37 protein-coding genes and 2 tRNA genes (2 of these 39 cut by a window edge) are annotated in these 57,671 nt (G+C 65.8%); 21 read left to right on the top strand and 18 right to left on the bottom strand.

Annotation, left to right across the window (positions count from 1 at the left end):
- The 10 genes from Spa11_RS06550 to Spa11_RS06505 form a co-directional block, all read left to right on the top strand.
- Positions 1–528: the 3' portion of an A24 family peptidase gene (locus tag Spa11_RS06550; protein ID WP_145109647.1), read on the top strand. 45 nt of this gene lie to the left of the window's left edge; only the last 528 of its 573 coding nucleotides appear in the window; the start codon falls outside the window, past its left edge; the stop codon is at positions 526–528.
- Positions 529–779: 251 nt separating this feature from the next.
- Positions 780–1,853 carry a Flp pilus assembly protein CpaB gene (gene cpaB, locus Spa11_RS06545; protein WP_145109644.1) on the top strand — a complete coding sequence of 358 codons (1,074 nt, stop codon included), beginning with the start codon at positions 780–782 and terminating at the stop codon, positions 1,851–1,853.
- A 163-nt stretch (positions 1,854–2,016) separates the two neighbouring features.
- A complete protein-coding gene (locus Spa11_RS06540; protein WP_145109641.1) occupies positions 2,017–3,849 on the top strand; it encodes a type II and III secretion system protein family protein in 1,833 nt (610 codons plus the stop codon).
- Between the two features lie 110 nt (positions 3,850–3,959).
- Positions 3,960–5,186, top strand: coding sequence for an AAA family ATPase (locus Spa11_RS06535; protein ID WP_145109638.1), 1,227 nt, complete (start codon positions 3,960–3,962; stop codon positions 5,184–5,186).
- A gap of 334 nt (positions 5,187–5,520) precedes the next feature.
- Complete coding sequence (locus Spa11_RS06530) at positions 5,521–6,849, top strand: CpaF family protein (RefSeq protein ID WP_145109635.1); 1,329 nt, start codon at positions 5,521–5,523, stop codon at positions 6,847–6,849.
- Between the two features lie 100 nt (positions 6,850–6,949).
- Entirely contained in the window at positions 6,950–7,927 is a 978-nt protein-coding gene (locus Spa11_RS06525; RefSeq protein WP_145109632.1) for a type II secretion system F family protein, read from the top strand.
- 116 nt (positions 7,928–8,043) lie between these two features.
- Positions 8,044–8,997: a type II secretion system F family protein gene (locus tag Spa11_RS06520; RefSeq protein WP_231933172.1), complete on the top strand. Its 954-nt coding sequence runs from the start codon at positions 8,044–8,046 to the stop codon at positions 8,995–8,997.
- Between the two features lie 264 nt (positions 8,998–9,261).
- Positions 9,262–9,801 (top strand): hypothetical protein, encoded by a 540-nt coding sequence (locus Spa11_RS06515; protein ID WP_145109626.1) that lies wholly within the window; start codon positions 9,262–9,264, stop codon positions 9,799–9,801.
- Positions 9,802–9,877: 76 nt separating this feature from the next.
- A complete protein-coding gene (locus Spa11_RS06510; protein WP_145109623.1) occupies positions 9,878–10,987 on the top strand; it encodes a tetratricopeptide repeat protein in 1,110 nt (369 codons plus the stop codon).
- Positions 10,988–11,038: 51 nt separating this feature from the next.
- Positions 11,039–11,887, top strand: a complete 849-nt coding sequence (locus tag Spa11_RS06505; RefSeq protein WP_145109620.1) for a phytanoyl-CoA dioxygenase family protein — start codon at positions 11,039–11,041, stop codon at positions 11,885–11,887.
- On the opposite strand, the gene Spa11_RS06500 is transcribed toward Spa11_RS06505, so the two are convergent.
- The 7 genes from Spa11_RS06500 to Spa11_RS06470 all read right to left on the bottom strand — a co-directional run bounded on the left by Spa11_RS06500 (position 11,884) and on the right by Spa11_RS06470 (position 21,866).
- Positions 11,884–12,564, bottom strand: coding sequence for a hypothetical protein (locus tag Spa11_RS06500; protein WP_145109618.1), 681 nt, complete (start codon positions 12,562–12,564; stop codon positions 11,884–11,886). The two genes, Spa11_RS06505 and Spa11_RS06500, sit on opposite strands and share 4 nt — an antisense overlap.
- Before the next feature lie 174 nt (positions 12,565–12,738).
- Entirely contained in the window at positions 12,739–15,471 is a 2,733-nt protein-coding gene (ppc, locus tag Spa11_RS06495) for a phosphoenolpyruvate carboxylase (RefSeq protein ID WP_145109615.1), read from the bottom strand.
- A gap of 255 nt (positions 15,472–15,726) precedes the next feature.
- Positions 15,727–15,814: transfer RNA gene (locus Spa11_RS06490), tRNA-Ser, on the bottom strand.
- A gap of 92 nt (positions 15,815–15,906) precedes the next feature.
- A complete protein-coding gene (locus Spa11_RS06485; RefSeq protein WP_231933170.1) occupies positions 15,907–18,624 on the bottom strand; it encodes a sodium-translocating pyrophosphatase in 2,718 nt (905 codons plus the stop codon).
- A gap of 218 nt (positions 18,625–18,842) precedes the next feature.
- Entirely contained in the window at positions 18,843–19,829 is a 987-nt protein-coding gene (locus Spa11_RS06480) for a DNA polymerase III subunit (protein WP_197529791.1), read from the bottom strand.
- A gap of 123 nt (positions 19,830–19,952) precedes the next feature.
- Positions 19,953–21,422, bottom strand: coding sequence for a serine/threonine protein kinase (locus Spa11_RS06475; RefSeq protein ID WP_145109609.1), 1,470 nt, complete (start codon positions 21,420–21,422; stop codon positions 19,953–19,955).
- A 144-nt stretch (positions 21,423–21,566) separates the two neighbouring features.
- Positions 21,567–21,866, bottom strand: a complete 300-nt coding sequence (locus Spa11_RS06470; protein WP_145109606.1) for a transcriptional regulator — start codon at positions 21,864–21,866, stop codon at positions 21,567–21,569.
- A 372-nt stretch (positions 21,867–22,238) separates the two neighbouring features.
- On the opposite strand from Spa11_RS06470, the gene Spa11_RS06465 reads away from it, so the two are divergent.
- On the top strand, positions 22,239–24,716 hold the full coding sequence (locus Spa11_RS06465) for a hypothetical protein (protein ID WP_145109603.1): 2,478 nt from the start codon (positions 22,239–22,241) through the stop codon (positions 24,714–24,716).
- A 258-nt stretch (positions 24,717–24,974) separates the two neighbouring features.
- Here the strand turns inward: Spa11_RS06465 and purQ are convergent, their stop codons facing one another.
- From purQ to Spa11_RS06450, 3 genes are all read right to left on the bottom strand, one after another.
- Positions 24,975–25,766 (bottom strand): phosphoribosylformylglycinamidine synthase I, encoded by a 792-nt coding sequence (purQ, locus tag Spa11_RS06460; protein ID WP_145109600.1) that lies wholly within the window; start codon positions 25,764–25,766, stop codon positions 24,975–24,977.
- Between the two features lie 97 nt (positions 25,767–25,863).
- Entirely contained in the window at positions 25,864–28,800 is a 2,937-nt protein-coding gene (gene purL / locus Spa11_RS06455) for a phosphoribosylformylglycinamidine synthase subunit PurL (RefSeq protein WP_145109597.1), read from the bottom strand.
- Positions 28,784–29,653 (bottom strand): prephenate dehydrogenase, encoded by an 870-nt coding sequence (locus Spa11_RS06450; protein WP_145109594.1) that lies wholly within the window; start codon positions 29,651–29,653, stop codon positions 28,784–28,786. The genes purL and Spa11_RS06450 overlap by 17 nt, the downstream gene beginning before the upstream one ends.
- Positions 29,654–29,970: 317 nt before the next feature.
- Between Spa11_RS06450 and Spa11_RS06445 the strand changes: the two genes are divergently transcribed.
- The 3 genes from Spa11_RS06445 (at position 29,971) to hemG (ending at position 33,810) form a co-directional block, all read left to right on the top strand.
- Positions 29,971–31,029: a DUF1573 domain-containing protein gene (locus Spa11_RS06445; protein ID WP_197529790.1), complete on the top strand. Its 1,059-nt coding sequence runs from the start codon at positions 29,971–29,973 to the stop codon at positions 31,027–31,029.
- Between the two features lie 246 nt (positions 31,030–31,275).
- A complete protein-coding gene (locus tag Spa11_RS06440) occupies positions 31,276–32,172 on the top strand; it encodes an outer membrane beta-barrel protein (RefSeq protein ID WP_197529789.1) in 897 nt (298 codons plus the stop codon).
- Between the two features lie 207 nt (positions 32,173–32,379).
- Entirely contained in the window at positions 32,380–33,810 is a 1,431-nt protein-coding gene (gene hemG / locus Spa11_RS06435; protein WP_197529788.1) for a protoporphyrinogen oxidase, read from the top strand.
- Between the two features lie 98 nt (positions 33,811–33,908).
- On the opposite strand, the gene Spa11_RS06430 is transcribed toward hemG, so the two are convergent.
- From Spa11_RS06430 to typA, 3 genes are all read right to left on the bottom strand, one after another.
- Positions 33,909–35,552: a nucleoporin gene (locus Spa11_RS06430; RefSeq protein ID WP_197529787.1), complete on the bottom strand. Its 1,644-nt coding sequence runs from the start codon at positions 35,550–35,552 to the stop codon at positions 33,909–33,911.
- Positions 35,553–35,731: 179 nt separating this feature from the next.
- The gene (locus Spa11_RS06425) at positions 35,732–36,550 is read right to left on the bottom strand and encodes a hypothetical protein (RefSeq protein WP_145109581.1); all 819 of its coding nucleotides are present in this window, start codon (positions 36,548–36,550) and stop codon (positions 35,732–35,734) included.
- 495 nt (positions 36,551–37,045) lie between these two features.
- Complete coding sequence (gene typA / locus Spa11_RS06420; protein WP_145109578.1) at positions 37,046–38,932, bottom strand: translational GTPase TypA; 1,887 nt, start codon at positions 38,930–38,932, stop codon at positions 37,046–37,048.
- A gap of 501 nt (positions 38,933–39,433) precedes the next feature.
- On the opposite strand from typA, the gene Spa11_RS06415 reads away from it, so the two are divergent.
- Positions 39,434–41,338: a response regulator gene (locus Spa11_RS06415; protein ID WP_231933169.1), complete on the top strand. Its 1,905-nt coding sequence runs from the start codon at positions 39,434–39,436 to the stop codon at positions 41,336–41,338.
- 93 nt (positions 41,339–41,431) lie between these two features.
- Positions 41,432–42,556 carry a metallophosphoesterase gene (locus Spa11_RS06410; RefSeq protein ID WP_145109572.1) on the top strand — a complete coding sequence of 375 codons (1,125 nt, stop codon included), beginning with the start codon at positions 41,432–41,434 and terminating at the stop codon, positions 42,554–42,556.
- Positions 42,557–42,626: 70 nt separating this feature from the next.
- Here Spa11_RS06410 and Spa11_RS06405 read toward each other — a convergent pair whose 3' ends face one another.
- The 4 genes from Spa11_RS06405 to Spa11_RS06390 all read right to left on the bottom strand — a co-directional run bounded on the left by Spa11_RS06405 (position 42,627) and on the right by Spa11_RS06390 (position 46,303).
- Positions 42,627–43,472, bottom strand: coding sequence for a fumarylacetoacetate hydrolase family protein (locus tag Spa11_RS06405; RefSeq protein WP_145109569.1), 846 nt, complete (start codon positions 43,470–43,472; stop codon positions 42,627–42,629).
- A gap of 592 nt (positions 43,473–44,064) precedes the next feature.
- Positions 44,065–44,148: transfer RNA gene (locus tag Spa11_RS06400), tRNA-Leu, on the bottom strand.
- A 251-nt stretch (positions 44,149–44,399) separates the two neighbouring features.
- Positions 44,400–44,732: a rhodanese-like domain-containing protein gene (locus Spa11_RS06395; RefSeq protein ID WP_145109565.1), complete on the bottom strand. Its 333-nt coding sequence runs from the start codon at positions 44,730–44,732 to the stop codon at positions 44,400–44,402.
- Positions 44,733–45,031: 299 nt separating this feature from the next.
- Positions 45,032–46,303 (bottom strand): DUF1559 family PulG-like putative transporter, encoded by a 1,272-nt coding sequence (locus Spa11_RS06390; RefSeq protein ID WP_145109560.1) that lies wholly within the window; start codon positions 46,301–46,303, stop codon positions 45,032–45,034.
- Positions 46,304–46,777: 474 nt separating this feature from the next.
- On the opposite strand from Spa11_RS06390, the gene Spa11_RS06385 reads away from it, so the two are divergent.
- From Spa11_RS06385 to Spa11_RS22820, 5 genes are all read left to right on the top strand, one after another.
- The gene (locus Spa11_RS06385) at positions 46,778–49,897 is read left to right on the top strand and encodes a PD-(D/E)XK nuclease family protein (RefSeq protein ID WP_145109557.1); all 3,120 of its coding nucleotides are present in this window, start codon (positions 46,778–46,780) and stop codon (positions 49,895–49,897) included.
- On the top strand, positions 49,894–53,397 hold the full coding sequence (locus Spa11_RS06380; RefSeq protein ID WP_197529786.1) for a UvrD-helicase domain-containing protein: 3,504 nt from the start codon (positions 49,894–49,896) through the stop codon (positions 53,395–53,397). The genes Spa11_RS06385 and Spa11_RS06380 overlap by 4 nt, the downstream gene beginning before the upstream one ends.
- Before the next feature lie 126 nt (positions 53,398–53,523).
- Positions 53,524–54,741, top strand: a complete 1,218-nt coding sequence (locus Spa11_RS06375) for a CCA tRNA nucleotidyltransferase (protein WP_145109552.1) — start codon at positions 53,524–53,526, stop codon at positions 54,739–54,741.
- A 181-nt stretch (positions 54,742–54,922) separates the two neighbouring features.
- Positions 54,923–55,486, top strand: a complete 564-nt coding sequence (locus Spa11_RS06370; RefSeq protein ID WP_145109549.1) for a hypothetical protein — start codon at positions 54,923–54,925, stop codon at positions 55,484–55,486.
- A 195-nt stretch (positions 55,487–55,681) separates the two neighbouring features.
- Positions 55,682–55,852 (top strand): hypothetical protein, encoded by a 171-nt coding sequence (locus tag Spa11_RS22820; protein ID WP_197529785.1) that lies wholly within the window; start codon positions 55,682–55,684, stop codon positions 55,850–55,852.
- A gap of 127 nt (positions 55,853–55,979) precedes the next feature.
- Here the strand turns inward: Spa11_RS22820 and Spa11_RS06365 are convergent, their stop codons facing one another.
- Positions 55,980–57,671: the end of an SdrD B-like domain-containing protein gene (locus Spa11_RS06365; protein ID WP_145109546.1), read on the bottom strand. It continues 2,778 nt past the right edge of the window; the window shows 1,692 of its 4,470 coding nt (coding positions 2,779–4,470); its start codon lies beyond the right edge, outside the window — the gene reads right to left on this strand; it ends in the stop codon at positions 55,980–55,982.

Raw genomic sequence — 57,671 nt, 5'->3', positions numbered from 1 at the left:
GTTTGGGTCGTTACTGTGACGCTGGTCGTCGCCGCCGTGATCGACGGCCTGCAACTGAAGGTTCCGAATTGGATTACCTTCCCGATGATCCTCAGCGGCTGGGTGTATAGCTACACGCTGAGCGAGTACCCCGGCTGGGAAGGCTTGGTCTACAGCCTGATCGGCACCGTGGTTGGCCTTGCTCTTCTGCTCCCCGCCTACGCCATCGGCGGAATGGGCGCGGGCGACGTCAAGTTGATGGCGGGCATCGGCGCCTGGGTGTGGGGCACCCACACCGCTTACTCGTTTGCCGTAACAGCCATCGTCGGAGCGGTCATCGCTGTCGGCATGGTTGTTTACAAGAACCGTTGGGATAAGCACCACGGGCAATTCTGGTCGATCCTCAATGAGATCCTCACTATCAAGGACCCCGACCAACTCGCCGCGATCGCCAAGGAACGCAAGCCGCGGATGATGTTGCTCCCGTATGGCATCCCGATCGCGATCGGGACCATCGCCTACTTCGCTTGGGCCGGGATGCTTGTTTGAGAGACGAGTGGCTAGGGACCAGAGAATCGACGTTGGTCCGAACCAATCGTGAGCTACTTGTTGAATAGCCGCGGCTCCTGCTAGCTGAAAGCTGATCGCTGACGACTGACCGCTAGCTGCTGACCGTTCGTTGTAATTCCTGGACCGGATGCGCCGGTCGTGCCGAAGTAACCGACGAAGCCCGCCTTACAGCGGGTTGCCGGGCGCTTGCTCTGTAGAGCGGGCGCCGGTGCTACGTGGGGGGAGACCACATGCGACCCAAATCGCTCATACTGCTTGCACTCGCGCTCGGCTGCGGCCTGGCGGCGTCGATCGGCATTAGCCGTGTCATGGACGCCAACGCCAACCGCCCCGCGGTGCAGCTCGAGACGACGCCCATCTATGTGGCGCTCCACAATATCAACCTGGGCGACCCGATTGGCGCCGGGATGGTTGCCCTCGAAGAGTGGCCAGCCAGCAAGGCGCCGAAAGGTTCGATCTCGAAGTTAGAAGACCTGGAAGGTCGCCGCCCGCGGACAACGATCGTCGCCGGCACGCCGATCCTCGAAGCGCAGCTGCTAGCGCAGGGTGAGACGGCCGACCCCGTGGCGAACATCCCGGATGGCTACCGCCTCTCGACCATTTCAGTGAACGCCGAGAAGGTCGCCGCGGGCCTCTTGAGCCCCGGCGACCGCGTCGACGTGCAGTTGTTCATGGCCGCCAGCCAACGTGACGGCGTCCCCGTCGCGACGACGCGGGTCATCCTCCAAAACATCCGCGTCTTCGCCATCGAGCAAGCCGTTCAGCGGACCGCCGAAGGTGAAGACGCCCGGGCGATCCCCAAGACGGTGTCGTTGTTGGTGACCCCCGAACAAGCGAGCAAGCTCGACCTCGCCCAGAACCTGGGTGAACTGAGCCTGATCCCGCGGAACCCGAACGACGAATCGGCCTCGGCGATGGTCGAGGTGACGATCGAGGACATCCTCGGCACCCGCAGCGATCGGAATACCCGCGTCGATGAGCAAAATCGCGACGCCGAAAAAGTCCAGAAACCAAGCCTGTTCGACACGGTCGTCGGCATGATGTCTCAAGCGTCGAAGGAAGTTCCGCCGTTTGAGATGACCATCGTCCAGGCCGAAGAGGTCTCGACGATGCACTTCGACCGGCGGACCGGGGCGCCGCTGCGTGGCGCCACCGAGGCCTTTGCGGGCAGTCGTCCAAAAACGGCCGGCGCACCGGTGAGCTTCACCAATGACGGAAAGATCGACTTCGGCGGGGAGAAGAAGGACGCGGGCGGCGCGGGCGCCCCCCCGGACTTCCCAATCCAGCTCGAAGAACTGAAGTAATCGCGACGGGCCGTGTGCCCGCCGAAGCGAGAGTTTAAGCAGACGCGAAGGGGTCGGGCGGACCAGGGATCGGTTCGGCCGAGCGTAAACAATCGGGGGAAGGCTGTCGCCTAGGCGACGGCCCAGGCGTCGCAACGCGGCGCCGCAACAGGAAAGTACAAGGATGTACGACCTCACCGCCAGCCAGATGCTCCGCTCGTTGCGGCGCGTGCTCGCGCTCTCGCTAAGCGCAGTGTGTTTCACGACGGCGCCCCAGGTTGCGGTCGGCCAAATGACCGATAACGGTTCGGTCGTGCGCCGGATCGAGAACACAACCGACCGCATGGAGATCACGACCAATACGAGTCGGATCCTCACGCTCGACAAGAAGATCCCCAAGGTTCAGGTCAACAACCCCGAGCTCCTGGCCGTCACGCCGCTGTCGGCGACAGAGATCCAGGTCTCGGCGAAGAAAGCCGGCGTCACTCAGGTCAACCTGTGGGACGAAGACGGCGAGATCCACACGGTGGATGTCTTCATCTACGGCGATGTCCGCGAACTGGAGCATGCCCTGGCGACACAGTTCCCACACTCGTCGGTTCGCGTCTACCGCTACAGCAACAGCCTCGTGCTGACAGGCTTCATCGATCGTCCCGACTACGTCGATCCGATCCGTCAGCTTGCCGAAGACTACGCCCCTAAAGTAATCAACAACATCTCCGTGGGCGGCGTCCAACAGGTGCTGTTGAAGGTCAAGATCTACGAGGTGAGCCGCACCAAGCTCCGCCAGCTAGGCGTCGATATCGCGACTGCCGGTAATCACGGATACTTCGGGACGAGCGTGTCCGGCCTGCTTAACAACATCGGCACTGCGGGCAACCCCGCGGGCTTGGTCCAGGGCGTCGCTGGCGCCAAGGTGATTTCCGACACCGCTGGCCAGACCGTCGAATTCGCGGTTACCGATGGGTCGGACGCGCTGTTCGGGTTCATTCGCGCCTTACAAGAGAAGAACGTAGCGAAGATCCTCGCCGAGCCGAACATCGCGGCTGTCAGCGGGCGCCCCGCAACGTTCCGGTCCGGTGGACAGATTCCGATTCCCGTGCCGCAAGGCTTGGGCACCATTGCCATCGAGTACAAAGAGTTTGGGACCCAGGTCGACTTCCTGCCTATCGTTCTCGGGAACGGAAAGATCCGGCTTGAAGTACGGCCGAGTGTGAGCGACCTGGACTACTCCAACTCGATTGCGATTAGCGGTACGACGATTCCCGGCATCAAGGATCGGATGGCGGACACGGCGGTGGAAATGAACGCAGGCCAGACCTTTGCTGTGGCCGGTCTCATCCAGCAGCGCAGCGCGACGTCGAACCGTGGCATTCCCCTGCTTGCCGACATCCCCATTCTGGGCGTCCCCTTCCGGAGTACGCTTGACGACTCCGAAGAGGTAGAGCTGCTTATCTTGGTGACGCCTGAATTGGTCGATGCGATGGACCCGTACGAGGTGCCGCCGTGTGGTCCGGGCATGGGCACCGTCTCGCCCAGTGACTGCGACCTGTACATCGACGGCAAGGTTGAAGTCCCGAACACCTGTGGGCCCTGTGTCAACGGAGGCTGTGGTTCGTGCCCGCCCTGCGTCGCGGGTGGATTCCCCGGCCCGCCGCGGCAGTTGGTGAACGGCCAAGCAGGCGGCCGCATGACCCCGTCACAGCAATTCGACTCGCCGACGAGCTACGGGCCGACGCCCGAGATGGCGCCCTACCCGGCCGAAGCGGTTCCTGCCGAAGGCGCCTCCATGCAACAAGGCCCGAGCTTCTATCACAGCGGGTCAAACTCGCCGGCGCCCACAACAGAAGGCGCCGACGAGCCGACCCGGACCGGCCCACCGGTCCACTACCGCGCCTCGACGCCGCAGGGCTTGGTGCGTCAGGCGGCTCGGCCTTACCAACCCTCGGCCATCAAACCGATGACGACGGTCAGCGATTCCGGTTTGATCGGTCCAGTGGGTTATGACGAAGAGTGACATCCTCGGCCTTTTCGCCGACGCGTCACCGGGAATGAGCTAACTTCTATTAGCCCCCAAGCCTAGCGCCAGGCCCGTTCGAGCTGTCGTCACCTTTCCGTCGTTGCCCCATGTCCAACGTGCTTCGAATAGCGATCGTCGATCCCAATGACGGGGACCGCGAGGCGCTCAAAGCTACGCTGATGGGCCTGGACACCGTGTGGCTCGAAGCGGAGTGCTCGCGCTACGCGTTTTTCAAGGATGTGATCGAGCAAACGGGCCCGGATGTCGCGTTCATCTCGATGGACGCCGACCCCGAAAAGGCTGTCGAGCTGGTGGAGGAGCTAGCTCGCTCCAAGCCCGAAGTCGCGTTGCTGGTCGCCAGCAGCTCGACCGATGGCGCGCTGATCCTCCGCTCGATGCGGGCGGGAGCCAAGGAGTTCCTCACCAAGCCGCTGCGCCCCGACGACCTCGCCACGGCGCTCCAGCGAATCGGCAAGACCAAGTTCGGCAGCGAAGCAGGCGGCGCCGGCGCTTGCCGCGTCATCGCCGTCGCCGGATGCACTGGTGGCGTCGGCTCGACAAGCCTCGCGATCAATCTCGGCTGCGAACTTGCCAGCAACCCGAGCAACTCGGTCGTGGTCGTTGACCTAGATCTGGCGCTCGGCGACGCCGATGTCTATCTCGACACCATCCCCGAGTACACGCTCACCGACGTCGCCCAGAACATCTCGCGGCTCGATTTCACGCTGCTGAAGCGCTCGTTGACCAAGCACAGTTCTGGCGTGTATTTGCTGCCACGCCCGGTGCAACTCGAAGACGCCAAGCTCGTGTCGGTCGATGACTTGCAGCGTGTGATCTCGCTGCTGCGGGCCACCTTCACGCACCTCATCATAGACACATCCAAGGCGTACAACGAGCTCGACCTCTACGCGATGGACCTCGCCAACGACGTGCTGATGGTCACCCAGCTCGACCTGCCCTGCCTGAGGAATGTCGTGCGGCTGATGATGTCCTTCGAGCAACGCGGCACGCTGCGTGAGAAGGTGAAGATCATCGTCAACCGCGTCGGCCAGGGCGGCGCGTCGATCAGCGTCAAGAAGGCCGAATCGACGCTTGGTCAAGAGATCTTCTGGCAATTGCCGAACGACTTCCGCACGATGATCGAAGTGCGGAACAACGGCGTGCCCCTCCTGGAGCAAGCGCCCAAAGCTGCGTTGACGCAGTCAATCACCCAACTCGCCCGCGAACTAACGGGGACTTGCCGCGTCCCTGGTGGCTCCGACGCAGGCTCGAAGTCCCGCAGCTGGCTAGGACTCTGGGGCAAGAAGGGCGAAGAAGCGACCGCAGAAGGCTGACAAGCAGCGTTTGGCGGTTCGCCGTGGACGAGCGTCGGAAACGCGTAAACGCGCGGAGTTGCGTCAGGTACCTGCGGGCCATCCGTGTACCTAATGCTATTCCGGACGCTTAAGCATTCCGGCACACTTTCTAACGGATGCTTCCGCCCCTCTCTTGGCGGTCGATCGCGTACCGCTTGTAGCGGCTTTGCCGCGCTCTCCGTTGGGCGCCCGATTCCCCTCGGTTCTCGCGCCGCGGCGTCGTGGGTGAGCTACGCTTTTGCGGACAAATCCGCGCCGCCCTCTGGGAGCGGCGTTTAGATGAGTTTGCGAAACACTGCTTGCCGCCACCGCAATGACAAAACTCAACACCCCCGCCTCGGTTGCCCTCTCCGCACAGGAGAAGGACCTCGAGTTTGAAACGCTCAAGCGCCGCATCCATTCGAAACTCGTTGATAAGCTCGACTTGTCACGTGTCGGCGAGCTTGAAGGGGACGTGCTGCGTCGTGAGATCCGGCTGGTCGTCGAGCACCTGTGCGACTCGGAGGACACGCTCCTCAACCGTAAAGAGCGCGACCGTCTCGTTGAAGAAGTGCTCGACGAGACCTTCGGCCTCGGGCCGATGGAGATGCTGCTGAAGGACCCGTCGATCAGCGAAATCATGGTCAACGGTCCGAAGGCTGTCTTTGTTGAAAAGAGCGGCAAGCTCGTTAAGACACAGGTGACGTTCCGCGACAATAAACACCTGATGCAGATCATCGACCGCATCGTGTCACGCGTTGGACGACGCGTGGACGAAGTGTGCCCGATGGTGGACGCGCGATTGCCGGATGGCTCGCGTGTGAACGCGATCATCCCGCCGCTGGCGCTCGACGGCCCGAGCGTGACCATTCGACGGTTCGGCTCGAACCCGCTGAAGCTTGAGGACCTCCTAAACTACCGCAGCCTCACGCCCGAGATGGTGATGCTGCTGGAAGCCTCGATGAAGGCCAAGCTAAACATCGTTATCTCCGGCGGTACCGGTTCGGGTAAGACGACGCTGCTCAACACGCTGTCGAGCTTCATCAGCAACGACGACCGCATCGTCACGATCGAGGACGCCGCGGAGCTCCAGCTCCAGCAGGACCACGTCGTGCGGCTCGAGACCCGCCCGCCGAACATCGAAGGCAAGGGCCGCATCAGCGCCACGGAGCTCGTGAAGAACTCGCTGCGTATGCGACCCGACCGGATCATCATCGGCGAGTGTCGTGGCGGCGAGACGCTCGACATGCTCCAGGCGATGAACACCGGCCATGACGGCTCTTTAACAACTTGCCACGCCAATACGCCGCGCGACGCCATCGCCCGTATCGAGACGATGATCATGATGGCAGGCTTCGAGATGCCCATCAAGGCGATGCGGACCCAGATCGCGAGCGCCGTGAACTTGATCGTGCAGGCCAACCGCTTGCAGGGTGGGCCTCGTAAGGTGACGCACATTACCGAAGTGCTCGGCATGGAGCAGGACACCATCGTCATGCAAGACATCTTCCGCTTCGAGAAGACCGGCGTCGACCAGAACGGCAAGGCGATCGGCCGCTTCGTCTCGACCGGCATCCGCCCGAGCTTCATGGACCGCCTCGAACAAGCCGGCATCCGCCTCCCCGCCAGCACGTTCCGCGAACGAGTGATGATGCAGGACTAGCGGGCAGTGGGCGGCGGCCAGTCGGCAGTAAGTCGATGGTCACCGCCAGCCTGCTGCAAGCACAACACTGCCCACCGCCTACTGCCCACCGCGCACTCCCATGTCTCCCCTCATTATCTCCCTTCTGGTCTTCGGCGGCGTCACTGGACTGGTGATTGCTGTGGCGATGCTTTGGGGGGGCGACAAAGAAGCCGATGTCGAGGACCGACTCAGCGCGCTTACCACCGGTAAGGGCGGCCTTGGCCGCGGCGGCAAGGAGAAGGGAAAGAGTGACACCGAACTGCTGGCCCAGACTTGGGACCGCGGCGCCGGCGCCTTCGAGCAAGCGATCGCCAACCACCTGAATCTCGAGCGACTGTTCCTGCAGGCGGACGTGTCGTTCAGCGTCAGCCAGTTCCTGATGGCGTGCGTCGGAGCGGCCTTGATAGGCTTCTTTGCGCCGACAACGCTCGGTTTACCGATCAAGTTCGCCCCGATCTGTTCAGCCGTCTTCGTTTTCATCCCGTTCGCGTGGCTGATCATGAAGCGGAAGCGCCGCATGAAGCGGTTTGCCGCCCAGCTCCCCGAGGCGCTCGAGCTCATCTCGCGCGCCCTGCGTGCCGGCCATAGCCTCGGCGCGGGCATGAACCTCGTTGGCGCCGAAATGTCGCCGCCGATCTGCCAGGAGTTCAGCCGCTGCTTCGAGGAGCAGAATCTCGGCATGCCGCTCGAAGAAGCTCTCGAGAACCTCACCGAACGCGTCCCAAACCTCGACCTCAAGTTCTTCGCCACGGCGGTCGTCTTGCAGCGTCAGACCGGTGGCGACTTGGCGGAGATCCTCGACAAGATCGGCCGCCTCATCCGCGAACGCTTCAAGATCTGGGGCCAGGTCCAAGCGTTGACCGGCGAAGGCCGCCTGTCGGGCATCGTGCTGTTAGCGCTGCCGCCCGCACTGTTCGCCGCCGTCTACCGTATGAACCCCGACTACCTAATGCTGCTCTTCACCGACGACCTGGGCAAGAAAATGCTCATCGGCGGAATCGTGATGCAGCTGTTAGGAGCGGTTGTCATTCAGAAAATCGTGAATATCAGGATATGACGGAGTCAGCAGTGGACGGTGGGCGGTCGGCAGTCTTGCCAAGGACCCCTCCACTCTCTGCTGAACTTTCCTGCCCACTGCCCACTGCCCACTGCTGACTCATGGTCCTCGCCCTCATGTCCACCGCTCTGATGGTCAAACTCGCCGTGTTCGGCGCGGTGGCCGCAGCGATGTGGTTTGCATTGGAGTTCTTTGGTGGATCGGGGAACGAACGCACCAGCGAGCGGCTCGAAGAGCTACGCGACCCGGGCGGTCGCAATGCGGGTCGTGAACGCAAGCAATCGGACAAAATGGCGAAGCTCATCGAGCGTGCCACGCCGACCATCGCTGCGCCGCTGCAACCGAAGACCAAGGAAGAGGCGGGCAAGCTCAAGCAGCGGCTCGCGCATGCCGGCTTCCGCACCGAGTCTTCGATCAGCGTCTTCCTCGGAACTAAGCTGTTGTGCCTCGGCTTTGGCTTCCTCGCCGGGGGCGGCGCCGCTTACTTCACCAAGGGTTTGACCGTCGACGCGGCGATTATCACGGTCGCCGCCGCGGGCGTGATGTTCTTCCTGCCGGACGTCGCCGTCTGGTTCATGAAGCGGTCGCGCCAGGACAACATCTTCTACGGCCTTCCCGACGCGCTGGACCTGATGGTCGTCTGCGTCGAGGCGGGCCTTGGTCTCGACCAGGCGATGCGGAAGGTAAGTGAAGAGATGCGCAAATCCTACGGCGTCCTCGCCGAGGAGTTCGCCCTGTGCAACTTGCAGTTGCAGATGGGTTCGCCACGCAACGAGGTGCTATCGGAGCTCGGCTCGCGTACCGGCGTGGATGACTTGAAGGCATTGGCGGCGATTCTGATCCAGGCCGACAAGTTCGGTTCGAGCGTCGCCCAGGCACTACGCGTGCAAAGTGACTCGATGCGGACACGCCGCAGTCAGATGGCCGAAGAGAAGGCCGCCAAGACCGCGGTGAAGCTGATCTTCCCGCTGGTGATCTTCATCTTCCCGGCAATCTTCGTCGTGCTGGTGGGACCGGCCGCGATCACGATGATCAACGAGATGTTCCCCGCCATGAATGGCAGCGGTTGAGCACCAAACGCTGGGCTGAGGGCCAAGACATTTTAGGCTAACAGGGCGTTCAAATGGCCATGCATGCTCAAGTGACTAGTTTCGACGAAGTCCGTCGCTAGCAGTAAGAAAGCTGGGCAATCTGAGTCGCCCTCTCCGGTCATTCTCGAAGCTCCGTAGCCGGCGCTTGTGGGGACCGATACCCCAAGGACAGGGGCATTCACGCGCTGGGAGCGCGAGGCCCGGGGCCCGGTTCTGGTCGGGCGTGTTCCACGGACGGAGCGAATGATGAAGCGGACCCTGCTAGCTGCCGCCGCCCTCGCCGCGGCCGTCCCCGCAGACGCCTTCTGGCTTGGTGAGTTCTATTGCTATCTCGAAGAGCGTCGCGAAGAGCAGAACGCTTGGCCTGCCCAGTTCGTCGAGCAAGATCGTAACGCGACGGCGACGCCGTTTGACATCATGATCCGCAACGGCTGGCGCCGGCAGAACCTGCTCGGTAGCCACCATTTCAATGCGGACTGCACCGAGCTCACGCAGGCCGGCAAGCTCCGCGTCCAGTGGATCCTCACGCAGGCGCCGCCCGAGCATCGGCAGGTCTTCGTTGAACGTTCGCTCGACGCGGACATCACACAGAACCGCATCGCCACGATCAACGACTTCTCAACGCAAGTCGTCAACGACGGCATGACGCCGCAGGTGACCGAAACGAATCTCGTGTCAGACGGCCGGCCGGCAGTGACGGTGGACTTCGTCAACACCCAGTTCCGCGAGAACATGCCGACACCAACGCTGCCCGCCCCAACGACGGGCGGCGTTTCGGAGTAGCTCGGCGACATCAAGTTACTACCGCTAAACACGCACACGTCGCCACGACTGGCGGCAGACCCGGGGGGGAGCCACTGTGCGAAATCACCTGACCGCGGCGATCGCCGCCACGATGTCGCTCGCGGCGATTGACGCCGCCGCGGCGCCGGCTTCGATGTTGCACACGCTGCCGTCGGGCGCGCAGCCGTCCCAGTCGGCGCCGGCTGAGAAGGGGCCATTCTCGTGGGCAACCAAGTGGTTCCGCGATAAGCCGACCGAACAGGCGCCGCCACCCGAGGCTTCGCCATCGCCGATCCTGGCTTACCAGCCGCCGATGAGCTCGGCGCAGCTGGCCAAACCTGCCGGCACGGCGACTCGCCCCTCGGCCACCAACGCGGCCTTTGCCGCAAAGCAGCCACCGGCGATGAACAGCGCTTGGCATGGCTTCGGCGGCGTTGCAATACCGGCAGTATCGACGCCTTCGGACACGACACCTATCCGACAAGCGCCGCGGACACCTATGAATCAGATCTCGCCGAGTATCGGCGCTACGTCGACGCCCGCTGACGAGGCTCGTTCCCTGCGTGAGCAGGGCCACGCCAAAGACCGCGCTGGCGAGCTTATCGCTGCTGAGCAGCTGTACCGCCAGGCGCTCGCCGCCGACCCCACCAGCGCCGCGTCGGTCAACGACCTCGGCCTCTGTTTGGCAAGACAAGGAAAGCTCGAACCGTCGGCGGCCATTCTGCGGCAGGCGATCACGATGCGGCCTGACAAGCAGCTCTACCGTAATAACATCGCAACGGTGCTCGTCGAGTTGGGCAAGACTGACGAAGCGCTTTCGCACCTCCAAGCCGTCGGCAGCCCCGCGGCTGCTCATTACAACGTCGGCCAACTCCTCGCCCGGGGCGGCAAAGTGGCCGACGCCAAGACGCACCTCGAGAAGGCAATCCAGATCGAGCCCTCATTGGGCGCCGCCCGCGAAGCCCTAGCGAAACTCGACGCGCCTTCTGTTGAGGCGCTTGCCGATCAAGAACCGACTAAGTCAGAACCAATCGCCGTCGCGCAGGCGGCGCCGGCTACGCCACAACTGCCGCAGCCGTCTCCGGAAACGGATATCACGCCGCTTGAGCCCGCTGTCACCCGGCAAGAAGCCCTGTCGGGCCCGCCGAGCTTCCCACGACTGTTGCCACCAGTGATCAACCGCTGATTGTGTTGTGGTAAGATCGTCTTGTTGGAATCATCAACCAGCGAGGGATCCATGGCGGACGACTTGTCGCATCGTCACGGCCCAATCACGGGCCTCTTCGGCGCCGAGCCGCTTACACGACTCTCGGCGGACCATGTAGCCGCGTTTGAATCGGACGGCTTTATTGGCGGCGTTCGGCTTCTCACCGACCAACAGATCGAGTCTCTACGGGCCGAACTCGCCGACTTGATGCGGCCTGAGCACTCTGGTCGAGAGCTTTGGTACGAACACCATGCCAACGAATCGAGCGACGCCGGAACGACTCTGTTCCACGCACTTGGCGGTTGGCGGCTACGGCCGGCGCTACACGATATCTTGTGGAGTCCTACATTCGTCGCCGCCGCCGAGCGGCTGCTGAATGGGCCCATACGGTTTTGGCACGATCAACTCTTCTGCAAGCCCGCCCACGACGGCGGCGTCGTGGCGTGGCACCAAGACTACAGCTATTGGACCCGCACCGTGCCCATGCAGCACCTCACGTGTTGGATCGGCCTCGATGACTCGACGCTCGACAACGGCTGCGTGCACTACGTGCCGGGCTCGCACCGCTGGCCACTGTTGCCGCGTCCACAGCTCGCCGGCGACATGGAGGCGATCCGCTCGGTGCTCACTTCCGATCAGCTCGCTGAGTTCCAACCGGCGCCATGCGAGATGCGCGCCGGCGAGGCGAGTTTCCACCATCCGCTGATGCTGCACGGCAGTTACGAGAACCGCAGCGACCGCCCCCGACGGGCGATCGTGCTCAACGTCGTCCGCGACGGTACGGTCAGTGATCAAGATTCGCCACTCTTGGAGGGCGTTGATGCGGTCCCCCGAGGCGAGCCGCTCAGCGGTCGGTTCTTTCCGCTGCTGAGCAGCTAGGCGACATGTTGTGCCTTCTGCGCCTCTTCGTGGCCGAACTGAGCCCTCCAGAACAACCGACGTTCGAGCAGTTCGCCCGGCACAAGGCAAACCAAAGCGAGCACGGCCATCACCGCCGATGGACCTGCGGCAACGGTGGGTGGGATGTTCTTGGCGCCGCCGGCGAGCAGCTGCGCCGCGAGTGGCAAGATGATGCCGCCGAAGATTCCCAGCGTGTATCGCAGCTTGGAACTGCCCGCGAGCGGGCCAACCAAGCGTTTGGCGTGGTCCTGTCGCGGCGATGGTTCGCCGCCGATCTTGGCGTAGAGGGTGGTCTCGGTAACGAGCTTCACGCCGACGGAAGTGACGAGCAGCAGCACCAGCACGGCGCCGTAGCCACCGAGCTTCTGCCCAAGCTCCGCGCGGTTGATCGTCCACACCGCGAGCGCTAATCCAAATGCGATCGCCAGCGGCGTTAGCAGCTCGAGCAGGTAGGCGTCGAAGCCCCACCACCCGCCCCGCGTCAGCGTCTCCGCACGGCGGCGGCTGATGCGCGTCGCTAATGAGTAGACCGCGAATCCAAGACAGCCCAGCAGCAGCAGCTCAACGATCGCCGGCGGCGGCGAGCTAGCGCCGCTCGTTTGGATGCCGATGCGGGCGAGAATCACGGCGGCGATGGTGATGACTTCGGAGAGCATGCTGATGGAGTTGAGGCAGGATGGGTAGCGGTTTGGTGGATCACACCGGGCGCTGACGCGTTCCGGCTCACTGCGCCAGCGAAGGCTTGTCTAACGTTGCGCAGCGAGCCGGGATGCGTTAGCGCACGGAGTAGCGCCACGAATTTTGCCTAACTATTTTGCGAGCGAGCCCCCCTACCCCGTCGTACGCATCCCCGCCGCGACACACTTGATCGATAGTTGCGACAAATGCCGTAGCTCCTCGGGAGGATCGGCCGTCTCACGGATACGGCGCATCACTTCGAGTTGAATCAGGTTGAGCGGATCGACGTAGCGGTTGCGGACCTTAATCGACTCCTTCAACCAGGGAACCGTATCGAGCAGCTCCTGTTCACCGGTCACCGCCAAGAGCGTCCGACGGGCCCGTTCGTACTCGGCGTCGAGCAACTCGGCGATCTCGGCCATGCCGGCGTCGGCGGCGGAGTTCTTGGCGTAACGGTCGAAAACCGGGCGGTTCGACTTCGCCAAAGCGAGTTCGGCGTTGCTAATCGTCGCCCGGAAGAACGGCCACTGCTCGTACATCTGGCGGAGCGTCTCCTGCCCCCCCTTCTCCGCCAGCAGCACCTCGAGCCCGGCGCCGAGGCCGTACCAGGCCGGCAGCAAACAGCGGCACTGCGTCCAGGCGAAGACCCAGGGGATCGCGCGGAGGTCTTCGATGGCGTCCCCCTTCTTCCGTTTGGCGGGGCGCGAACCGATCGGCAGGTTCTCGATCTCGCCGATCGGCGTCGCTTCCCGGAAGAACCGCACGAACGCCGGGTGCGTCACCAGCTCGCGGTACGCGGCGAGCGACGCCTCCGCCATCCGCTGCATCTGTTCGCGGTAGCCGCTGGTGGGCTTGGGCGGCGGCGTGGTCGTCGCCATCAGCACGGCCCAGATCACCTGCTCCAAGTGCCGGTGGGCGATTGCCGGGTCGTCGTAACGCTCGGCGAGGACTTCGCCCTGCTCGGTGAGTCGCAGCGAGCCGTCGAACGTCTCGGGCGGCAGCGACAGGATGCTCCGCGCCGCCGGGCCACCGCCGCGACCGAGCGAGCCCCCGCGGCCGTGGAAGAACGTCACATCGACGCCGTGCTTCTCCGCCAAGTCGTGGACGGCGATCTGCCCGCTCTGCAGCGCCCACGCCGCGGCGAGGTAACCGCCGTCCTTGGTGCTGTCGGAGTAGCCGATCATCACAGTCTGGCGGTCGCCGCAATCGCGAACGTGCTGGCGATAGGCGGGCGTCGCCAACGCCTTGCCGAGGATCTCGGTCGCCGACTCCAGGTCGCTGATCGTCTCGAAGAGCGGGATCGCCGGCAGGCAGAGGCATGGGTCCTCGGGGGCGCCGCCATCGACGCGCTCGCTCCACTTCCAGAGCCAGAGGATTGTCAGCAGGTCGCTGGCGTGCTTCGTCATCGACACGACATGCCCGCCGAGGCACGCCATGCCGTGCCGCCGCGCCGCCCGGCGCAGCACGCGGAACAATTCGAGCGTCTCTTGGGCCGTATCGGAGAGGCCCACCGGGTCGAGGTTCGCCGCGATCGGCAGCGTCTCGACCAGCAGCTCGCAACGGCGGTCCTCATCGATCGCTTCGTCCGGCTTGACGAGGCCTATCGCGCGCCACACCTCGACCATCACGCCGGCGTACAGCTCCGAGTGCTGCCGCACGTCGAGCCGCGCCATGTGGAGGCCGAACGTGGCGATCTGGTCGAGCCAGGGGTCGATCTCGGTCTCGGCGACCTCGAGGTCGCCCGACTCCACCAACGCGTCACGCACCCGTCGCACATCGGCAGCGAGTTCCTCGGCGGAGCGATAAACGGGGGACGGCCCCAGTCCCTCCGGCGCGTCCGCAAGCGTCTGCTCGATCCGCCAACCGACGATCCGCAGCCAACGCCGTGGCGCCTCCAGCGGCGGGATTGGTTCGAGCAAGTCCGGCAGTTCCGGCCATTTGGCGCACGCCGCGGCGATCGGCTCGAACAGCGCATCGAGCGGCGGCGCCTGGCGAACCGAGATGCTCACCGACGTGATCAGCGCATCGCATGTCTTCCAGTGCCGCTCGAGGGCCGCCTTCCGCAGATAGCCGAGCGTCTGCTCGGTGATCTCGGGCGTCACATACGGATGGCCGTCGCGGTCGCCGCCCATCCACGAGCCGAACCGCAGCACGCCGCTCGTCGCGACCGCCACGTCGGGATAAACCTCGGCGACCGCCTCGCGCAATTCGCCGACGATCTGCGGCGCCGTGTCCCAGATCACGGGCATGAACGACAGGCCGCGATCGACCTCTTCGATCACCGTCGGCCGCGTCGGCCGGATGATGTCGGTCTGCCAGAGCTTCTCGATCTCACGCCGCACGAGGTCGCGCTGCGACTCTTCCTCACGCTGCGTGAGCGTATGTGTATCGAGGCGTAGCAAGATCTGCCGCAGCACCCGGAGCTTGCCGCGGATGCTCTTGCGCTTCGCTTCGGTCGGGTGGGCGGTGAAGACGAGCTCGACGTGGACGCGTTCGACCAGTTCGGCGACTTGTTCGGCGGGGACGCCCAGCTCCTTGAGCTTGCGCACCGCGTCCAGGATCGATTCTTTGCGGGGGTTGGGGTGCTCGTCGCGCTCGCGGTCGCGGAGCGAGCGGACGCGCTGGCGATCCTCGGCGAGGTTTGCAAGTTCGAGGAACGTGCCAAACGAACGGGTCAGCACCCGTAACTGGTCAGCTGTCAGCCCGCGGAGCAGCGCGTCCAGCTCGTCTGCGGCGGCTAGGTCGCCGTCACAGAACCGCCGGGCGAGCCGGCGGACCGACTCCACCAGTTCGAAGGCCCCGTCGCCGGCAAACCGCCGGACGGTGTCGCCAAAAATACGGCCGAGGTCATCGATCTCACGCCGGAGTCGCTGGTCGGTCGCCATCGGCAAATCGCTGTTGGGGGTTCGGGTCTCGCGCAGAGCCGCGGAGACGCAGAGCGGGCGGGGACAGGGGACTCCAGAGTATCACGCATAGGCGCGGGGGCGCAAAGCAGCCGCGGGTGGGAGATTATCGGAACGGGCATAAAAAAGCCGGCAAAGAATGCCGGACTTGGATCACCAGAGGGGCGCCCGCCGCATCAGCCCCCAGGTCAAAAAATTAGCCCCCGGTCAATGACCGGGGGCTAATTGGGCGCTAAGCGGAGGCGACAGGATTCGAACCTGCGGTAGGGGGGACCCCTACGCCGATTTAGCAAACCGGTGCTTTCGACCACTCAGCCACACCTCCGTAGCTGCGAGAGATCCACAGTGTAGTTGCTCCCCAGCGACACACGCAAGACGGTATCGCGGTCCTCCAGGTTCACGTCGCTTCGCTGGCGGCTAGAACCAGCCCAATGAGGCCAAACTGTAGCGGACGATAAGGCCTGCCATGACCACGCTCACCATGCTCATAAGCTTGATGAGGATGTTCAAGCTCGGGCCGCTAGTGTCCTTGAACGGATCGCCCACCATATCGCCGACGACCGCTGCCTTATGAGTTGCGGTCCCTTTGCCTCCGTGAGCGCCGGCTTCGATGTATTTCTTAGCGTTGTCCCACGAGCCGCCGGAGTTGGCCATAAAGACCGCCACGCAGAAACCGCAAACGAGGGTTCCGATCAGCAAGCCCAGCACGCCGGCAACGCCAAGAACCATGCCCACGCCAACGGGTAGAAGAATTCCCAACAGTGAGGGGCCGATCATTTCAGCTTGGGCCGCCATAGTGCTGATGGCTACGGGACGCTCGTAGTCGGGCATATCGTCGCCCGTCATGATGCCGGGCTTCTCAAGGAATTGCCGGCGGACCTCCTCCACCATGCCCTGAGCCGCTCGACCGACCGCCTTCAAGGTCATCGCACAGAACACGAAAGTCGCCATCGCCCCGGCGAAGAGGCCGATCAGCACCTTGGGGTTCATCAGCGTCGCGTCGAAATAGATGTTGAAATCGGGGAGCGTCATCGCTGAGAGCGGCGTGAGCTCGGTGTTGCTCGGCTTCCAGACAACGCCACCCTCCCCGTCACCCGTCGGAATATCAATGAGATCGCCGTATCCCACTTCTATCTCTGAAGAACTGGCTGGCAGTCGAGACTCGACAGGCATCGCGATCCATCGATCAACGAGATCGGACCCACGCAACTGCGATGGCATGATCAAGAAGGGAGAAACCTTCGGCTTGCCGGCCGACGCTCCATCGGCACTGTCCTGCTGAATGTTGACGACAAAGCGATCGGACAGTTTGTACCATCCCGACTGGAAGGCATCGGCGCCCTGCGCTGCGAATGTCGTCTCCGCGAAGTCCTTTCCCCAGCGGTCGAACCCCACCCGCACGCCTTCGATGTAGGCGGCTAGCAAGGCGAGCGCCGTTAAGGCGGCCGATCCGATGGCGAATCCCTTACCGGTCGCGGCAGTGGTGTTGCCGAGGCTGTCTAACGCGTCGGTCCGCTCACGGACGTAGGCGGGCATCCCGGCCATCTCGGCGTTACCTCCGGCATTGTCGGCGATCGGGCCGTAAGCGTCGGTAGCCAACGTAATGCCGAGGGTGCTGAGCATGCCGACGGCGGCGACGCCAACCCCGTAGAGGCCTAGCGAGAAAATGTTGACGTCGGTGAACTGCCCACCGGTCGCGCAACCAAACGAGAGGATCGTGGCGACGCATACCGTGATGACCGGCAGCCAGACGCTCATCATGCCATTGGCGATGCCGCTAATTATGATCGTGGCCGGTCCTGTGACGGCTTGGTCAGCCAGCTTCTTGGTCGGCGAGTACTCATCGCTGGTGCAGTACTCCGTCCACTTGCCGATCACGATTCCAGCGGCTGCCCCAAAGACGACGCTGAACGCCACCCCAGGGATGCCAAAGAACGTCGTCTGCGCTGTGCTAGGCATCAGAAAATACGCCGCGGCGATCGCGGCGGCGATTACGAGATAGGTCGCTCGACTGATGCCTTTGTCCAGTGCCTGAAGCAGGCTTTTTTGACTAACGTCGTCATCCGTCTTCACAAGGTAGATGCCGAAGATCGACACAAAGATGCCGAGCCCGGCAATCACCATCGGCAGCATCATCGCCGCAATCTGCGCGTTGTCCGTGGTCCAATCCGCGGGAGAGAGGGACGGGTCAACGAACGCGGCGGCGCCTAACGCCGAGGCAGCGAGGATCGAGCCGGCGTAGGACTCGTACAGGTCGGCTCCCATGCCGGCGACGTCGCCCACATTGTCGCCAACATTGTCAGCGATAGTGGCCGGGTTACGCGGGTCGTCCTCGGGGATGCCCTGCTCGACCTTGCCCACCAGGTCGGCGCCAACGTCCGCCGCCTTGGTGAAGATGCCGCCGCCGACGCGGGCAAATAGTGCCTGGGCGCTTGCGCCCATTCCGAAGCAAACCATCGTTACGGAAATCTCCGAGATCGATAGCGGGGCCATGCCCAAGGCGGGCCAGACCCAATAGAGAAAGGCAAACCACAGGCAAATGTCGGTCAGGCCGAGGCCAACCACCGTGAGACCCATCACGGCGCCACTACGGAAGGCGACCTGCAAGCCTTGGTTAAGCGACTTCTCTGCTGCGGCGGCGGTGCGATTGCTGGCGGCCGTGGCGGTCTTCATACCAAACCAACCGGCCAAGCCGCTAAAAAATCCGCCTGTGAGGAAGGCGAATGGCACGAACTCGCTCTGCACTTTAAGCCCAAATGCGGCCCAAGCGAGCAGCAATGCGACGACTACGAAAAACACCGCCACGACTCGGTATTGCTGCTGCAGATAAGCGTTGGCGCCTTGCTGCACAAAGCCAGCAATCTCTTGATTGCGTTCGGAGCCGGGGTCGGCTGCGATCATCGTGACGTAGAACTTTCTCGCTTGCACCAACGCCGTCATGGCGCCGATGAAGGCGATCGACCAACAGACAATCGCTACGGTCTGCGTTGAAGAACCAGCAACCGTTGCAACTCCCGGGGAGTCAGCCGGCGCTTGGGCCAAGGCTCGACCGCTCAGCGACAAGACCCCTGCCAAGGCGGCGAACATCAGCACGGCGACCCGTGCGAGACCACTCCATCGATTCCGCTGACGCATTGATCGTCTCTCCTGATATTGCCCACCATTGAGGCAGACAACGAATCCGACAAGGCTTCTCGACACGAGCCACAGGCTGTCGCAAGTCGCTATTCTACCGCGATTTGCGTCGCCACCGTTGGGCTTCAGGCCGGGGAGTCTAAGCCGCCCCGCGCCAAGGGTCAACTCGGCGACGCGATCATGGTTCGCGCGTTTGCGCCGGCAAATCGACGTGAACTTTACCTTGCGAGTCGCGCCAGGTGATTCGCCAACGACGCTACGACCGCCGACTGGTTGCCGTTCCGATCGATCGCCACCTCCGCGTCGAAGCAGGCGTCGAGTTGGCGAAGGATCGCGTCGGTCCGCGTCACGTCGCCGACCGATTCGGCGAGCCGTCCCCGCAGCTCACCGATTGTGGCGGCGAGCAACTCGCGCATCGCCCGCCGGCGGATGCGGGGCTCGGTGGCGACCGCTTTGGTCTCTTCCTCGAAGACCCGGGCCAAGTCGTTCGCGTCGATCCGCGGCGACTGCAGTCGGTTCAGCAGCGTCTGACGGGCCTGATCGAGCTGCCCCTCGGCGAGTTCCAGCGCACGGCTCACGCTGCCAGCGGAGATCGCCGCCAGCCGAGCGGCTTCACTCGCCTCGAGCGAGTGAGGTTCCCGCCGGAGAATCTCCGCGACTTGCGTCTCTTCGAGCCGCTCGAACCGCACGACCTGCGAGCGGGAACGGATCGTCGAGAGCTGCCGCGCCATGCTCGTGCCGATGAGGATCAGCAGCGACCCCGGCGGCGGCTCTTCGAGCGTCTTCAGCAAGCAGTTGGCGGTCTCGACACTGAAGTCGTCTGCGTCGTCGATGATCGCGACGCGGCGTGTCGCCACCAGCGGCCGCAGCGCGATATCGTGGCAGAGCCCTTCGCGGTTCCGTTTGTCCGCCGGGCCGATGAAGAGATCGACCGGCAGCGTCGTCTTGTCCTCGGGTCGCGACACCCGCAAGAGGTCGGGATGCGTCCCCGCCATGCTGAGCCGACAACTGTCGCAATGCCCGCAGGCGTCGAGCGAGTCATGTCGCCGGTTCGCACAGAGCAGCGCCGCCGCCAGCCACTCGGCAAAGGTGCGTTTGCCGACGCCCTCGGGACCGACAAAGAGATACGTGCTCGCCAACCGCCCATGCGCGAGCGTCCGCCGGAAGCGGTCCTTCGCAGGGTCGTGGCCGAGAACGGTATGCACAACGATCGCAGAGGGTCAGCAGCGAGAATGACGGGGAGCCGGAAGCGTAAGCGACCGGAGTCGAAGTGGGTACCCGCCGCAACTCCGGGCGCTAACGCGTTCCGGCTCCCTGCAACGGTTTGCTCACGCCTTCGCCACGTTCTCTACCGCTGTCGCCGCGCTCAGCACCGCTTCTCGCAGCCGCCGCAGCTTGACCGGCATCACGACCACGCCGCGGTGCTCGGCGGTCTTGGCGGCCTGGACCCACTGATTCTGGGCCTCTTCCAAAAGCAGCACCGTCGGGATATTGGCGGTGGCCCGCTCTTCGCCGAACTGGTTGAACGCCCGCACGGCGTCGGCGCCGATGGTCGCACCGCAGAACAAGACGATGTCCGCAGCGGACGGGTCGTTGACGAACCGCGTCAAAGCCCGGGCGCCGTCGGTCGCCACCAGGACGCGATAGCCGTTTCGTTTGAACAGCTCACGCAGCACGTCTTGCCGCTTCACGTCGGACTCGACGATTAGCAGCTTCCGCGGCTTGCCGTCGGGGCCCATACCCTCCAGCTCTTCGACGCTACGCGCCGCGGCGCTGGTTTCCGAGCCCTTCGCCCGGCGCATCGCCAGCTTCAATTCGGCGAGCATGTCGCCGGGGGTTTGGAATCGCCGCTCGGGATCGAGCTCCAGCGCCTTGCTCACCGTCATCGCCAGGGACATCGGCACGTCGGGCGCGAGTTCCAACAGCGGGCGGATATCTTTGAAGACCTCGCCGCGGGCGTACTTCTGTGCGCGGTTGCGGCCCTCGGGGAGGCTCGCCACGCCCGAGATCATCTGGTGCAGCATGTACCCAGCGAAGAAGACGTCGCTGCGGGTGTCGTCCTTGCGGACGCCTGTGAGTTTCTCGAGCGAGCCGTACTCCACGGTGCGATCGACGCCCGAGTCATCGCCGACGACGCCGTCGAGCGCCGCCAGGCCGAAATCGACGAGCTTGCCCGACCCGTCGGACGCCACCAAGACGTTCGACATCTTCAGGTCGCGGTGCGTGACGCCCTGCTGGAAGGCGTAGTGCAAACCGCCGAGCACGTCGCAGAGGATGTTCGCCGCGTTCTCCCACTCAAACTTCTTGCGGATGCGGTAGAGATCGCGGAGATTCTGCCCCTCGATGAAGTCCATCACCATGTAGTGCAGCCCGGGGCGGCTCACCACGTCGTGGATCGCGACGATGTTGGGGTGCTTGAGGCGTTTGCCCAGCTCCCCCTCACGGCGGAAGAAATCGGCCTTCGGCGTCCCGTTGTGCCGCGACCGCAAGACCTTCACCGCGAAGATCTGCCCCGTCTCACGGTGCACGGCGCGGAACACCCGGGCGAAAGTGCCCGAGCCCACGCAGTACAGCACCGTATAGTCGCCGTAGACGTACCCGTCGCGGAGTCCCTTCTGGATGCGCTCGAGCTGGTAGTTGGTGAGCAGCCCCTTGCGGAGCAGCACCTGGGCCAGCTCGGACATCGGGACGTTGCTCGACCCCAACTCGCTCCAAACGGGTTGGAGCTGTGCGTCGGTGACGACGCCCACGTCGATGGCGGAGCGAGCCAAGTCGTCGGCAGTAGAGGGTAATTGCATCGAGCGACGCCGGCGGTTCCGCTTGCCTTGGGCGCCGACCTGGGCCGGGCGCCCCTTCTCATTTCCGATTGACAGTTTATCCGCGGCGGCATGACCTGCATCAGGCCCTCGGTCACCCGCCGACCGCCACGTTGACGGGGTGGATCAATCTTCTCCGTCGCCGGTCAGTTCTTCTAGACGCTGCTGAGCCTCGTCGCGTTCACGGCGGGTCGCTTCTAGGTCGAACATCAGGTACTTCATGTCCAGCCGCAACTGGCCCAGGGCGTCCTGCACCAGCGACAGGATCCGGCGGCGGCGGCCGGTGCTCTCAACCACACGGTCCAGCAGCGGGCTCAATGCCCGGGCGTGCTCGGCAGGGAGTTCGCCAACGGCGGCGATCAATTGGACCAAATCGGCCGGGAGTTCGGTGCTGCTGACGGTCGCGGAGGCGTGGGTATCGGGCATGGGTGCAACTCGTTGAGTGAGGCGCCAGAAGAGGTGGAAGGACGAACGCTTCTAAAGCACCCGGCGTGCCAGCACCCCTGTTGGTCGGTTTCCACCCCGACGCAACCAATTCTACGCAAAGCACTTACGGTGCTTCAAGCAATTGGCGCCGAAACCCCGGCCAGGGGGGCCGTGTGGCCTCGACGCAACACGTTTCTCTCGCCTTGTAGCCGAAATCCTGCTACGAGCCGCCTTGGCGGCGCCCCTCGAGCTCCGCCCGTGCCCCCCTCCGCCGCTAGCAAGATGCCCCGAAACGGCCGAAAACCACCCCGAGCCGGCTGGCCCCTCCTACTGCTTGCGGGGCTCCTGGTGGCTCTGTGCGGGTTGTGCGTCTTGCCATCCCGCGCCGACGTGTGGGTCGATCCTCACGACGATCCGGCGACCGCTTGGGAGGTCGATACGGAGGCGGGCGCCCAGGTCCAGGCCCGGGAACGGGTCCGCCTCCCCGACAACCGCCACGGCGGCGAAACGGGCGCCGAGCGGATCGCCTACGCCGCCCCTCCCGGCATGCCCGCTTGGGCGTGGCGAGCCACTCCTACAGCGGCGGTGATCGAGGAACTCAAGCTCGAAGTGGACCTGCAAGCGACCCTCCCCGGCGCCTTGATCGCAGCCGAGGTGGTGCTTCCCCACACCACCAACGAGAAGGGCGAGATGCTGACGTTGCGTTTACGCAGCGCGCCCGCCCCTGCCGCCGCGGGTCTGACGACGCTCAAGCTGGAGGGCCTGCCCACGCAGCTGCAACGCGAAGCCCGTGTCTGGCGTGTCGGGAACCCCGACAAGCCGATCGACACCCGCGGCGCCTACCTGCACCGGGTGGGCGTGGGGCTGCCGGGCTCGGGGAGACCGGCCCAGGCGTGGATCGACGAGTTGCGGATCGCCTCGATTGTGGCGCCGCCCAAGTTCGGAGACGGGGGCGTCGCCGACGCCGGGCCGGCGGAGCTCACTCCCCCTCCGGGCGGCGAGATTCGCCGCACCCAGGTAACGCTCCAGAGCGACGGCTTCCGGATCGACGGCGAGCTCTTCTTCCCACGGCTGTGGCGCAGCCGCGGCGAGACTATGGCGACGCTCGCCTCGCGTGGCGTGAACACGGTCTGGCTCGACCACCCGCCGACGCCGCAAGAGATGGCCGATGCGTCCTACTACCGGTTGCGGATCGTCTGCCCGGCCCCAACCGCCGACGAAGCCGCCGGCGTCTCGTCATGGGACCGCGTCCTGGCGTGGGTGCTCCCCGGTGAGCTAGATGCGCGCGACCTCGATGCCGGTCTCGTCAAGGCCGACGACGCCCGCACGCTGCCGCCCAACGCGCAGCGGCCGCTGCTCGCCCGTGTCACCGAGGCGACCGACTCTTGGTCGCGCGTCGCCGATGGATTGCTCGTGCCCGCCGGGATCGCCGTTCCCACCAGCACGCCGAAGATCGAGGTCATCCGGCTCGACATCGGACCGAAGCTCACCGCTCAACTCGACGCTATCCTTGGCGATGGCCTGGCGATCATCTGGCTCCCGCCGGCAGACATCGCCGCGGCGGTTGATAGCGCCATCGCCAACGGTTCGATCGGCGTCTCGTACCTAGCGACCCAACAGCTCGACGAACCGGACGACGCCACGATCGCCGCCGCCGGTTGGCTCGAAGCGATCAACCGGCGGCTGCGGCTGATCGAGCCGTGGCTCACCGGGCCACGCTCAACGCACCCGGTGACCGGCAGCCCGGCGTCGGTGCTGCTTAACCGCGGCGGGGTCCGCTTGGCGACGGCGCCGTCACTCGCCACCGCTCCCGCAGAACGCGCCGAGAAGCTGCTGCTGCCGGGCGTCGATGAGACCGCCCGGGTCTATCGACTGTCGCCAGCGGGCGTGGCGCCGTGGCCGCTCGAGCGGATCGCCGGCGGCGTCGGCGTGCGACCCACCGGCGGCGAGTCGCCCGGCGATCTGCTCGTGTGCAACGACGCCCGCGTCGTGAAATCGCTACAGACCTACACGGCCCAGTCGGCCCCGCGCGCGGCGGCGAACCTACTCGAAGTCGCCGAGACGCGCGTCCGCGACACCGAGGCCCTCACCTCGGCCGATCGCCAAACCGCGCTGCGCCGCCTCAACGAGTCCCGCCTCGCCATGTCGCGGCGCGACTACGCGTCGGCCTACGACGCCGCTCACGCCGCGATGGCGCTCGCCTCGACGGCAGAGGTCACCCGCCGCGATATCGCCACGCGTCAGAGCGGATGGCTCACCAGTTCGCCGCTGGCCGTGCTGCCGTCGACGCTCACCGACGCGTACCGCATGAACCAGTTGCTCGCCTCAAGCCCGCGCGGCGCCAACCTGCTGCACGGCGGAAGTTTCGAGGACATCGACGAGCTACGCCGCCTCGGTTGGCGGCGGCCTTCAGCGAACAACAGTGGCGTGCAGGCCGCCTCCAACGTCGACGTCGAGCTCATCCCCGAAGCCAAGATCCACGGCCAGCGCGCTTTGCGGCTGCGTGGCGAAGACCGGCGATCGAAGTCGCGGATCGATTCGCCCGAGATCGAACTCCATGCCGGCGACACCATCGAAATCACCGGTTGGGCCCGCGTCGCAACGCGAGGCGACCGCGGCCGCCTCGCCATCAGCGAATCACTCGGCGGCGAAGAGCTCGTCCTCACCAGCGGCGACACGGCCGGCGAGTGGAAGCCGTTCCACCTACTACGCGCCACCAGCGCCGAGACCACGATACGAGTCACCTTCGCGATCGAAGGCGCCGTCACCGCCGACATCGACGGTGTGATGGTCCGCACGATCGAACCACTGGGCGTCGCTAGGCGACCTGCCTCAGGGGGCATGCGTTAGAGGAGATGAGGGGAATGTTGGTGATAGGGGGGATCGCAAGCGGAAGGATGACGTTGCTGTGATTCAGGCATCAACGACGTAGCGAGTCTCATCGAATCAAATTTGGTGATGAATGGGCAGCCGCTACGCGGCTGCCCATTCATCCCCAAATGCCGAAAATGACGCACACCGCGACGCAACGGCATCACTCAAGAAAGACTCACGCGCCCGCTTGCGATCCCCCCTATCACCAACATCCCCCTATCTCCTTTCCTAACCTCAACCAAAGTAGGAAACCGCGTTGCGGAAGAGGGCGAGGCCGTCGCCATCACCTTGCGGGTCGTAGCCGCCGGCGGCTTTCTTGCGGGTCCACTGCGGGTGCTGGGTGGCGAAGAGGTAGCGCTCGGGGTGCGGCATCAGGCCGAGCACGCGGCCCGTCGAGTCGGTGAGGCCCGCCGCGTTCGCGGTGGCGCCGTTGGGGTTGGCGGGGAAGCCCTTCGCTTCGCCGCCGTCCGCCACGCTGTAGCGCAGCACCACCCTGCCCTGCGATGTGAGCGCGTCGAGCGCCGCGTCGTCACGCACGGCGATCTTCCCCTCGGCGTGGGCGATCGGCAGTTCAAGCCGTTCGACGCCGCGCAAGAAGACGCACTCGCCGGGCGTCGCGTTGAGGTGGACCCACCGCGCTTCGTAACGACCGTGGTCGTTCCAAGTGAGCGTCGCCAGCGGGCCGGCGCTGTCTTCGATGTCGAGCAGCCCCGTTTTCACCAGCACCTGGAAACCATTACAGACGCCGAGCACCAGCTTGCCGTCGTCGCGGAACTTGCGTAGCGGCTCGCTCAGCGCGAGGCGGATCTGGTTCCCCAGCACGCGCCCAGCGGAAATATCATCGCCGTAGCTGAAGCCTCCCGGCACGCACAGCGCCTGGAAACCGTCGAGCAGCGCGGGGTTCTCGAGCAACCGATTGACATGCAACCGCTCTGCCGCCGCCCCGGCAAGCCGGAACGCCTCAGCGGTCTCTTCGTCACAGTTCGTCCCGGGCGCGCGGAGCACGAGGACACGGGGAGCGGGCATAGCGAAAGGGGAAAGGCGAAAGTTGAAAGCGGAAAACTCAAATACCAACTCTGTGCGAGCCCCGTGGCGTCAGCCCGGGGAGTAGCAGCGGATTACATCACGCCATCCTTAGCGGCGCCTGCCACGCCTCCTTCAACGAAGCCAGCCCCGACTCGACGACGCGCACGCCGTTCCACTTCAAGCGGAAGCCGTTCTCGTCGAACGTGCGGCCTACCAGAGCGTGCGGCACGGCGACGAGACAGGCCATGAAACGTTCGGCGTCTTCTTCGGCGACTTCGCAGACGAAGCGCGTGTTCGACTCGCTGAACAACGCTGCCGCCATGCGGTCGTAGTCGTTGGCGTACTCGCCGGCGAGCGGCGCGCTAGCGAGGTCAGCTTCGATGGCGACGCCGCCGGCGAACGCCATCTCGGCGAACGCCACGGCCAGGCCGCCTTCGCTCGCGTCGTGGCACGCCAGGACAAGGCCCTGCTTGATCGCGGCGTGCAGCGCGGCGAACGTCTGCTTCGCGCCCGCCGGGTCCACCTTCGGCACGTCGCCGCCGGTGAGGTCGTTCACCAGCCCCAGGTGCGAGCCGCCCATCTCGTTGTGCGTGACGCCAACGACGAACAGGACGCTGCCGGCGCGCTTGAGGTCCATCGTCACGGCATTGGCGACGTCGTCGATCTGGCCCATCGCGCTGATCAGCAGCGTCGGCGGGATGGCGATCGTCTGCTTGGCGCCGCTCGCATCGAAGTAGCTGAACTCGTTGTTGAGGCTGTCCTTGCCGCTGACGAAGGGCGCCTCCAGGGCGATCGCCAGGTCGTGGCACGCGAGCGCCGCGCGAACGAGCGAGCCGAGCGTCTGCGACTTCTCGCAGTCGCCCCAACAGAAGTTGTCGAGCAGTGCGATCCGCGATGGGTCGGCGCCCACGGCCACGCAGTTCCGCATCGCCTCGTCGATGGCGCTGGCGGCCATGTGGTACGCATCAAGGTCGCCGTAGCGCGGGTTGATGCCACAACCGATCACGACGCCGCGGCGGCTCGTGAGCTTCGGCCGGACGATGGCGGCATCGCCGGGGCCGTCGGAGTGGATACCCACCAGCGGCTTCACCACGCTCCCCGACTGCACCTCGTGGTCGTACTGACGGATGACCCACTCTTTGCTGGCGACGTTCAGCGAACCGAGAATCTTGTGCAGGTCCTCGGTGAAGTCGCCGCGCTTGGGCGCCTCGAACGGCGTCACCGCTGGCGGCGTGTAGGTCGCTTCGCGCACCACCGGCGGACGGCCGTTGTGCAGCAGCGCCATCGGCAACTCGCCGACGGTCTCCCCGTGATAGGTGAGCTTGAGGTTGCCCGTTGGCGTGAAGCGTGCGATTGCCGTCGCTTCGACCCCTTCGGACTCGCAGAGTTGACGAAGCTCTTCCCACTTGTCGTCCGAAACCGAGACGACCATCCGCTCTTGCGCTTCGGAGATCCAAATCTCGGTGTACGAAAGACCGTAGTACTTCAGCGGCGCCTTTTCGAGCCACACCTCGGCGCCGATCTCTTCGCCCATCTCGCCGATGGCGCTCGAGAAGCCGCCGGCGCCGCAATCGGTCACGGCGTTGTAGAGGCCGCGGTCGCGGGCGGCGAGCAGCACGTCGGCGACCTTCTTCTCTTCGACCGCGTTACCGATCTGCACGGCGCCGCCGGAGAGGGACTCGCTCTCATGCGTCAGCTCGGCGCTGCTAAACGTGGCGCCGTGGATGCCGTCACGGCCCGTACGGCCGCCGATCGCCACGGCCAGATCATTCGGCTGGGGCTTGCCGAACGACATCTCGTGCGGGATCAGGCCGACGTTGCCGCAGAACACCAGCGGGTTGCCGAGGTAGCGCTCATCGAAGCAGATGGCGCCGTTGACGGTGGGGATGCCCATCCGATTGCCGTAGTCGCGCACGCCCTCAACGACGCCGTTCATCACGCGCCGCGGAGCGAGCACGCCTTGCGGCAGCGAGTCGTCAGCCGTGTCCGGCGGGGCGAAGCAGAAGACATCGGTCGAAGCGATCGGCTTCGCGCCGAGGCCTGTGCCGAGCGTGTCACGGATCACGCCGCCGAGGCCCGTGTTGGCGCCGCCGTAGGGCTCCAGCGCGGACGGGTGGTTGTGGGTCTCGACCTTAAAGCAGACGTTGTCGGTCTCGTCGAAGCGGACGATGCCCGCGTTGTCTTTGAAGACGCTGACGCACCAGTCGTCCGCGCCCCACTGGGCCTGCAGCTGCTTGGTGGCGGCGAAGATCGTCTCCTTGAGCATGCTCTCGAAACGCCGCTCGCCGTTCTCGTCGCGGTAAGCGATGCGGCCGGCGAGCGTCTTGTGGCTGCAGTGCTCGCTCCATGTTTGGGCGATCGTTTCGAGTTCGATGTCGGTCGGCTCGCGATTCAAGTCACCGAAGTAACGCTGGATCGTCTGCATCTCGGCGAGTTGCAGGTAGAGCTGCTGCGACTTGCTAAGCCGCATCAACGCGTCGTCGTCGAGGCCGCTGAGTGTGACGTGCTTCAGCTCAAACTTGTACGGCGCGCCGCTCGGCAGGTGCTCGATCCCCAGCGGGCCAATCACGAACTGTTCGATGGCGTCGTTCGCCAGCAGCTTGCGGCCCAACTCCGCCAGTCGCGAATCGTCGAGGCCGGCAACCCAGTACTTGCGAAGCGTCCTAACGCGCGAGCCGGCGAAGCCGAGGTCGGCGATCGCTTGCTCGGCGCTCTGCGCGGTGGGGTCCATGACGCCCACCTTCGGCAGCACCTGCACAAGCTTCGCGGCGGCCGTCATCCGAGCGGGCGCCGAGGCGAGGTGCTCGCAATCGACCTTGCCGACGCGGCGCAGCTCCACGACCGAATCGGTGAACACGCCGTCGGCGATGCGCTGGGCGGCGGCTTCGTCGAGCGCGTCGCCCTCGATCAGAAAGCCCCGCGCGGTCGCGACCGCCAAGCCCGTAAAACCCGCGTGCGCGGCGGCTTCCACCAGGCGCTCGGCGGCGCGGTCGGGGCGGCCATCGGCCGGCAACACGTCAACTTCCCAGAGCATCCCGTTTGCGTCTCCCTTCTTCGAGCAGTCGCTCGATGGTGTCTCCATCGCCGGCTTCGAGCGCGGCGGCGTAAGCTTCTAGTTCTTGCCCCAGTCGACGCAAGGCGCCGGCGATCGGCTGCGGGTTCGCCAGCAGGATATCGCGCCACAAGGGGGGCGACCCCGCGGCAACCCGCGTCGTGTCGGCCCAGCCCGACGCGGTGAGCGGCAGGGCCTCTTCGGGCGTGGTCGCCGCGACGGCGGCGGCGGCGACGTGGGGGACGTGGCTGGAGAGCGCCAGGAGCTCGTCATGGCGTTCGGGCGTCATCTCCACAACTTTGGACCCGAGCCCTTCCCAGAGCCGCCTAGCGGCCCGTACGGCCCTCTCAGGGGCGTCTGGTGAGGGGGTGATGACCGTCACCGCCCCCTCGAAGAGGTCGGCCCGGGCCGACTCGGGGCCGGTGCGGGTGTCGCCCGCCAGCGGGTGGGCCCCGACGAACGCCAGGCCCTCGGCGTCGGTCGGCCAGCGGGCCGCGACGTAACGGACGATCGCCGCCTTGGTGCTGCCGCCGTCGGTCACCAGGGCCCCCGGCGCGGCGTGCTGGGCCGCTTCCAGAGCCGAAGCGGCGATCAGCCCCACCGGCGTGCAGACGACCACGAGGTCGGCCCCCGCACAAGCGGATTCCAGGTCGGCGGTCGCCTCTTCGACGACGCCGCAGTCGAGCACCCGCTGGACGCGTTCGGCGGAACGCACCACGCCGATCACCCGCCTGGCCATCTGCCGCTCCCGCAGCGCCAGCGCAACCGAACCCCCGATCAGGCCGACGCCGATCACAACGGCACGTCGATAGGGGCGTCGAATTGGCGCCGACATAAGCGGGGCGAGCGGTGGGTGAAGCTTGGGATTGACGAAGGTTATACGCGCTGGCCGCCTCGGTCGCACCGCCCCCCGGGCATGAGCCGCCGCCCTCCCCCACGAAGGGGTTTCATAAATCCCGAGGTGTCGCGTGCGCCAGGGTCGACCCAATCGTTTTTAACGTTAGCAGAATGCGGGGAAATCGTGGTTTTCTGGGCAAGCGACCCGCCCTCAACCGTCGATGCCGATTGCCGAGCAAGGTACCTTTCTCGCAAGCTGTAGGTACGCGCTCACAATCCCCGACGTACGACGAAGTCGCTGTGAGGTTCATCGCCATGTCTCGCTACGCCCCCGGCTTCGCCGCCTTCCTACTGCTCCTGGCCTCCGCGCCGACCCTGGCCCAGGACTGGGCCCGGAAGATGTTCGACGAGATGGACCACGACTTCGGCGTCGTCGCCCGCGGGTCGGACACCGTCTTCAAGTTCCCGGTCAAGAACCTCTACAAGGACGACGTCGTCCTGGAGAGCGTCCGCTCCAGCTGCGGCTGCACCTCGGCGGACCTCGAGCACCCGATCATCAAGTCGCACGAGACCGGTTATATCGTCGCCAAGTTCAACACCCGCACCTTTACAGGGGTCCACAGCGCGACGCTGACGGTGCAGATCAGCAAGCCCTACCCCGCTCAGGTCCAGGTCCGTGTCCACGGCAACATCCGCGGCGACGTGGTCTTCGAGCCCGGCTCGATCGAGTTCGGCCAGGTCGATCAGGGGACGGCTCAAGAGCAAAAGATCACTGTCAGCTACGCCGGCCGCAGCGGCTGGAACGTCGATGACGTCCGCTCTTCAAGCGATTACCTCGAAGCCGAGCTCGTGCAGCGCGAGCGTAACGGCGGCCGTGTGATTTACGACTTGGTGACCCGCCTGCGTGAGTCCGCGCCGGCCGGCTACTTGAAGACGCAGCTGATCCTCGTCACCAACGACGCGTCGAACCCGCGGATCCCGCTGGAGGTTTCGGCAGACGTACGCCCCGAGCTGACCGTCGCGCCGGACACGATCGTGCTGGGCGACGTGCAGCAGGGCGACAGCGTCACGAAGAAGCTCATGGTCCGCGGCAAGCGGCCGTTCAAGATCGTCCAGGTGACCTGCGAAGAAGACTGCCTGACGTTCGAGAAGAGCGACGCCGCCAATGATAAGCAGATCGTGACGGTCAACTTCACCGCCAAGGGTGAGCCGCGCCGCGTCAAATCGACGGTCACGTTCGTCACTGACCTCGGCGAGACGTTCACCGCCAGCTGCGACGTGTACGCCACGATCACCGCCCCGCCGGCGACCGCCGCCGACCAAGGCGGCACCACGGCTGACGCGTCTGCTAGCACGACCGCGTCGGTGAATTGAACTGGTCAGCTGATGAAAAGGTTGTAGGAGGGGTCTCCAGACCCCGATTGCGGTATCCAGTCCGCAACGGCATGTGCGCGTCATCGGCGTCTGGAGACCCCTCCCACAGCGGCTAGCCGCTTGTCAGGTCCCCTGATTACTGACACCTGAAACCCGACTTCTGCCGGGCCGACCTTGCTCGCTTTGCGGCCGGTCCCTAGTCTCCGCCCGTTTATGGACGGAGCCAGTCGATCGCCGCGACGCCTCGTGACGCGCCTCGCCTTGGGGGGTGTGCTAGCGGCCCTATGGTGCGCGCTCGCTGGTATCGCGTTCGCACAACCGCCGACGCCCACGCCCGTCGCACCGACGCCGGTGGCGATGGCCTCCAAAGGCCCGCTCTTCAGCCCACCGACGGCGGCCGACGGCACGATCGGCTGCGACACAGCCGTGCCGCAATTCATCGCCCCGCCCGGCGCCGAAGGGATGCCTCCCGGTCCCGGCCCCTGGCAGGAAGGTGGCGGCCGACCCTGGCTGCTGCAGCACCTCTCCCTGCGCCACAGCTCGACCCACGGCCGCGCGATGGGACCTGGCGAGCCGCTCCGCGGCACCAGTTGGAACAACCGGCCCGTCTCCTTCTCGCTGGACGGCGGCGCGCTATTCATGGCGAGCCGCCCCGCAGACAACGTGCGCGCGAACAACGACCTCTTCGGCGCGTTGGGCGTCGGTTGGGACTTCGACCACTACTGGGGCGCGCAGCTGCGCGTCGGCTGGGCGACGCCCGACCTGGTCAACACGCTCCACACCGACATGGCGTCGCAGGACAACCTCTTCATCACCGACCTCAGCCTGCTGTACTACCCGTGGGGCGACTCGCGTCTGCGGCCGTACTACCGGTTCGGCGTCGGTCTGACCAGCGTTAAGTATATCAATGACAACGCCCTGACGATCAACTCGTCGATGTACACGCTGCCGCTGGGCGTCGGTCTCAAGTACCTGATCCACCCCAAGCTGGCGTGGCGGTTGGAGCTGATGGACAACATCGCCATCGGGCAGAACGAAACCAATACGCTCAACAACTTCACGCTGACGACCGGCTTCGAGTGGAAGCTCGGCGGCCCACCGTCGAGCTACTGGGCCTGGGAGCCACGGGGCGGGGCTTGGTAGAGTTGTCTGGTGTTTCGGCGAGAAGCTTCCAACTTACTCTTGTTGGATAGCGCCGCGGTCCCTTCACGCGGAATGACCAATGATCAAGCCCCAATGACCAATGGTAGAGGAGCGGTAGCTCCAATATTGGTCATTGGGGCTTGGTCATTCGATCGAAAGCGATGGGCCTACCAAATACAAACCACGCCAACCGCGCCACCAACTTCTGTGCCCCCCACGACCCAATCACCGCCACGCGTCGCCGTCCTCGGCGGCGGCATCACGGGGCTCGCCGCTGCGTTGCGGCTCGAAGAAGCCGGCGCTGACTGGACGCTCTTCGAAGCGGCCCCGCGCCTGGGCGGCGTCATCCAAACGGTCGAACGTGACGGCTACCGCATCGAGCGCAGCGCCGACAACTTCCTGACGCGCGAGCCCTGGGCGACCGACCTCTGCCGCCGCGTCGGCATCGAGTCCGAGCTGCTGCCCACCGATCCCGCCCGACGCCGGGCGCTCGTCGTCAACCGCGGGCGCATCCGCCGCGTGCCCGAGGGCTTTGTCCTCATGGCGCCGCAGAAGGCTTGGCCAATCCTGACGTCGCCGATCCTCAGCCTCGCCGGCAAGGCCCGGCTGATGGTCGAGCCGTTCATCGCCACACGGCGCGACGTCGCCGACGAGAGCATTGCGGCGTTTTCACGAAGACGATTGGGTCGGGAGGCCTTCGAACGACTCGTGCAGCCGCTCGTGGCCGGCATCTACACGGCCGACCCTGAACGCCTCAGCATGGCGGCGACGATGCCGCAGTTCGTCGAGCAAGAGCAGCGTCACGGCAGTCTCGCTAAAGCGGCGCTGCGACGCGAGACGCCAAGCGAACGCGGCGAGAGCGGCGCGCGCTACGGCCTGTTCATGGCGCCACGCAACGGCATGCAGCAACTCATCGACGCCGTCACTGCACGACTCCCTTCCGAGCGTGTCCGCACCGGCTACGCCATCGAACGCGTCGAGCGAGCGGGCGACGCCTGGCGGCTCTTCGGAGCCGCGGACGAAGCGCTCGGCGAGTTCGATGAGTTCCTCATCACACTCCCCGCGCCCGCCGCGGCGAAGCTGCTGCGACCGGTTGACGAGACGCTCGGCGCCGCGCTCGCTGAGATCGAGTACGCCGGCTGCTCGGTCGTCGGCATGGGCGTCGCCGAGGAACAGATCACCCGGCCGATCGACGGCTTCGGCTTCGTCGTGCCGACGGTCGAAGGACGGCGCGTCATCGCCGCCAGTTTCACCAGCTACAAGTTCCCCGGCCGCGCGCCCAAGGGAAAGGCCATCGTCCGCGTCTTCATCGGCGGAGCGCTCCAGCCGCACCTCGCCGACTTCGACGACGCGGAACTCGTCACGATCGCCTGCGAAGAACTCGCCGACCTCGTCGGACTCCGCGGCGAGCCCGAGTTCACCACCGTCGCCCGCTGGCCGCAGCGGATGCCGCAGTACCACGTCGGCCACCTCGACCGTGTCGCGGCGATCGAGCAAGCGGCCCAGCGCGTCGGCGTCGAGCTAGCCGGCGCCGCCTATCGCGGCGTGGGCATCCCGCAGTGCGTGCGCTCGGGAGAGCAAGCGGCGGAACGCGTTATCGCACGGATAACAGCAAGCAAGACATCCCATCACGATTGACGGCGAGCCGGCGACGTGAGTCGTCGGTGGGCGCCGGGCGCCAACTTCACACCGACGACTCACGTCGCCGGCTCGCCGCAACTCGATGCTTCAAGCCCTTACAGCTGCGCCGTGCGGAGCAGTGTGTTCGCGTCCTTCGACTTCGCTTGCTTCGGCGAGTCGCTCGAAGGCTTGCCGCCGCGGGCGATCGTAAGCTCGCGGACTTGGTCTTGCGCCAGGGCCTGACGGCTGACGAACTCCAGGTCCACTTGGCTCAGACGCGACAGCGGCACCGAGGCGACGCCGCCCCCTTGCTTGGCGAGACGGATGGCGTTGCCGTCGATCGCGATCAGGCGGCCGACGGTGGAGAAGCGGCCCGAGTTATCGACCCAAGTGCGGTCTTTCGCGCTATCGACGCCGCCCGGCTCGCGGAGAACCGCGCCGAGGCCGCCGAACAGGTCGTCTTCAACCTCCTCATCAGCAGGAGCCGCATCCACAGCGGGCGTCTCATCGGCGGGCGCCGCTTCTTCCTCTTCTTCTTCACCGAAGCCGCCGAACAAGTCGTCCTCGGCGTCCTCCGCGGGAGCTTCGTCGGCAGCGGGCTCTTCGCCAAACAGATCGTCTTCAGCAGGCTCGTCCGCCATCGGCTCTTCGCCGAACAAGTCATCGCCGGCAGGCTCGTCAGCAGCCGGCTCATCCGCCGGGGTGCCGAACAAGTCGTCGAGCGACTCTTCCGTTGCGGGCTCGTCGGCCATCGGCTCCTCGCCGAAGAGGTCTTCAGCCGGCTCGTCGGCAGCGGGTTCTTCGCCGAACAAGTCGTTGGCCGGTTCTTCAGCGGCGGGGTCTTCACCGAACAGGTCGTCGGCGGGCTCCTCGACGGCAGGCTCGTCGACCATCGGCTCTTCGCCAAACAGGTCGTCGGCAGGGGCTTCTTGGGCGGCGGGCTCTTCGGCCGGCTCGCCGAACAAATCATCCGCGGGCGCTTCATTAGCGGGTTCTTCCGCAGGCGCGCCGAACAGGTCGTCGGCAGGCTCCTCAACCGCGGGCTCTTCTTCGATAATTTCTGCGGGACGGTCGAACAGTTCGTTTTCCGGCTGCTCCGTCGCCGGCTCCTCGGCCATCGGCTCGTCACCGAACAAATCGTCGGCGGGCTCTTCGACAGCGGGTTCTTCCGCCGGCGCGCCGAACAGGTCGTCCGCGGGCTCGGTTACCTCGGGCTCGGTCATCTCGGGTTGGGCCGCCGGCTCTTCGACCACGGGGGTCGGGTCGTTGAAAAGGTCTACGGCGGGCTCCTCGGCGGGGACCGGCTCCTCGAAGACGGGTTCTTCGGCGACCGGTTCCTCGGCAGCCGCGGGCTCTTCGACGCCGGTGCTCCAGTCTTCGCTGGGCGGTTCGTTCGGGATCGGCGCCGGGGCGGGTGTGTCGCTGCGGAAACCGCCGCTGAACGGTTGCGGCGCCGGTTGTTCTTCGGGCTCGGCGAGTGCTGGGGTCGGTTCTCCGTGAACCGTTGTCGGGGCCGACCCGATCACCTCGCCGCCGCAGCCACAATCGCCATTCGGGGCGAAGCTCGACGAGACTGCCGTCTCGCAGGGCATCGGCTCACAGCACGACTCGTCGACCGGCGCGACGAAACACGGGTCGCAGAAGGCCCCAACCGGAGGAGTCCAGCAGGACCGCAACCAGCGGCCGGCGGCGGCCGTGTTCAGAGCCAGGAGGACGGCGAGCGTGGCCGAGAGAAAGCGGAAGGCGGCGGTCTTCTTCATCGTTCGATCGGTTAGTGGCGCCGGGCGGGCGCGGCTATTTAACCCCAGGCGTCCGGGAGGTCTGGGGCGGATAGGCGGGAGCATGCATCCTAGCTGGGGGGACGCCCGCCAGCAACAAATGCTTGGCTTGCAACTCCGGCGCCGCGGGTGCCCACGCTCGGTGGGCCGCTAGGCGGGGCCTAGAACCCCAGCGGCGGAAACTCCGCGAAATACTTCGAAGTCAGGTACGCCGAGGTCTCGTGCGACTTCCGACGGACCAGCTCGGTACGCTTCTGCAGCTCGGCCTCGGTCTGGGCCCAGACGTCGGCGGCCGAGACGCTGCGGTTGCCGACCGGCTGGCGGGTCTTCAGCTCCTGGGCCGTCTTGAGCTGCTCGGCGCTTTGGGCGAACCACTCAGAGACACGGACGCCGGTGGCGACCGCCTCAGGATCGACCCCGTCGATATCGAGCAGGTTGGTCGCTTCGTGACCATACTCCAGCGACCGCCGGCGGACCGCTAGGGCCCGGGACTGCTGCTCGGTCCCCGCGTACGAGGCGACGACGTTCTGCAACGCGGACACCTCGAAGACGATCCGCGTCAGACCCTGCCAGTAGGCCTGAGTCCGATCACGCATCGCGACGTCGCTTTCGGTCAGCGACGATGATTTCTCCGATTCGGCGGCGCCTGGTTCTCCGGACGACAACCGGGCGACCTCGAACTGCAACTCCTTGAGCTTCGCAGTGAGGCGGGCCTGCTCGACGGCGCGGACTTCGGCCGGGTCGGGGCAGTCGCCATTGGGGCAGTCGGGGTTCGGCGGGCGCCAATCGGGCGGCAACTTCTCGAGCAGCTGCGACTCGTCGAGCGCCTGGTAGGCGGCGCCGTTGAGGTCGACGTTGTAGTACTGCGCGCCGATCCACACGCCGCCCACCACAGCGATCAGGCAGGTGATGATCTCAAAACGCGACAGCCCCGTGCGACGATTGCGGTCGGCGGAGCGATAAGTACGGCTGGCTTGCATGGTCGAGCGCCCTTCAGGCGAAATGCCGCGCGCAGCCATCGCGGCCGCAGCGCTTCCGCGAAAGGCTAGCTCATGCACCGGCGCGCCGAAGCCAGGCACACCGAGAGCCACGGTTATGCCGCTTGGGGCAGTTAGAGCGGCGTGCCCGATCCTGCCGGAAGGGCCCGAGCCGAAGAGCTTGCGAACGATCGGTACGGGTCTGAGCCGGGGGCGCGAGCCCTCGGTGGGAAACCTGGTACCCACTTCCCACCGAGGGCTCGCGCCCCCGGCTCAGACGGGTACCGATGGAGGGTGGTGGATGGTGGGCCACCTGGCGGCGCCGTGAACATGCGTCTAGAGCCGCATAGAGGGCCCTTAGGCGCGTTGTTGCGCTCCGCTTAGGGTTTACCCAGGCCCCCCGCTCCCGATGCGTTAAATGACCTCCTAGAGCCTCCTAAGCGAGGCTAGGAAAACCGCCCAAACGGGGGGTCTCGCTAACGAGAGGAATCGCGTCCCCTACACCAGCGACGCGCTCGCAGACCGGCGGCTTTCGCGGCGGCGGTCGGCCTCCTTAAGCATCACCTTCCGCATCCGGATGCTCGTCGGGGTGATTTCGACCAACTCGTCGTCGTCGATGTACTCCAGGCAAGCCTCGAGCGACATGTCGCGCGGCGGGCGGACCTGGGCGTTGTCGTCCTTGCCGGAGGCCCGCATGTTGGTGAGCTTCTTGGCCTTCACGACGTTCACGACGATGTCGTCCGACTTGCAGTTCTCGCCGACGATCTGGCCCTCGTAGACCTGATCGCCCGGGCGAACGAAGAAGACGCCGCGGTCGTCGAGGGCGTCCATCGAGTAAGCGGTCGCTTGCCCCGCTTCGCTGGCGAGCATCACGCCGTTGGAACGCAGGTTCACGGCGCCACGCGGGGGCTCGTAGCCGAGGACCGTGTGGTGGACGATGGCGTTGCCCTGTGTCGCCGCCAACAGGCGCGACCGCAGGCCGATCAGCGACCGCGACGGGATCGAGAACTCCAGGTGAGTGTACGAGCTGGTCGAGGACTTCTTGCCCATCTTGAGCACCTGCGCCCGGCGGTCGCCCACCAGCGACATCACCGCATTCTCGAACTCTTCCGGCACGTCGATCACCAGCAGCTCGACCGGCTCGAGCTTCTTGCCGTCTTCGTACTTGGTCACTACCTGCGGCTTGCCGACGCAGAGCTCGAAGCCTTCGCGACGGAGGTTTTCGATCAGGATGCCCAGGTGCATCAGGCCACGGCCGGCGACGCGGTACTGCTCCATCGTGTCACCGGGTTCGACGCGGAGAGCGACATCGCTGCGCAGTTCGCGCTCGAGTCGCTCGCCGATCTTGCGGCTGGTGACGTGGTCCCCTTCGCGACCGGCGAAGGGCCCGTCGTTGACGCGGAACAGCATGTGGAGAGTCGGCTCGTCGATCTTCACCGCATAAGCGGGCCGGGGCGATTCGGCGGCGGCAATCGTGTAGCCCATGCCGATCGGGTCGAGCCCGACCACCGCACAGAGGTCGCCGCACTCGACGCGGTCGGTCTTGATCTTGCCGAGCCCGTCGAACGTGAAGAGTTGGGCGATCTCTTGCTTGGTGATCCCGCCGTCGCGGTCGATCACGGCCACACGTTGCCGGTCGGACACAGCGCCGGCGATGACGCGGCCCACGGCGATGCGGCCGACATAGTCGGAGTAATCGATCGTTGTGACGAGCATCTGCGTCGGCTCGTCCGGCTCGCCGTGCGGCGGCGGCACCTCTTCGATGATCTTCTCGAGGATCACCCGCATGTCGGCGGGGCGTCCTTCAGGCGTCAGCGAGGCAAACCCTTGCTTGCCCGACGCGTAGACGACGGGGAAGTCGAGCATATGGTCGTCGGCGCCGAGGTCGATCAAGAGGTCGAAGACCTCCGTCACGACCTCGTCGGGGCGTGAGTCGGGACGGTCGATCTTGTTGATCACGACGATCGGCTTGAGCCCCTGGGCGAGCGCCTTCTGGAGCACGAACCGCGTCTGCGGCATCGGGCCCTCGAAGGCGTCCACCAGCAGCAGGCACCCGTCGGCCATCGTGAGGACGCGCTCGACCTCACCGCCGAAGTCGGCGTGGCCCGGCGTGTCGATCAGGTTGATGCGGTAGCGGTCGCCGGCAAGCGACTCGTATCCAATCGCACAGTTCTTGCTGAAGATGGTGATGCCCCGCTCGCGCTCCAAGTCGTTGGAGTCGAACACCAGCCCGTGCTGCCCGCCGGCGAGCTTGTCGAGCTCGGCCTCGCGGTACTGGCCCGATTGGTAGAGCAGTTGGTCAACGAGCGTTGTCTTGCCGTGGTCAACGTGGGCAATGATCGCGACGTTACGCAGGGCGGCCTGGCCGCGGAGGGGGTGGGACATCGGGAGGGGGGCGGGGGGTGGGGTAGGCTCTCTTCTGCGCAGCCATTTCGCGGCGTCACGACCTAAACGGGGTCCGGCCGCAGATCGCAGCTCGATAGTCTACGGGCAAACCGCGCCGGCGTCTGCGCGGGCGCGACCGTTAATGCCGGCGTTATGCGTCGCTCGAGGCCCGCAAGCCTTGCGCAATCGTCGAAGAGCCCTGGATCGCCAAACCCTTTGGCTCCGATGTTTCGTAATGAACCCGTGTGGTTGTGTTGTTCCCATTGCGTAAGGTTCGTATACTTCCAATGTGGGGCAATTCGCAGCGCCGCTGGCGCTTGCGGATTCCCACGAGCGTCCCGCCGGAGGTAGCCCAACCTCACAGGTCGGCCGTCAGCAGACGTTTGCAGCCCGGAATTGCGGGCTGAAGGCGGCTTGTCAGCGGCTCGCCAAGGGGAAACTGGCAACCTCCCCATGCCCACCGAGAAATCGGCCCCACCCCAACTATCGAGCAGGCGCCGCGTGTCCAACCCTGGCACGACTACCCGCGCCGAGTCGCAAGCACTTGGCTGCGGATCGACCGAGACCCTCCAAGACGCCCCGACGGGCGCAGGCACAGAGTCCGCCCCGAAGTCCGACTCCGCCACGAAAGCAGAGCCCACCTCGTCGGCCGACGCCCTCCACAAGATCCTCTGCCTGTGCGACGAGCGGAACACGTCCGCCGCTCTCGCCGAGCAACTCGGCCCGGGCTTCGACGTCACCCCCGTGCGATCGCTGGCGCGCGCCGCCAGCCGGCTCGCCACAGGCGAGTACGACGGCATCTACGCCGACGCCGAGGGCTTCCGCCGTGACTCGCACGTCACCCAGCTGATCCACAACATCCAGATCCTCCGCGGCATGCCCGACGGCGTCGTGCTGCTCGACCGCGACAACCGCATCGTCTGGGGCAACGGCCGGCTCAGCGAGTGGATGCGCCGCGACGAGGTCATCGGCGAGAGCTTCTACCCCGTGCTCGGCGCGCCGGAGATCCTCGGCCCCGAACTGACGCCCTTCGACACCGCGTTCAGCGGCGGTCGACAAGTGTCGTCGATGCTCCGCTGCGACGACGGCCGCTTCTTCCGCGTCAACGCGGCGCCGGTCGAACACTTCAAGGGAGATGCCCCCGACTACTTGATCGTCACCATCCGTGACGTCACGGCCGAGCAGCTCGAGAAGCAGAAGCTCGCCGCGATCCATCAGGCGGGAATCGAATTGGCCGACCTCACTCCCGAGGAGGTCGCCGAGATGGAGTACGACGAGCGGATCGAACTGCTCAAGTCGAACATCCTTCACTGCACCCAAGACGTCCTGCAGTACGACGTCGTCGAGGTCCGCACGCTCGACGAAGAGACCAGCGAGTTGCTGCCGCTCTTGGCGTTTGGCATCAAGCCCGAGGCCGAGCAACGCCCCCTCCGCAGCGAGCCCACCGGCAACGGCGTCACGGGCTTCGTCGCCGCGACCGGCAAGAGCTACCTCTGCGAGGACACGGGCGAAGACCCGCTCTACATCGAGGGCGCCCAAGGCGCCAGAAGTTCGCTCACCGTGCCGCTGCTGCTGCACGACCGGGTGATCGGCACGTTCAACGTCGAATCGCCCGAACCCGGCGCGTTCACCGAGAGCGACCGCCAGTTCTTGGAGATCTTCGCCCGCGACGTGGCGGCGGCACTCAACACGATGGAGCTGCTCGCCGCCGAGAAGGCGACCGCCGCCTTCGCCAGCGTCGAGGCGATCCACTCCGCGGTGGCGATGCCGGTTGACGACATCCTCAACGACGCCGTCAACGTCATGGAGCGCTACATCGGGCACGACCCCGACGTCGTCGAGCGGCTCCAGAAGATCCTCCGCAACGCCCGCGACATCAAGCAGGTTATCCAAGAGGTCGGCCGCTCGATGGCGCCCGCCGAGGCCCGCCCGGCCAGCGTGCGGGTTGAGGAGCGTCCGCTGCTCGAAGGCGCCCGTGTCCTCGTGGCCGACGCCGACGAGACCGTCCGCTCCGCCGCCCACGACCTGCTGGAACGCTACGGCTGTGTCGTCGAGACCGCCCACAGCGGCCGCGAAGCGATGTGGATGGCCCGCCACGCCTGTAAGGAAACGGGCTGTAAGCTCTACGACGCGATCCTCAGCGACATCCGCCTGCCCGATTGCAGCGGCTACGAGTTCCTGATGCAGCTCAAGGAACTACAAGAAACCCCCCCGCTGATCCTGATGACGGGCTTCGGTTACGACCCGGGCCACGTGATCGTCAAAGCCCGGCAGGCGGGGCTCAAGGCGGTCCTCTTCAAGCCCTTCCGGCTGGACCAACTGCTCGAAACCGTCGAGCGGGCCATTTCCGACCAGAGGGCGGGCGCGAATCAGCAGCCCGGTGGCGTTTCGGCGCCGACAGCGTAGTCTATAGTTCGCTCGCCGCTTGGCGTAATCTATGATTCGCTAGCCGCTTGGCAGACGCCCGACGCGCGGCGTTTGAACCCTCGCAACCGGCAAATGCAGACGGCTTTCTGGCTCGCGGCGCTGCTCGGCCACGGCGCCCTCTGGGTCGAAGCCGTCAACCGCCTCCACGGACTGGGCTGGAATCGCAAGCTCATCGACCGCCTGACGCTCGTCTGCGGCGTCGCCTGCGCCGGCATCCCAATCGCCGCCGCGATCTTGCTGTTGAGAACATCTCCCTCTCAGCCGGCGCCGGCAGGCCTGGAAGCCTACGCCTGGTTCTCCATCGCGGTCCTCGCTGTGGTCATCCTCACCCGCATCGGTCTCCACTGGGACCCCCAACGCGACCGCCAGACCACTAAGACCGACGTCGCGACCGTCAACATCCACCAGTCGCACGGGGCCGCCGCCATGCGCGACGCGACGCTCCACCGACTGGCGTCGCTCCCCGGCAACACGCTGCTGCAACCGCAGCTCGAATCACTGACCGTCCCGCTCGAGCGACTGCCGCCGGCGCTCGAGGGACTCAAAGTCGCCCACCTCACCGACCTGCACATGTCGGGACGGATCACGAAGCCCTACTTCGTCGATCTGCTCCAGAAGGTCAACGACTGGCGCCCCGACATTGTCTGCGTCACCGGCGACATCGTCGAGCACGCGCCGCAGATCGATTGGATCGACGACACGCTCGGCAAGCTAACGCCGGCGCTCGGCTCCTTCTTCATCCTTGGCAACCACGACAAGAAGATCGACCACGACGCCGTCCGGCGGCGGCTGGTCGAGCAAGGCCTTATCGATGTCGGCGACTCGCCCGCGACCGTTGAACGACACGGCGTGGCCCTCACGCTCTGCGGCGACGAGCGGCCCTGGTTCGCCAGCGAGCCCTCACTCACCGGCGACGAGCCGCTGGTAATCTGCCTCGCGCACACGCCCGACCGCTTCGGCTGGGCCGTGCGGCAGGGCGTCGATCTTGTGCTTGCAGGACACAACCACGGCGGGCAGGTCTGCTTGCCCCCCTTCGGCGCCCTGCTCTGCCCCAGCGTCCACGGCGTCCGCTACGCCGCCGGCACCTTCCGCCGAGGTCGCACCGTGATGCACGTCGGCCGCGGCAGCGGCTCGCTCTTCCCGCTCCGCTACGCGTGCCCCCCCGAGGTGGCGTTGGTGACGCTCGTGGTCAAATGAGCCGTCGGCGCTAGCCGCGGGTTGAGCAACAAGTGGCGCTACCCGCGGCTAGCGCCGACGGCTCACCTTGTCACTCGTCCTTCAAAGTCCACTCCGTCAACTCCTCCGCCTCTTCCTCAACAACCGGATTGGTCAGCTTCCCAATCCCCTCGATCTCAACGGTCACCTCGTCGCCGGGCTCGAGCCACCGCGGCGGCGTGCGCGCGAAGCCGACGCCCTCGGGCGTCCCCGAGAGGATCACCGTCCCGGGCGCCAGGGTCACGCTCGCGCTGAGGAACTCGATCAGCTTCGGCACGCTAAAGATCATGTCGCTGGTGCGCGAGTCTTGCAGCAACTCGCCGCCAATGGTCGTCGTCACGCGCAGGTCGCCGGCGTCGCGGAGTTCGTCCGTCGTCACCAACGCGGGCCCGAGCGGCGCGAACGTGTCGAACGTCTTGCCGCGGCACCACTGCCCGCCGCCGCCATTGCGCTGCCAGTCGCGCGCGGACACGTCGTTTCCGCAGGTGTAGCCGAGGACATACTCCAGCGCGTCGGCGCGTGAGACGTTCTTGCACGGCTTGCCAATCACGATGGCGAGCTCCGCCTCGTAATCGACGCGCGTGCTCCTAAGCCGCCGCGGCAGCACGATCGGCCCACCCGGATGCTGCACGGCCGAAGGCGTCTTCATGAACAACACCGGCCGCTCCGGCGCCGGGCGGCCCCCTTCGGCCGCGTGGGCGGCGTAGTTCAGGCCGATACAAAGGATCGCCGCCGGCTGGAGGGGCGCTAGGAGCTGAGGCGCCTTCACAACCTCCTCGGTGTCGGTCAGCCCGCCGTCGAACGGGTCGCCATGCGCGAAATGGACCTCACCGCTAGGGAGTTGCACGCCCCACGCCGGAGCCTTGGTTTCGTTACAGAGGAAGCGAACGATCCGCATGATGGCGCCTCGTTAACGTTGGGGGTTGTGAGACCGCCAATTGTATTCACGAAGCGGCAAAGAGATACGCGCGATCGCGCCAGCGCCCCCTCTAGCCGTGCCCGTCAGGAAGGGGAGCTTTGAAAAAGGAGATCAGGGAGATGGCGGCGATAGGGGGATCGCAAGCGGTTGGTGGAGTCTTTCTTTGGACCAAGCGCTGAGGCATGGTGGGCGTCTCATCTCCAAATCGGACCAAGGTGCACTCAACGCGAAGATTGGTTACGTCCCCCAAGGTTGGTTGCTCCGACCGCTTGCGATCCCCCCTATCGCCGACATACCACTATCTCCTTCTTGAGAACTCCGCTTCCCAACGGGCGCGGCTCAAAAGAGCCATCGAGAGATGCTGCCCATCGCGAGGAGGTCTCGGCGATCGCCAAACCGAGACCGCGAAGTAACTCGCGTAGCGAGATCCTGGCGTCAGCCAAGTCGGGCAAGCTAGAAAGGCTGCCCAGCACGGCAAGGTCTTGGCAACGGCCAAGCCGAGACGGCGGAGACCTTGCGCGGCGAGGTCTTGGCAGAGCCAAGCCGAGACCGCTCAAAGAGAAAGAGTAAGTACCGCCGAGAGGAGTCGAACCTCCACGCCCTTGCGGGCACATGGACCTGAACCATGCGCGTCTGCCAATTCCGCCACGGCGGCGTGTGGAATCATCCGCGTCTTTCAACGCGAGCAGCGTATCGTGCCAACCTTTCGCCCGCCCCGCAAGGGGCCTTTTCCAGCCGTCCCTTGTTGAGCCGCGCCCGTTTGGAAGCGGAGTTTATGGCGGTCAGCGGTCAGCTTTCAGCGATCAGCACTTAGGGACGGCTCCGCCGTCTTCAAGAAGCTGATCGCTGAAAGCTGACCGCTAAAAGCTGACCGCCGTTCCCCCATCCCCCTTCCTAGCCGGGACTTCAGTAGCGCGGCAACGAGGGGTCGATCTCGACGGCCCAGGCTTCGACGCCGCCGGCGAGGCTCTGGGCGGTGGGGACGCCGTTGGCTCGTAGCCACGCGGCCGTTTGGGCGCTGCGCATGCCGTGGTGGCAGTAGACGACGACCGGCTCGTCGAGCGTCGCCAGCTCCGCGGCGTGCGCCGGGATCGTCGCCATCGGCAGCAGCCTGGCGCCGGGCAGACGGACGATCTCGTGCTCGAACGGCTCGCGGCAATCGATCAGCGTGACCGCCTCGCCGCCGTCGAGCCGCGACTTGAGCTCGGCGCAGGAGACTTCGAGGGGGACATCAGACACTCAAGTCTCCATGGCAGTTGAAATAAGCGAAGCGCGCTCAAGCTCTCTCCCTTTGTAGGGAGAGGCGATGGGAGGGTGAAACGCCTCCAGCGGAAAACGGCTAGTGTACCGCAGTGACGCTCCAGAACAGCTGAGCCGTCGGCGCTAGCCGCGGGTGAACGTGGGTACCCGGTTTCACCCGCGGCTAGCGCCGACGGCTCATTTCATAAAAATCCCAATAGAAAAACCGCCGCGGCGACTTGCGGTCACCGCGGCGGTCGATCGTTCAAAGCATTCCGCCGAGCAGAAGCCAGCTGAAATTACAGCGAGCTGGGCTCGTTGCCGGCGGCCGTGATCGTGTGGAGGTAAACGTCTGCCTCCACGTCGTCACGGATCGGGCTCGAGTGGCCATCACCGAAGGCGTGCAACGTCACACCCGGGTGGTTTGAACTCGGCCCCCACTTACGCTCCTTGCTCGTATTATGCGGAAACTGATTGGCCTTCGTGTACCAGATGGTGTCCTGGTTAACGTTACCCGAAGTTCCAGTCTTGTTGGTGCCTTGATTCAGCGCAATGCCCTTCACACCAGCAAGCGTCCAGGTGCCCACGGGCCCCTTCGCGGTGCCGTTCGCGCCTAGGTCTCCAGCCACTGCTGCCCGAGGGGCAACCGGAGTAGCGGGGCGATTCGGCCAAACTCCAACGACATACGAGGCATAGGCGCTGTACCAGCCAGAGTAATGCTGCTCACGCGACTCGGCGAACATCGCTGTCTTCGAAGTTCCATCACGTAGGGCTGCCATGTTGCGACCCTTGCGATTGATCCTACCAGAGACGAACCCCGGGAAGGGCAGAGCGCCGTTGCCGCAAAAGGCACCGCTCTGACAGTCAGCGGGCTTCGCGGGATTCGCTGCCGGCGCCGAAGTAGCGAGAGGACCGCGCCCCTGCCCAGCAGCTGCGTAATGGGTTGCCGGCAAGCAGACGTAATTGCCAGAAGCAAGTTCGCCGGTTGCAGCAAGGCCGCCGACATCGTCACCGTCATAGCTCGGGCACTTTGCCTCTTCGAGCTGAACCTCCCAAAAGAAGGGATTCGTCTTAGGTTGTCGGGCTTGGGTGCCACCAACCAACGTGTAGCCCGGCGCTATATTCGTCGCAGTGACGAAAGCGTCGCCCTTCATGTTGTTCGAGGCGTCCGAGATCTTGTCGGAGAGTGTGTTGCCTTCGATGAACGGTAGGATTTGCACGATCCAGCTGAAGCCGTCAGTTGGAGTCGCATCTCGTTGGGCCGTGCCGTTCGCGAGAGTGGGATCGCTACTTGGGTGAGCTGTCCCCGACAACATAGTGCCTGCCGTTCCAGCCGAGCCCGTAAACGCCGGCGCCGAGCCCGCGAACGGGAAGTACAGCTTCGTGTCGTGGTGATTCTGCAGCGCCAGGCCGAGCTGCTTGATGTTGTTCAAGCAGCTGTTGCGGCGGGCCGCTTCACGGGCGGCCTGAACCGCCGGCAAGAGCAGCGCCACCAGGATGCCGATGATGGCGATCACCACCAGCAGCTCCACCAGGGTAAAACCCCGTGGCATTCGTGGGTTGGTCCTCATGGGAACCTCCTTCAAAAGAAAACGTCGAAGAAAAAGAAAAACAGGAATAAGATCTCCGCCCGATCGGACGGTAGAACCCTCTCTTATCGGCTCGGCTGCGAACCAACGCCCGCGAAAACTCCGCCAATCGGCGGCGTCGTGCCTCCGGTGGCGTTGGGACTCGCGATGCTCGTTGCAGAAGAGCCAGCAATCCAGCAGAAACGGACCATGGGCCCGTGACACTGTTCCGTGTCAGCAGTAAACCACTACGCGTCGGTGCTGTCAATGAAATAGGCAGCTGGTAAACAGGGGGGCCAATCGGGGGGGTGCGACTAGCGTCGCTCAGCGGTGTAATGGCAAACTTAGTTCACAAACGTCCATTATAACCCCACCCCCAGGCGATTTCACCTCGTTTTGGCCACTATTCCCCCCAATCCGCGAGCCCTCACCTGCCGTCTGATAGCGGGGTCCCCCCAGGCCCGGCGGCGGAGCTTGGTGGAGGCGGTTGCGGGCGCCCCCGACCGGACGGCGCCTCTCTGGTGGATCGCCGCCTCGCCGGCCGCCGCGGCAACCATCCGGCGGGACTCGATCGCGGCCGGCGGCGGGGGCTGGCTGGCCGTCTCGGTACTCACGCTCCGGCAGGCCGCCGACCGGCTCACCAGGCTCACACCGAGGCTCACCCTGAGCCCGGCGGCCCATCAGGCCCTGGTGGCCGAGATCGCCTCCACAGCGAAGCACAAGCAAGCCCTGGGGCCCCTGGAGCCGTTGATCGACTCGCCGGGGCTGGTGACGTTCCTCAGCTCGCGGTTCCGCGACTTGCGTCGCAAGGGCCTCGGCCCCCAGGAGGCCAGCGGCGCTCTCCGCAAGAGCGACGGTGAAGAGGCCGGCGGCGTCCTGGCCCGGCTCTACCGCGACTACACGGCCGCCCTGGACCGCGACAACCTCGCCGATGACGAAGAGGCGATCCTCGTCGCGACGCAGCAGGCGGACCGCACGAACACGCCCCGCCGGCTGGTGATCGACCTGCCGCTGGCGCTGACGCCGATCGAGGAGGGGCTCATCGCCGCGATCCTGGCCAACGTCGACGAAGCGACCATCGCGATCGCCGGCCCCGACGAAGACGACCCCGCAGAGTCACAACTCCCCGCGGCGAAGCGGCTGCGCGAACGCTGGGAGAAGCTGCTCCCGGCGATTGAGTTGCATCAGGCGGTTGAGGCCGACCCCATACCGCCCGGGCTCGCCCACGTGCGGCGCCACCTGTTCGATGACAACGCCCCCCAACTTCCCACTTCCGTCGGCGTCGCCATCGTCTCCGGCGGCAGCGCCCACGACACGGCCCGCCGCGTCGCCCGACGCGTCAAGCTGCTGCTCACCAGCGGCGTACGGCCGAGCGACATCGTCCTCGCCGCGCCATCGATCGACGCGGCCGCGCCGCGTTACGTCGAGGCGCTGCGTGAGTACGGTGTGCCGGTCGCGGTCGACGCCTCGCCACGACTCGAGACCGCCGGCGTCATCAGCGCCATCCGCGCGGTGCTCGACTTGGTCGAGAGCAACTGGCGATACGACGCGTTGCTGGCCGTCCTGTCACGCAGCGACTTCACCAAGCTTGCGGATCGCGGCGCCGCCGAATGGTTCGTGCGAGAGCAACAAATCCCTTCGGGCGGTCCGTACTTGCTGCAGCAAGCCCGACATCTCGCCGAACTCGACACCACCAACGCTAGCCTGCGTTTGATAGAGTCCGTCAGGAAAGCAAAGCTGGCGTTGGGAGTTCTCGAAACGATCGAAGCGGCCTGCGACAAGCTGGCCGGCGACGCCACGCCGCTCGCCTGGCTCGACGCGATCGACGCGGCGCTGCGGGCGCTGGGCCACGCGGGCATCGGCGCGTCGGCGAACCCCGACGACCGCCGCGCGGGGGACGTGCTCGAAGAGGCCGCCGCGGCGATCGAGTCGCTCGCCCACTGGCGCCAGCGCGAGCCCCGCAAGCTTCAACGCCGTGAATGGAACGCGCTGGTGCGCGCATGGGCGGGACGTTTGCGACTCCCGACGCAAGGCGCCGCCGAGGGCCGCGTTCGATTGGTGGGCACAACGACCGCGATCGGCCTGCCGTGCGCGCACCTCCTCGTCGTCGAAGCGGGCGAGAGCGCCTTCGCATCGCCCGACGCCGAGGGCGCCGACGAGGCGATGCTGCACTTTTACGAGTTGTGCGCGACGCCGTCGCAGAGCCTCACGTTCGCCTACCCCGCGCTCGACAGCGCGGCCCAACCGTTGATGGCGTCGCCGTACGTGACCGACGTCGAACGGCTCTTTGAACCGAACGCGTTGCGAGCCGGCCAGCGTCCGCTGCTCACCGCCATCGACCACGAAGCGGCGCCCGCCTCGCTGCGTGAGCTGCGTATCCAAGCGGCGCTGCAAGCGGTCGAGGGGGACACCAAGAGCCTAGCGGCGTACGGCGCGGTGCGGGGCCCTGCCCTGCTCGACGGCTTGCGATCGGTCGACGCCCGCGCGCGCGGCGACGACTTCGGGCCGTGGGAGGGCGTCTTCGCCAGCGATGCCGCGGCGTTGCAACTGGCCGACCGCTTCGGCCCCGGACACCCGTGGAGCGCGAGCCGTCTCGAGCTGATGGCGACGTGCCCGTTCAAGTTCTTCGCCCGGCACGTGCTCAACATGGAGCCGGTGGGCGAGTTGGCATTGGGCGTCGACTACCGCCGCCGCGGCATGGTGATGCACGACGCCCTCGCCGAGTGCCTCACCGAGCTCGTCAAAGAACTCGCCGACGGCCAGTCGCTGCGATCGATCCCCGCCGAGGCGCTCACGGCGAAGCTCGTCCAGCGCATCGAGGCCCAAGTCACCAGTGGCAAGCTCCCCGCACACGAGGCCGCGCTCGCACGCATCGAGGCCCGGCAGGCCACGACTTGGGCGCAGAGCTACGCGCAGCAACAGGCGAAGTACGAAACCGACAAGCGCTGGAGCGAGGCCGGCGTCGCTTTGAAGCCGGCGCTGCTGGAAGTTCGCTTTGGCAAGAGCAGCGGCGACGATGGGGTCGAGGACGAACATAGCGTTAACGACCTGTTTGAGTTCAAGCTTCCCGGCGGCGAAGTGCTGCTCATCTCGGGCCGCATCGACCGCATCGACACGGCCAAGTTCGGCGACTACGTGCTGTTCACCGTCGTTGATTACAAGACCTCCAAGTCCTACTCGGTGAAGGTCGAGAACATCAACTCGGGCAAGCAACTGCAGCCCGTGCTCTATGCCCTCGCCGCGCAGAAGCTGTTGCTGGGCGAGAAGTCGATCCCCGTCGGCGCCGGCTACTGGGCCCTGCAATCGCGGGGCTTCGTCGCGCCGCCCGCGAATCAGCTGCCGCTCGTGGTGTTCGAGGACGGCGAGGCGCGGGCGTCGGACGAGTGGCTCGGCACGGTCGAGACGGTGCGGGCTAGATGCGAGACGCTCGTCCGCGACGTCCGCGACGGAAAGTTCCCGATGAACAACGACGACGAGCACTGCGGACGCAGCTGCGAGTTCCGCACGATCTGCCGCGTCGCGCAAGCGCGGTCCGTTGGCAAGGTCGTCACCGTCAGCGACGAAGCCAACGCGGACAACGTGGAGGCCGCCGGATGACCCGCCCCACCAGCAACGAGCCCACCTACACCGAAGAACAGTCGAAGGCCCTCTCGGCGGGCACGGGCTCGATCGCCATCGACGCCGGCGCCGGCTGCGGCAAGACGTTCGTGCTCACCGAGCGATTCCTTTCGCACCTCGACCCCGAGAACGAGGCGACCGTCACAGCGTCGTTCGACGAGCTTGTCGCGATCACGTTCACCGACGCTGCCGCGCGCGAGATGCGTAACCGCATCCGGGAGAAGTGCCGCGAACGGCTCTTGAACGCGAAGGGGGATCGCGTCGGCTTTTGGCGCACCATGCTGCGTTCGCTCGATGCGGCGCGAGTCTCGACGATCCACTCGTTCGCCAGCGGCCTGATCCGTGACCACGCCATTGAGCTGGGCATCGACCCGGCCTTCTCGGTGCTCGACCCGGCCGAGGCGGCGGTGCTGAAGTCGGCCGCGATCGACGACGCCCTGCGGCAACAGCTCGCCCCCCGCGACGGCCAGGCGGCCGACGACCTGATCGCCACCGCGGCGGAGTTCGACCTCGGCGGTCTGCGGGACCGCATCCACCTGCTCGTCAAGGACGCCACTTCGCCCGACTTCCGGCGCTGGCTCCGCGCGAAGCCCGACGACCTCGTGACGGCGTGGCGGGCGTTCTACGTCGAGCACGTCGCCCCGCGTTACGCACAAGAGTTCTTGCAGAGCCCGCTCGTCACGGAGCTGCTCGAACTGATCACAACCGCAACGCCCGTCAAAGAGGGCTTCATCGACTGGATCATCGACTTCGGCGCCGCGATCCGCGCGATCCCCGACGCGAAAGACCAAGACGACGCCCTGCGGGCGCTGCGGCGGATGCTCGACTTCCGCGTCGCCGGGCGCGGCGACTTGTGTGGCGTCAAAGATTGGCCCGACAAAGAATCGAAGGCGCGGTTCACCGCCCTGCTCAAAGCGATGCGGGACGTGCTCGACAAGCAGCGTCGCGCCGGCGACCCCGAGTCGATGCGCCGCGCCGCCGAATTGGGCATCCAACTTCAACACCTCGCCGCCGACGCCGCCAAGCACTACCGCAACGCGAAGCGCGAGCGCGGCGTCCTGGACAACGACGACCTCTTGGTCGAAGCCCACCGGTTGCTGACGGACAAGGCGCTCGAAGACGCCCGCCGCCGCATCGCGGGGCGCGTACGGGTCTTGCTTGTTGACGAGTTCCAAGACACCGACCCGCTGCAAGCCGAGCTGGTTCAAGCGATCCTCGGCGACGGCAGCGACGGTGGTGAGGAAGACCGAACGCTGTTCTTCGTCGGCGACTTCAAGCAATCGATCTACCGCTTCCGCGGCGCGGCGCCGGAGGTCTTTGAGCAGATGCAAGCGGCGACGCCCCCCGGCGGGCGGCTGACGCTCTCCAAGAACTTCCGCAGCCAGCCGGCGGTGCTCGACTTCGTCAACACGATGTTCGCGCCGATCTTCGGCGAGAAGTACCTGCCGCTGCGGTCGAGCCGCCCACAGGTCGGCCCACGGCCCGCGGTCGAGATGCTGTGGACGCCGCCCGAAGAAGACCAGAGCGTCCCTGCGCAACGCACCGCCGAAGCCGCGACGATCGCCGCCCGTATCCGGCAGTTGATCGACGACAAGGCGCCGCTCATCTACGACAAAGAGAGCGACGCCGCCCGTCCCGCCACGCCCGGCGACTTCGCGATCCTGTTCCGCGCGCTCAGCGACGTGGCCGCGTACGAGCAAGCGTTGCGCGAGGCGGGGTTGCCCTACTACCTTGTCGGCGGGCACGCCTTCTACGCACAACAAGAGGTCTACGACGTCCTCAACCTTCTGCGGGCGGTGCTCAGCGAATGTGATGAGATCGCGCTGGCTGGCGTGCTGCGGAGCCCGCTGTTTGGCCTCACCGACGAGACGCTCTTCTGGCTCGCTCGCAGCGGCGGTCTCTCGGGAGGGCTCTTCCAGTCGAAGCTGCCGCGCGAGCTGCTGGATGACGACGCTCGCAAAGCGGCGCAGGCCCGCGACGTGCTCACCGCGCTGCGCCGCGACAAGGACCGCCTCGGCGCCGCCGAACTGTTGCGCCGAGCGTTCGACGCCACGGGATACGACGCGACGCTCGTCGCCGAGTTTCTCGGCGAGCGCAAGCTGGCGAACCTTGAAAAGCTCCACGAGCAGGCGCGCGAAGCGGACGCGTCGGGCTCGGGCCTGCGGGGTTTCGCCGCGCGGCTGACAGAGTTCATCCACTCGCCCCCGAAGGAAGCGCTCGCCGCCACGACCGAGGGGGACGCCGACGTCGTGCGGCTGATGACGGTGCACGCCTCAAAGGGCCTGGAGTTCCCGATCGTCGTGCTCCCCGACCTCAACCGCAAGACGCGTGGCGACACCACGACGGCGGTCTTCGATCGGCGGCTCGGCCCGCTGGTCAAGCCGACGCTGCGTCCCGAGGACGACGACAAGAAGGGCCCGCCGATCGGCCTGGACTTCTGGAAGGCCGCCGAGAAGCCGCTCGACGACGAAGAACGCGACCGGCTGTTCTATGTCGCCTGCACCCGGGCGGCCGACCGGCTCATCTTGTCGAGCTCCTACGGCGCCGCGGTGACGAAGCTCGAAGGCCCCTGGATAGTGCGGCTCAACGAGCGGTTCGACTTGGCGACAGGCCAGCTGCTCGATGACGACCGCGCCGAGCGCTTCGTCGAGGTCGTTCCGCTCCCACCGCCCGCTTCGGACGCCGGTGAAGCGAAACGGCGAACGCTACACGAAGCGATCGAAGCCATCGACGCCGGCAAGGTGAAAGCCGCCGCCGCGCCGCAAGCCGTCGCGCCGATCACCGTATCGCCCGACGAGATCGTGACGTTCAGCGTCTCACGGATCGGCGGCGAGTTGCGGCGTGACGCGGCGCCATCGACCGAAGAGGCCGACGGCGCGAGCAAGGGCGTCGATCCCCGGCGGCTCGGCACGTTGGTCCATGCGATCATCGAGCGGCTCGACCCCACGGCGAGCAACTGGGACAACGCGATCAACTCGTGGGCCGACGCCCAGGCGCTGCAAGAGCTACGCCGCGACATCGCCAAGGGCGCCGCGGAAGCGAAGCGGCTCGTGAAGCGGTTCGTCACAACGCCCGAATGGGCCGCGATGTGTGCGGCGCCGCGACTTGAGCGCGAGGCGGAGTTCCTCTTGCCGTGGCCGATGCCGGACGGATCGCCACCGGCGGCCATCCGTGGTTATCTCGACGCGCTGTACCAAGACGCCAGCGGCGGCTGGCATTTGGTCGATTACAAAACGAACGCCACCGCCGCGGCCGGTGTCCCCATCCTGGCGGAGCACTACGCGCTGCAGATGGCGGTCTACGCCCATGCGATCGAGGCGGCCACGGGCCAGCGGCCCGCATCGCTGACGCTGGTTTTCCTCGCAGCGGGCGTGTCGCACGCCGTCCCCTGGGACGACAAGGCGCACGCTGAATCGGCGCTGGCAATCACCGAAGCGATCGCCAACGCCCGACAATCGACCGCAGAAGCGGAGCAGTGAAGCCGGCCGCATTTTCTGTCTTGTGGGAGGCGTCTCCAGACGCCGATTACGGTCTCCTGGCGGAATACGATATGGTGCGCGTCATCGGCGTCTGGAGACGCCTCCCACAGCTCTGCAATTCACGCTATGTCCCACGCCGATCCTAACCGCGAGTTCGCCGTCGAGGTCGTGCGTCAATTGCGCGACGCGGGGCACGAGGCGCTTTGGGCGGGCGGGTGCGTGCGCGATCAGCTGCTCGGCAAGACACCCAAAGACCACGACGTCGCTACGGACGCGACGCCCGACCGCGTGCGCGAGCTGTTCGGCAAGCGCCGCACGATCGCCGTCGGCGCCGCCTTCGGCGTGATCACCGTGCTGGGGCCGAAAGGCGTCGATCCTATCGAGGTCGCCACGTTCCGCACCGACCTCGGCTACAGCGACGGCCGCCGGCCCGACGCGGTCCACTTCACGAGCGCCGAAGAAGACGCCAAGCGGCGGGACTTCACGATCAACGGTCTCTTCTTCGATCCAGTGGAAGGGCGTGTCATTGACTACGTCGGCGGGCAGCAAGACATCGCCGGGATGGTCGTCCGCGCGATCGGTATGCCCGATGAACGCTTCGGCGAAGACCGGCTGCGGATGCTCCGCGCGGTGCGGTTCGCGGCGTCGCTACGTTTCACCCTCGAGGAGGCGACCGCCGACGCCATCCGTGCGCACGCCGACGCGATTCGTACGATTAGCGCCGAACGCATCGGCGTCGAAGTGCGCCGGATGCTCACCGAGACCGACCCGCCGCGCGCGCTGCGGCTCTTGAAGGAGACGGGGCTGTTGCCTTTTGTGCTCGAGCCGCTTGCGAACGACGAAGCGTTGTTCGATGCGGCGACGCTACGACTAGAGCGGTTGTTCCATCGCTCGGCTCCACTGGCGCTCGCGGCAGCAATTTGCGAAGCCGCTAAGCCGCAGGCGGCAGCCGCGGTCGCCCGAGGCCTACGCTGGACCAACAAGGAGGCCGACCTCGTGGCGTGGCTGGTGAATCATCAGCGCGGCCTCGACGACGCGGACACCAAGCCTTGGTCTGTCGTTCAGCCGCTGCTCGCCGCAGAAGGGGGCGCCGAGCTAATCGCCCTGCGTCACGCCTTCGGCTGCGACGACGCAGCGCAGCGGTTTTGCGAAGAACGCCTCGCTTGGCCACGAGAACAACTCGACCCGCCGCCGCTGATCGACGGCGCCGACCTCATCGCCGCCGGCCGCCGCCCAGGCCCCGGCTTCGGCGACTTACTGTCGCAGGCGCGGGCGGCACAACTCGATGGGCAGATCGCGAGCAAAGCCGAAGCGCTGCGGCTGCTCGGACTCAAGGGTCCGTAAGACGGCGAGCCGGCGACGTTAGTCGTCGGTGGGAAGCGGGCGCCCACGTCACTCCCTGAACGAACGTCGCGGGGCTCGCACGATGTCGCCTCGAGAGTCGTTGCGAGGGGGCAGGTGGACGTTTAAGCGCCGGCCCTCTACGATCCCGACAAACAACCAACTCATACCGGAAAGCCCCGCGATGGACCTTTCGCCGCTCGTTGCCGCCGCTCAGCTCGACTTCACGGGCCCCTACTTCGTCGCGCTATTGAGCCGCGTCTTCCACACGACGTGCGCGGCGACGCTCTTGGGCGGGCTCGTCTACATGCGGTTCGTGCTCGCCCCCGCGACGCCCGAGGGCGAGCGTGAGGCCGCCCTCTTCCACGGCCGACGGAAGGCGTGGGCGATGTGTGTGATGGTCTGCACGCTGCTGCTGCTCGTGAGCGGCGTTTACAACCTGATCCTCTTCATGGGCGTCTACAAGAACCTGCCGAAGCTCTACCACCCGCTGTTCGGCGTGAAGTTTCTCTTGTCGATCGGCGTGATGGCGATCATGGCCTTCATCGCCGGCAAGACGGCGCTAGCTCAGAAGATGCGCGCCAACTTGACGGGCTGGCTCAACCTGGCGCTGGTGCTGGCCCTCAGCGTCTTCGTGCTCGGCGCGATGCTCCGCTCGTTCCGCGACCTGCCCGACGCCCGCGCCGCGGTCCCTGTCGCCGAAGAAGCCCCGGCGTTCGGCGACGTGCAGATCGAACCTATCGAGTGAGTCGATTGCATCAAGCAGATAAGGGGGATAAAGGGGCTACTAGAAATGGTCTTCTCGAGAGACTTTAGTAAGCCTGTCGCCCGAACAGTTTAACCGATCGTGTTTGCTATCTCGATCGATCCCGCACCTCCCAGCGGCCATCCCCCTTATCTCTATTCATCCCCTATCTCCTTCCTTAGAATCAGCCCACCACCCATGGACAAGAAAGCGAAGAAGCGTGTCGAGGTGATCCGCAAAAAGCTCGACTCGTTGCAGCAGCAACTCACCGGCGCGAAGCAGCAGATGGACGACCCCAACGAGGTCGCGCAGCTCGAGCAGGAGATCGCTTCGCTGAAGGCGGAGCTGACGGCGTTGAAGGACGCGTAGCGATTCGTTCGGCGCTGTATAGGAACTCCGCTTCCTCACGGGCGCGGCTCCAACGAGCAACTCCTGATAGAGAGTTACTTCGAGCCGCGCCCGTCAGGTAGCGGAATTGTGCGAGACGGTTCCGTAACTAACCCGCCTTGCGTAGCGATACGCGCACCTCGCTCGCCTCGCCGTCGGCAACGGGGCTCACGATTGCTGGCTCGTCAATGCCGTCGCCGTCCCAGTCGCCGACGATTGGCTTGCCCGCCACTTCGGCGGCCAGCGCCTGGTCGGTCGCGGCGAGGTCGAGCTCTTCGAGCTCACCGTCGCTGTTGAGGTCCGCTAGCCAGCGTCCGGCGCGGTAGACGCCGAGGTCATCGACGCCGTCGCCATTGAAGTCGCCCACCAGCGGCAGGTCGCCCGCTTGGCCGAGCATCACGTTGCGGTCGGCCTCGTTGAAGCGGCCGTCGCCGTTGGCGTCGAGCGTCCAGTGGCCGTCGCGGAAGACGCCGATCGTGCGGATGCCGTCGCCGTTCCAGTCGCCGGCAACCGGCACATCGCCCGGCGTGCCGTAGTGGAAGACGTGGTCGATCACGTCGGCGCGGCGGCCGCGGATTTTGTCGCGGAGCTTCGCCAGCAGACGCGCGCCGCTGGTGGCGTCCTCGTCGGTCGGCGGCACGTTCTTGGCCTTTGTGCCGTGTGGGCCAGGGTAATTTGCGTAGTCGGGCATGCCCGCTTCCCGCTCGATAGCGTGCGGGTCGCGCGGCCAGGCCGGGCCGTAGATTCCGATGTCGGTTTTGCCGTCGCCGTCCCAGTCGCCGGTGACCGGCAGGTCGTCGCGCGAACCGAGCTGCGCCCAGAGGTCGCCCTCGCTCCAGCGGCCGTCGCCGTCGAGGTCGAGGTACCAATCGCCGTCGATGTAGACGCCGATATCGGTGACGCCGTCGCCGTTCCAGTCGCCCGCCACGGGGACGGCGTCTTCGGAGCCGAACAGCAGATCGCTGAACTCGGCGCCCTCGATGTCGTTAGCGAGGAGCCGCCACTTGGCTTGGCTCAGCTCTTTCTGGTTGCGCTCGACGCCTTGCCAGATGTCATCGCTCGACTGCGAGGCGTACTGCACCCGCGCGCCGTCGATCGTCAGCTCGCGCGGCTGGCCGGCGTTGATGACGCTGAGGTGCCACGTGTAGCCGAGCGCTTGGCTCGAGCCGCCGTAGATGTCCTCGCCCGGGCGCGCTGGCAGCGGCGGCAGCGCCCATGGCCCTGTCTGCCCCAGACTGATCGGATCAAGAGGCACGCTCGGAGGCGTCACGGGCGGCGTCACAGGCGGTAGCCAACCGCGGTACGTCGTTACTTCGCTGAAGTTGTTCTCGCGCGAGAAGTCGCCGGCCGTCAGATTGATCGAATAGATCACGTTCTGCCCGAACAGCTCGCCCATCGGCACAAGCGTCGGAATCTCGCCGGGCTTAGTCGGATTGACCGCCGCTCCCCCCGTCGTGCCCGCCGTGTCGATGCTGTCGATGTAACCCGCGGGCTGCACCTGGACCACCGCGTAGCTCCCCGCCGGCAGGCCGAGGAACTGGTAGTAACCGTTCGCGTCGGTGTAAGTCTCAAAAATGCCGTCGGGGTAGTAGCCGTCGAGCACCTCGATGCCGACGTAGCCGTCCGGCACATCGTCGAACGATCCACCCGCGGGGATCCGGTAGAACGGCATCCCCGTCTGGCCGTTGACGAGCCGCACTTTGACGCCGGCGATCGGCGTGTCGCCCGCGTCACGGACGCCGTCCTTGTGATCGTAGATGCTGCCCGGGATCGAACCATTGACCGACTGGATCGGCTCGCC

Origin of the sequence: Botrimarina mediterranea (assembly GCF_007753265.1) — a bacterium.
GTDB classification, from domain to species: Bacteria; Planctomycetota; Planctomycetia; order Pirellulales; family Lacipirellulaceae; genus Botrimarina; species Botrimarina mediterranea.
Note: the sequence above shows the minus strand (reverse complement) of the source record. Positions and strands in the feature narration are given on the sequence as shown.

Bases quoted from the DNA above. Each gene is read 5' to 3' on its own strand.
- Spa11_RS06525 (WP_145109632.1), top strand. From the start codon at position 6,950: ATGTCTCCCCTCATTATCTCCCTTCTGGTCTTCGGCGGCGTCACTGGA.
- Spa11_RS06380 (WP_197529786.1), top strand. From the start codon at position 49,894: ATGACCCGCCCCACCAGCAACGAGCCCACCTACACCGAAGAACAGTCG.
- Spa11_RS06485 (WP_231933170.1), bottom strand. From the start codon at position 18,624: ATGCGTCAGCGGAATCGATGGAGTGGTCTCGCACGGGTCGCCGTGCTG.
- typA (WP_145109578.1), bottom strand. From the start codon at position 38,932: ATGTCCCACCCCCTCCGCGGCCAGGCCGCCCTGCGTAACGTCGCGATC.
- Spa11_RS06425 (WP_145109581.1), bottom strand. From the start codon at position 36,550: ATGCAAGCCAGCCGTACTTATCGCTCCGCCGACCGCAATCGTCGCACG.
- cpaB (WP_145109644.1), top strand. From the start codon at position 780: ATGCGACCCAAATCGCTCATACTGCTTGCACTCGCGCTCGGCTGCGGC.
- Spa11_RS06390 (WP_145109560.1), bottom strand. From the start codon at position 46,303: ATGAGGACCAACCCACGAATGCCACGGGGTTTTACCCTGGTGGAGCTG.
- Spa11_RS06430 (WP_197529787.1), bottom strand. From the start codon at position 35,552: ATGAAGAAGACCGCCGCCTTCCGCTTTCTCTCGGCCACGCTCGCCGTC.
- purL (WP_145109597.1), bottom strand. From the start codon at position 28,800: ATGCTCTGGGAAGTTGACGTGTTGCCGGCCGATGGCCGCCCCGACCGC.
- Spa11_RS06540 (WP_145109641.1), top strand. From the start codon at position 2,017: ATGTACGACCTCACCGCCAGCCAGATGCTCCGCTCGTTGCGGCGCGTG.
- Spa11_RS06410 (WP_145109572.1), top strand. From the start codon at position 41,432: ATGCAGACGGCTTTCTGGCTCGCGGCGCTGCTCGGCCACGGCGCCCTC.
- Spa11_RS06475 (WP_145109609.1), bottom strand. From the start codon at position 21,422: ATGCAATTACCCTCTACTGCCGACGACTTGGCTCGCTCCGCCATCGAC.
- Spa11_RS06445 (WP_197529790.1), top strand. From the start codon at position 29,971: ATGTCTCGCTACGCCCCCGGCTTCGCCGCCTTCCTACTGCTCCTGGCC.
- Spa11_RS06500 (WP_145109618.1), bottom strand. From the start codon at position 12,564: ATGCTCTCCGAAGTCATCACCATCGCCGCCGTGATTCTCGCCCGCATC.
- Spa11_RS06515 (WP_145109626.1), top strand. From the start codon at position 9,262: ATGATGAAGCGGACCCTGCTAGCTGCCGCCGCCCTCGCCGCGGCCGTC.
- Spa11_RS06530 (WP_145109635.1), top strand. From the start codon at position 5,521: ATGACAAAACTCAACACCCCCGCCTCGGTTGCCCTCTCCGCACAGGAG.
- Spa11_RS22820 (WP_197529785.1), top strand. From the start codon at position 55,682: ATGGACAAGAAAGCGAAGAAGCGTGTCGAGGTGATCCGCAAAAAGCTC.
- ppc (WP_145109615.1), bottom strand. From the start codon at position 15,471: ATGGCGACCGACCAGCGACTCCGGCGTGAGATCGATGACCTCGGCCGT.
- Spa11_RS06505 (WP_145109620.1), top strand. From the start codon at position 11,039: ATGGCGGACGACTTGTCGCATCGTCACGGCCCAATCACGGGCCTCTTC.
- Spa11_RS06520 (WP_231933172.1), top strand. From the start codon at position 8,044: ATGTCCACCGCTCTGATGGTCAAACTCGCCGTGTTCGGCGCGGTGGCC.
- Spa11_RS06450 (WP_145109594.1), bottom strand. From the start codon at position 29,653: ATGTCGGCGCCAATTCGACGCCCCTATCGACGTGCCGTTGTGATCGGC.
- purQ (WP_145109600.1), bottom strand. From the start codon at position 25,766: ATGCCCGCTCCCCGTGTCCTCGTGCTCCGCGCGCCCGGGACGAACTGT.
- Spa11_RS06470 (WP_145109606.1), bottom strand. From the start codon at position 21,866: ATGCCCGATACCCACGCCTCCGCGACCGTCAGCAGCACCGAACTCCCG.
- Spa11_RS06405 (WP_145109569.1), bottom strand. From the start codon at position 43,472: ATGCGGATCGTTCGCTTCCTCTGTAACGAAACCAAGGCTCCGGCGTGG.
- Spa11_RS06375 (WP_145109552.1), top strand. From the start codon at position 53,524: ATGTCCCACGCCGATCCTAACCGCGAGTTCGCCGTCGAGGTCGTGCGT.
- Spa11_RS06370 (WP_145109549.1), top strand. From the start codon at position 54,923: ATGGACCTTTCGCCGCTCGTTGCCGCCGCTCAGCTCGACTTCACGGGC.
- Spa11_RS06535 (WP_145109638.1), top strand. From the start codon at position 3,960: ATGTCCAACGTGCTTCGAATAGCGATCGTCGATCCCAATGACGGGGAC.